We start from the raw sequence: 56173 nt of genomic DNA on the forward strand, positions 1-56173 counted from the left end.
GGCTGGTCCTGGTGCTGCGGCTGTACGAAGGTGTCCCCGAGGAACAGACCGCCGCGCTGCTCGGACTGCCCGTGGACCGGATCCGCGCCATCTGCAACCGTTCGGTGGCCACGATGCGCGGCACCCGCGAACCCACCTTCCGACAGCGTCCCGCCCCGCCGCTGGGGGCCGCGCCATGAGCGGCATCGGCCGCAAGGAGGACGAGGTCAGGCGGATGCTGGAGGGCCCGCATCCGCAGGTGCCGGCCGACCTCGCGGAGCGGGCGGCGGAGCGCGGCGGCCGGATGCTGCGCAGACAGCGGGCCGTGCGCGCGCTGGGACTGCTGGTGCTGATCGCCGCGATGGCGGCGTTCACGGTGTGGGCGGTGACGGTCCAGCCCTGGCAGGTACCGCCGGCCGAGACGACCCCACCGCTGGGCGGCTGGTAGGCGCAGGCCGTGCGGGCCTGCGCGGATCTATCCTGGAGGTGTGCGTCATGCGCGCCAGGGGGCACCGGCCGAGGAGGCTGCCATGACCAGGAAAGTCGCTGACTGTCGCAAGTATCCGAGCGAGTCGAACTGCTCGCTGACCATCTCCGGCGAGGAGGACGAGGTCGTGCGTGCCGCAGCCGAGCACGCGGCCTCCGTCCACGAGCACACCGACAGCCCCGAGCTGCGGGAGCAGCTGCGCGGCATGCTGGAGGACGAGAAGGCCACCGTCTGAGACGGCCGGCCGCACCGGGACGGAGCCGGTTTACCGGCCCCGTCCCAGGAATGCGCCCGGGTGCCCGGCATGAGCCGAACGAGAGGTCCTGGCCGAGCGCCTGCGTCAGAAGCCCTAGCCGAGCGCCTGCGTCAGATCGGCCAGCAGGTCGTCGCCGTTCTCGATGCCGACGGAGAGCCTGACCAGGTCGGCGGGGACCTCCAGCGGCGAACCGGCGGCCGAGGCGTGCGTCATCCGGCCGGGGTGCTCCAGCAGCGACTCGACGCCGCCGAGGGACTCTCCGAGCGTGAAGAGCTTCGCCCGGTTGCAGACCGCCACCGCGGCCTCCTCGCCGCCCGCGACCCGGAAGGACACCATCCCGCCGAACGCCTTCATCTGCTTGGCGGCGACCTCGTGCCCCGGGTGCTCGGGCAGTCCCGGGTACAGGACCTGGGTGACCCGGGGGTGCCGGGTCAGCAGGTCGGCGACCTTGGTGGCGTTCTCGGTGTGCCGGTCCATCCGGACCGCCAGGGTCTTGATGCCGCGCAGCACCAGCCAGGCGTCGAAGGGCCCGGCCACCGCTCCCATCGCGTTCTGGTGGTACGCCAACTCCTCGGAGAGGTCCGGGTCGTTGACGACCAGGGCGCCGCCGACGACGTCCGAGTGGCCGCCCATGTACTTGGTGGTGGAGTGCACCACCACATCGGCGCCCAGGGCGAGGGGCTGCTGGAGGTAGGGACTGGCGAAGGTGTTGTCGACGACCAGCCGCGCACCCGCCGTGCGGGCGACGTCGGCGATGGCCGCGATGTCGGTGATGCCGAGCAGCGGGTTGGAGGGTGTCTCCACCCAGATCGCCTTGGTGCGCGGGGTGATCGCGGCCCGTACCGCCGCCACGTCCGAGGTGTCGGCGACCGAGAACTCCACGCCCCAGCGCGAGGCGACCTTCGCGAACAGCCGGAACGTGCCGCCGTAGGCGTCGTTCGGGATGACCACGTGGTCGCCGGGCGTCAGCAGCGTACGGAGCAGGCAGTCCTCGGCGGCAAGACCGGACGCGAAGGCCAGTCCGCGGCGGCCGCCCTCAAGTGCCGCCAGGTTCTCCTCCAGGGCGGTACGCGTCGGGTTGGCGCTGCGGCTGTACTCGTAGCCGCCGCGCAGTCCGCCGACGCCGTCCTGCTTGTACGTGGACACCTGGTAAATGGGCGGAACAACAGCGCCGGTGAGGGGGTCGGCGGTGTTTCCCGCGTGGATCGCGAGAGTCTCGAAGCTGTGCTGGTCGCTCATGAGGTCCGAGCGTAGTTCGTCGCGAGGGTGCGCACGGAGCACCGGGCCGTCCGGGGACAATGGGGGCATGGAGATTCTCTGGTTCCTGCTCGCGCTGTGCATGCTCGCCGCGGTCGTCGGCCCCTTCGTGCTGCGCCGTCGCGGCGGTATCCGTCAGGTGGCGCCCGGTTCCCCCGACGCCGCCGACCCGGACACCTACGGCTTCCTGCGCCAGGAGGAGCTGGACGTCCGGATGCCGGGCCCCGACCAGGACCTCCTGGACGTACTCGATGTCGTCCAGGCCACCCAGGAGTGGCGGGCCGCCTCGCAGCTGCTGTCCGGGACGCCGAAGGAGGGCGAGGTGCGGTGGCAGCGGGTACAGGCGTTCGCCGGCGCCGCCTCGCTGGAGCTGGCGCAGCGGCCGGGTGTCGGCGGGGCGTGGCTGCGCAAGTGGCGGGCCGAGTCGCCGAAGGACGCGGGCGGTGCGGCCGTGCACGCCGAGTTCCTGGTCCAGCAGGCGTGGCGGTCCTCCACGGCGGGCACGGACGACTTCCGGATCATCCTGGAGGAGGCCCGAACGGTCGTCGGCGAGGCGGCGCTGCTGGCCCCGGGCGATCCCGTGCCGTATCTGGTGGAGCTGGCCGCCGCCCGTGGACTCGGATACTCGCACGAGGAGTTCGACCAGCTCTGGGCGAAGATCATCGACCGGGCGCCGGCGCACATGGGCGCCCACATCGCGGCGCTGCACTTCTGGTGCGAGAAGTGGCACGGCTCCCGGGAGGAGGCCGACCGCTTCGCCACCGCGGCGGCCGCCCGCGCCCCGCAGGGGTCCCTGCTGGCCGCGCTGCCGCTCTTCGCGGTGTACGAGCATCTGCCCGAGGTCAATCTGGTGCAGGGCTTCTACCGGAGCCTGGTGGTGACCAAGGCGGTCGAGGGCGCCCTGTTCGCGGTCCACGCGGCCCGCGCCGACGACCCGATGCTCGCGCACGTCCGCCATCTCCTGGTGCTGTTCCTGGTCCGGATGGAGCGGTGGTCGGAGGCGATGAACCAGTTCGTCCACATCGACGGCCACATCGGCGCCCTGCCGTGGACGGAGAGCCCCGACCCGGCCGCCGAGTACACCCTGCACCGGGCCCTGGCGGTGGCCGGCTACGAGGCGAACGGCGGCAGCCCGGCGACGCTGCTGCGGTAGCGGGCCGGGCTCGCGGAACCGCCGGCGCGCGCCGGTGTGCGACCGTGGATGCCGTACGTCCGACGCACGGACCGACCGAACGATGGGACCGGTACTCCTCGTGGCACGACTGATACCCCTGATCCTGATCGGCCTCGGCCTCTACTTCTGGTTCAAGGCCCGCAAGCGGGCCGCCGCCTACGTGGAGGCCACCGAGTCCGAGGACGGCACGCCCCGCCCCTGACGGGAGGGGAGGAATCCACGGGGGTCCCGGTGCGTTGTACGGACAGCACGCCGACCCCAGGAGGAGCCCCCGCATGTTCCTGCACCGCCGTACCCCGCAGCTCCCCACTCAGGAGGAGGCCCTGCGCGGCCGCCCCACCCCGGAATTCACCGTCCCGTCCCGCCACACGGTCCTGGGCAACGCCCTGCTGGGCCCGTACCCGGAGGGCCTGGAGGTCGCGGACTTCGCGATGGGCTGTTTCTGGGGCGCCGAACGCAAGTTCTGGCAGACGGACGGCGTCTGGACGACGCTCGTCGGCTACCAGGGCGGATACACGGAGAACCCCGCGTACGAAGAGGTCTGCTCGGGCCTGACCGGCCACACGGAGGCGGTCCGCGTCGTCTACGACCCCAGGACCGTCACGTACCCCGAGCTGCTGAAGGTCTTCTGGGAGTCCCACGACCCGACCCAGGGCTTCCGCCAGGGCAACGACGTGGGCACGCAGTACCGCTCGGCGATCTACACCCACTCCCCCGAGCAGGCAGCGGCCGTCAAGGCCTCCCGCGAGGCCTACCAGAAGGTCCTCACCGGCTCCGGCTACGGCGAGATCAGCACGGAGATCCTCCCGGCGGAGGGCCGCACGTTCTGGCCCGCGGAAGCGGCGCACCAGCAGTACCTGGACAAGAACCCGGCCGGCTACTGCGGAATCGGCGGCACGGGCGTCTCGTGCCCGATCGGCGTGGCCCGCGCGGACGGCTGAGCGGGGCGGGACAGCGCGCTCAGATCCCGCAGCCGCGCAGCTGATCCACGGATCCTTCCTTCCACCCCCGCACCACCCCAAGGGCGGTACGCTCGCGGCGACTTGGACAGCGAGGGGTGGGCAATGAAGCGGGACGAACGCGCGGACGCAGCGGCGATCCGTTCCCTCACCGGGCGTCCCTGGTGGGGCGCGAACGAACTGTTGGCGTTCGTACTGGAGCTGGCCGCGCTCGCCTGTCTGTGCTGGTGGGGTTCGACCGCCGGGGACGGCCTGGCCGTCCACCTGCTGCTGGGCATCGGGTTGCCGGCGGTCGCCATCGCCCTGTGGGGGACCTTCGCCGCACCTCGCGCCCGGATCCGGCTGCCGCTGGCGGGTGTGCTCGTGGTGAAGGCCGTGGTGCTGGGCGGGGGTGCCTTCGGGCTGTACCAGGTGGGGCATCCGGTGGCGGCCGTGGTGCTGGCCGTCGTGATGGTCCTGAACACCGCGCTGGCGGAGATCTTCCGGCACCGGCCGCCGGCCGAGACCTGACGGCCCCCGCCCCAGGTCCGGGGCGGGGCCGGTCACGTTCGGGTCAGATCAGCCCCTGGGCCAGCATCGCGTCCGCGACCAGTTCGAAGCCGGCGATGTTGGCGCCGGCGACGTAGTTGCCGGGGCTGCCGTAGCGCTCCGCCGTGGTGTAGCAGGAGTCGTGGATGTGGCGCATGATCTCCGCGAGGCGCACCTCCGTGTGGGCGAACGTCCACGAGTCGCGCGAGGCGTTCTGCTGCATCTCCAGGGCGCTGGTGGCCACGCCGCCCGCGTTGGCCGCCTTGCCGGGGGCGAAGGCCACACCCGCGTCCTGGAAGACCCGGACGGCCTCGGGGTGGTGGGCATGTTGGCGCCCTCGGCGACCGCCTTCACGCCGTTGCGCACCAGAGTCAGTGCGTCGGTCTCGTGGAGTTCGTTCTGCGTGGCGCAGGGCAGTGCCACATCGCAGTCGACGTTCCAGACACCGGTGCCGGGTACGAACACGGCCTGCCCGGCGCGGCGTTCCGCGTACTCGGAGACGCGGCCGCGGCCGGCCTCCTTGATCTCCTTGAGCAGGGCGAGGTCGATGCCCTTCTCGTCCACGACGTAGCCGTCGGAGTCGGAGCAGGTCACCACAGTGGCGCCGAGCTGCTGAGCCTTCTCGATCGCGTAGATCGCGACGTTGCCCGAGCCCGAGACGGCGATGCGCTGGCCGTCGAGGGATTCGCCGCGGCTGCGGAGCATCTCGGCGGTGAACAGGACGCACCCGTAGCCGGTCGCCTCCGTGCGCGCCTGCGCGCCGCCCCAGCCGAGGCCCTTGCCGGTGAGCACGCCGGACTCGAAGCGGTTGGTGATCCGCTTGTACTGGCCGAAGAGGTAGCCGATCTCGCGGCCGCCCACCCCGATGTCACCGGCCGGGACGTCGGTGTACTCGCCCAGGTGACGGTGGAGTTCGGTCATGAACGACTGGCAGAACCGCATGATCTCGGCGTCCGAGCGGCCCTTCGGGTCGAAGTCCGCGCCGCCCTTGCCGCCGCCGATGGGCATGCCGGTGAGGGCGTTCTTGAAGATCTGCTCGAAGCCGAGGAACTTCACGATGCCGAGGTTGACCGAGGGATGGAAGCGCAGGCCGCCCTTGTACGGGCCGAGCGAGCTGGAGAACTCGACCCGGAAACCGCGGTTGACGTGGATGTCGCCCGAGTCGTCCGACCACGGCACCCGGAAGATGAGCTGGCGCTCCGGCTCGCAAATGCGCTCGATGATCCGGGCATCCACGAACTCCGGCCGCTGGGCCAGCACCGGGCCGAGCGTTTCCAGCACCTCCCGTACCGCCTGGTGGAACTCCTTCTCGCCCTGGTTGCGGCGGAGGATCTCCGCGTACAGCGGCTCGATGACGCGGTTCTCGACGGCGTGCGGGGTGGCGGAGTCAGGAGTGGCCGGCATCTGATCAAGACCTTCCGTGGTCGGCTCGAACGCGAAGGCGCCCCCGTCCCGAGGGGCACCAGGTCCCTCCCCGTTGAGGGTGTCGCCCAGACATCACGCAGAACGCGCTCACGAAAGCGACGACGTACAGGACCGTTGTGGCGTACCGAGTCTCCCAGTGGGACGGAAGAACCCTCCAGGGGCATCCACATGGTGAATGCCGCCCGGCGTGAGAACGACGGCCCCGGGAGCCTTGCCGCGGGGAAGTTCCGGGTGGGAACGGCTGGTTGGTCCACTCGCGGACTCCCCGACGTGGCGAACCTCACAGCACCCCGGAGGTCGTTGTGAGGCCGGGGCGCCGCCTCAGGACGCGTGCGGGCGGGGCAACATCCACAGGCCCGCGGCCGGCCCCAGCGCGGCCACTCCCGGCATCGCCCTCAGGCACTGGCCCCGAAGCCGTGGTGCAGCCGGCTACACCACCGCGGCGCGCAGGGCGGCCGCGGTCGCCCTGGGGTCGTAGCCCGGCGCGACGCCGTCCACGAGCACCACGGCGCCCGCAATGTTCCGGGTCCGCAGCGGGGCCAGCTTCCGGTAGTCGGGCGAGGCGTACCAGGCACGGGCGGCCTCGATGTCGGGGAACTCCAGAACGACGATGGCACCGGGCCACTCGCCCTCCAGGACCTCGTGCTGGGCGACGTGGACCAGGAACCGGCCCCCGAACGGATCCATCGTCGACTGCATGCCGTCGATGTAGTCGATCACCTCGCTGTTGGGCGGTCCTTCGGGCTGCAGGTGAGCGATTGCGTACGCGGTCATGTTCTCGTCCTCCGGTCGTCCCGCTGCTGGTGGACACCATGCTGCCGGAGGCGGCGGGGAGCGTCGATTACCCGCGAGGTAAGCGCCGTGCGCGGACCGGGTACGCGGTGACAGGTAATCAGACATGATGCCGTCATGAAGACATCACGGGGGACCCACAGGGCCCACGGGCCTTACGGGCCAACGCCGTTGACCGGAAGTCCGTCGCCCGGGTACGGACCGGCGAGACCCCCGCAGATACCCGGCCGGGCGGGGCGGCCCGGACATCGCACGCCACCTCGGGCCGGGGAGATGCGCCGCTATCTCGCCGTGGGGCTCGACTGCTACCTCTGCCTGGTCACCGCCGGGTTACTCGTCCGGCCGCACGTGGACTCCCCGTCCCGTCCCGGGGCCGTCGTCCTGCTGCTCGGGCCGGTGCTCGTTCTCTCGTTCCTCAACCAGGTGGTACTCACCGCGCTCGTCGGCGGCAGCGCGGGCAAACTGATCATGGGCATACGGGTGGTGAGCCTGCCGGACGCCGGAAGGCCGGCACCCGGGCAGCTGGTGCGGCGCTGGCTGCACGGTCTGTGCTGGCTGCCGCTGCAGCCCTGGTACGGGCTGCGCGCCCACCTCGCCCGCCCCGACGGTGTGGCCGGTCCGGCCCCGCGGGGCTGCGAGGAGGGCGACCCGTACGCGGAGCCTTACGCCGACCCGGCCGGACTGCGCCAGGTCCGCCGAAGCGATCTCGCGGCCCACCGCCGGGCCGCCGCCCGACGGGCGCTCTGAGCCCGGGGTCCCGGCCCGAGGCCGCCGCCGTCCGCCGGCCCGTGACGTGGGACCCCGTACGGCGACGGCACCTGTGCGCGGACGGGTCAGGCCGCCGCGTTCTCCGTGATGGTGACCTTGCCCTTGCGGATGGTCGCCAGCCGCGGGCCCTGCGGGCGATCGCGCTGTCGTGGGTGACCATGATGAAGGTCAGGCCGTGCTCCTTCCACATGGTCTCCAGCACCTCCATGATCTCGTCGCGCATGGACTCGTCGAGGTTGCCGGTGGGTTCGTCGGCGAGCAGCACCTTGGGCTGCTTGACCAGGGCCCTGGCGATCGCCACCCGCTGCTGCTGACCGCCGGACATCTCGCCGGGCAGATGGCCGAGCCGCTCGCCGAGACCGACCGAGTCCAGCGCCTCGGCGGCCCGTCTGCGCCGCTGTGCCGCCTTGCCGCCGAGCGGGACGAGAGCCGTCTCGACGTTCTCCTGAGCGGTGAGCGTCGGGATGAGGTTGAAGCTCTGGAAGACGAAGCCGATGTTCTCCGCACGCACCTTGGTGAGCTTGGCCTCGCTGAGCTTCGCCAGGTCCACCCCGTCGAGTTCGACGCTGCCGGCCGTGGGGCGGTCCAGGCCGCCGAGCATCTGCAGCAGCGTGGACTTGCCGCCGCCGGTGGGTCCCTGGATGACCAGGCGGCCGCCGTCCTCGATGGTCAGATCGACGCCGGCGAGCGCGTGGACGGTGGACTTGCCGCGCGTGTAGCGCTTGGTGACGCCTTGAAGCGTGTACATGGGTCAGCTCCTGCTGGACGGTGATCGCGGGTCCCGGCGAACACCTTGCGGATCGCGGGTCGCTGCGGGACGGGGCAGGGGCACCCGGTCGCCGGGGCCCCATGACGGCTGGACTACTCGACGCGGCGCAGCGCGTCCGCGGGGCGCAGCCGGGAGGCGCGCCAGCCGCCGAAGGCGCCCGCGATCAGTCCGCCCGCCACGGCCAGGCCGACGGCGATCAGGATGATCGAGAGGGAGACGGGTGCGGTCAGCGCGATGTCGAGGGCCTTGGAGGCGGTCTGCCGGCCGGGGCCGCCCATCATTCCGCCGCGCATTCCGCCGCCGGCGCCGCCCGAGGAGCCGAGCTGCGCCGTGAGTGTGGGGCTGACCGCGGTGACGGCGTACGCGCCGCCGAGGCCGACCGCGATGCCGAGGACGCCGCCCATCAGGCCGTTGACGAGGGCCTCGCCGACGACCTGGCGGGTGACCCGGCCGCTCTTCCAGCCGAGCGCCTTGAGCGTGCCGAACTCCCGCACCCGGCGGCTGACGGCGGAGGAGGTGAGCAGGCCCGCTACCAGGAAGGCGGCGATCAGCACGGCGATGGAGAGCCACTTGCCGACGCTGGAGGCCAGGTCGGACGCCGTGGACAGGGAGCCGGAGACCGTGTCGGCCAGGTCGGCGGAGGTGGTGACCGTGGTGCCCGTGATGTTCTTCTGGATCGTGGCCTTGACGCCGTCGATCTGCTGCGAGTCCGCGGCCTTGACGTAGACCGTGGTGACCTTGTCCTTCGCGTCGGCGAGGGTCTGCGCCTGCTTGAGCGGGATGTAGAGGTTGGCGGCCGCGTCGCCACTGTCGGCCGTCGAGACGCCGACGATGGTGAACTCGGTGCCGTGGACAGTCACCGTCTTGCCGACCGAGAGCTTCTTCTCCTTGGCGTACGCGGCGTCGACGACGGCCACCTTGCCGTTGGTCTCGGTGCTCTTGAACGTCCGCCCCGCGGTGATCTTCGAGGAGGTCAGCGGGCCCAGGTCCTGCTTGGTGACGTCGGTGCCGTACACCGTGTAGGAGTTGACGTCGAAGGAGGCGCCGCCGCCCCTGACCTCGCCCTGCGGCTGGCCGCTGCCTCCGGGGCCGCCGCGGCCGCCCTGGGCCGTGCCGCCCTCCTGCTTGAACTCACCGCGCTTGAACTGCCCGTCCACCTTCATGACGGTCATGCTCAGTCCGCCGACGGCGTCGGCGACGCCGCTCTGCTTGTCCACCTTGTCGACCGTGGTGGAGGCCAGCGTCTGGAAGCCCTGGACCATGACCCGGTCCGTGCTCTGCGTCGAGTCGTCGCCGCTGTCCTTGGCGTCGAAGTCGAACCTGGGCCGCTGCGTGCCGGAACCCGGAGCCGCGGCGGCCTTGGTGACGGTCATGTCGGTACCGAGGCCGTACAGCGATTCCAGGACCTTGTCCTGGGCCTTGCTCATGCCCGAGGAGACCGAGCTGACGATGATGACCAGCGCAATGCCGAGGGCGAGCCCCGAGGCGACGACGAGCGCCGCCTTTCTGCGGCGGCGCAGCTCGCGCCGGAGGTAGGTGAAGAACATGGCGCGAGGTTATGGACCGCTTGTGATGGTGGGTTAAGGCCACCATGAGAGACCCATGAGAACGCCGAAGGCGGCGGCGCCGGGATCCGTGCGGATCCGGTGCCGCCGCCTGGCGTACGGGACTTGGGGCCGGTGGCGGGTCCACCCCTGGTGAGGGGACCCGGTACGCCGGATCAGGTCAGGCCACGGAACCCGCGGTCCACTCGGCCCAGCTCATGTTCCAGCCGTTGAGTCCGTTGTCGGGCTTGATGGTCTTGTCCGGGGAGTTCTTGATGACGACCACGTCACCGACGATGGAGTTGTCGTAGAACCAGGCGGCGGGCTGGTTGGGATCGCCCGCACCCTTCGTGTCGGAGAGACCGACGCAGCCGTGGCTGGTGTTGGCGCTGCCGAAGATCGACTTGGCGCCCCAGTAGTTGCCGTGGATGAAGGTGCCCGACGTGGACAGCCGCATGGCGTGCGGCACGTCCTTGATGTCGTACTCGCCCTTGCCGTCGTCATCGGTGAAGCCGACCGTGGAGCCGTCCATCCGGGTCTCCTTGAACTTCTCGGAGATCACCATCTGGCCGTTGTAGGTCGGGTTGTCCGACGAACCGGCGGAGATCGGGATGGTCTTGATCGTCTTCCCGTTCTGGGTGACGGTCATCGTGTGCGTCTTGGCGTCCACGGTGGAGACCTGGTTGCGGCCGACCTTGAAGGTGACCGTCTTCTGCTGCACGCCGTAGACGCCGTCCGCGCCTTCGACGCCGTCCAGCGCCAGCTTCAGCGTGACGGTGGAGCCGCCCTGCCAGTAGTCCTCGGGGCGCAGGTCCAGGCGCTGCGAGTTGAACCAGTGGCCGGCGACCTGCTGGCCGCTGCTGGACGTGACCTTGATGCCGTCCAGGACGGCCTTCTTGTCCGTGATCGCCTTGTTGAAGTTGATCGAGACGGGCATGCCGACGCCGACGGTGGAGCCGTCCTCGGGGGTGAAGTTCCCGATGAAGCTGTTGGCGGGCGACACGGTGGTGAAGGAGGAGTTCTCGTGCGCCTCGCGGCCCTTCGAGTCCTGCGCCGTCGCGTTGATCTTGTACGTGGTCGAGCGCGCCAGCTGGGCGTCCGGCTTCCAGGTGGTGCCGTCGGCGGAGAGGGTGCCCTTGACGGCCTCTCCGGCCGCCGTGGTCATCGTGACGACCGTCAGCTTGCCCTTGGCGACGGTGACCTTGGCGTCGTTGTTGATGCTCGCGTTGGTAGCGCCGTTCTTCGGCGAGATCGCTATCTGCGCCTCGGAGGCCTCCTCGGCCGCCGCCTTGTCGACCTCGGCCGCCTGTGACTTCTTCGAGCTGTCGGGGCTAGGGCCGCCCTGGGCGTCGCCGTCGCTGCAGGCCGAAAGCACCAGCACGCCGCCGAGCAGTGCGGACGCGGCCATGAGGCCCCTGCGCCGCTTGCTGTCCGTCATCACACGCTTCTCCATCGTTGCCGAAATCCCCAAAAACCCCGAGCTAGGCCGTTGACCGGCGATACCCGTCAATACTCCAAGAACACCCCGAATGGGTCCCTCGTTCCACATCTGCGGGAGATGTGGGGAACACCACTCATCGACGCGGTGGTTCCTGTGGTGGTTCCTGTGGTCCACCACGTGGGTGCCGCCGGCGTCCGACCCGGTTTACAGCAGGTTCACGACCCGGTCCACCGGCTGTGTCGCGCACACCGGCCCCGGCCCGCCGGGAGCGGGCCGGGGCCGGTGTCTCCACCTGCTAGGCCCGCCGCTCCGTACTGCCGTCGTCGTCGTTCTCCTCCCCATTGTGCGGGACGCCGGCGCCGCCTTCGTCGCCGTCGTCCTCCTCGTACTCCTCGTCGTCGCCGTCATCGAGGTCCCATCCGTCCGGGTCCTCCGGGTCGTAGTCGACGATCTCGCTGCTCCAGGAGGCCTGGGTCAGCTCGACCCCGGGAACCTCACTGACCAGGTCGAACGGGTCGATCAGCGAGGCGAGGGCCTCCGCGCCGTCTTCCCGGACGGCGGTCTCGGCATGCGTACGTTCTTCGGCGGACTCGCCACCGGGCTCCCCGTACTCCGCCGCGAGGCTCTCCAGGGCGGTCCCGCTCAGGGCGTCGGCGTCCGTGATCTCCAACACCATTTCGACCCGAAGGCGTACATAACGTGATGACTCAGAAGTGCTCATATGCCGGAGCGTAAACTCCCGCCCGCCGCGGCTTTCCTACGACCCGCTGCTTTCACTAGCATCGGCGCGCAGGCCTAACTCACGGCTGTCACAAGGGGAATCGATTCTGTGGCCATCACCCGCCGCCCGCTCCTGACCGCCACCGCTGCGGGAACGCTGCTGTGCGCCCTCTGGTTCGTCCCCTCCGCCCATGCGACCGGCGATACGGGCACCGGCCCCGGCCGGACGTCCGCCACCGGCGGGACCGGCGCGGACGGCACGACGCTCGCCGACACCGGGACGGGGATCGACACGACCCCGTATCTGATCGGCGGCACGGCGTTCCTGGGCATCGGGGCGGCCTTCGTCACCCACTCCGGCCGCCGCGGCGGCCGCCACCCGGCGCAGTGACGCAGCCGGGGGCGGCCACCAGGAATGCTCCGGTGGCCGCCCCCGGCTGCGAGAACGAAAGCCTCCAGGGTCTTTCGTTTGGATCAGGCCGACAACGCCGCGAGGTGCGGCGCCAGGGCACGCGAGCCCGGCATGATCCAGACGGGAGGCCCTAAGCCAGCGTCCCCGTCACCGGCTCCACGGCCGCGACCAGCTTCCCCGCCCGCACGAAGGCGTCCGCGGCGGCCAGGTCGGGCGACAGGAAGCGGTCCGGGCCCGGACCCTCCACGCCCGCCGCCCGCAGCGCCTCGACGGCGGCCAGCGACGCGGGCGCCGGGGTCAGCCCCTGTGCGGCGCGCAGCTCGATCGCGCGGGTCGCCGCGTACAGCTCGACGGCGACGATCCGCGCGAGGTTCTCGACAGCGGTACGGAGCTTGCGCGCGGCCGACCAGCCCATCGAGACGTGGTCCTCCTGCATCGCGGAGGACGGGATCGAGTCCGCCGACGCCGGGACGGCGAGCCGCTTCATCTCGCTGACCAGCGCGGCCTGGGTGTACTGGGCGATCATCAGGCCGGAGTCGACACCCGCGTCGTCCGCGAGGAACGGCGGCAGCCCGTGCGAACGGTTCTTGTCCAGCAGCCGGTCGGTCCGGCGCTCGGTGATCGAACCGAGGTCGGCGGCGACGATCGCCAGGAAGTCCAGGACGTACGCGACCGGGGCGCCGTGGAAGTTGCCGTTGGACTCGACCCGGCCGTCGGCCAGCACCACCGGGTTGTCCACGGCGGCGGCCAGTTCGCGGTCGGCGACGAGACGGGCGTGGGCGAGGGTGTCGCGGCCGGCTCCGGCGACCTGCGGGGCGCAGCGCACGGAGTAGGCGTCCTGGACCCGGGGCGCGTCGTCCTGGTGGTGGCCCGTGAGGCCCGAACCGGCGAGCACCCGCAGCATGTTGTCGGCGCTGGCGCCCTGGCCGGGGTGCGGGCGGATGGCGTGCAGCTCGGGGGCGAGGACCCTGTCCGTGCCGAGCAGCGCCTCCAGGGAGAGGGCCGCGGTGATGTCGGCCGAGGTGTAGAGGTTCTGCAGGTCGGCGATGGCCATCACGAGCATGCCGAGCATGCCGTCGGTGCCGTTGAGGAGGGCGAGGCCCTCCTTCTCGCGCAGCTCGACCGGCGTGATGCCGTGGGCGGCGAGGAGCTCGCCCGCGGGGCGCACGGTGCCGTCGGGGCCCTCCGCGTCGCCCTCGCCCATCAGGGTCAGGGCGCAGTGCGAGAGCGGCGCCAGGTCGCCGGAGCAGCCGAGCGAACCGTACTCGTGAACGACGGGTGTGATCCCGGCGTTGAGGACGTCGGCCATGGTCTGCGCGATCTCGGGCCGTACGCCGGTGTGCCCGGAGGCGACCGTCTTCAGCCGCAGGAACATCAGCGCCCGGACGACCTCGCGCTCGACCCGCGGGCCCATCCCGGCGGCGTGCGAGCGGACGATGTTGCGCTGGAGCCTGGCGCGGAGGTCCGGGCTGATGTGGCGGCTGGCCAGCGCGCCGAATCCGGTGGAGACGCCGTAGACCGGCTCGGGCTTGGCGGCGAGCGCGTCGATGACCTCACGGGCGGCGGCGAGGGCGCTCACGGCCGCCGCGGAGAGTTCGACACGGGCGTTGCCGCGGGCCACGGCGATGACGTCCTGAGCAGTGGTACCGGACGTCCCCACCACGACTGTATGCATATCCATATTCAGAATCGTACGGACTGAATCCCTTCATGTCACTAGTGGTCGCCCGGTTGACCCCTTACCGATCCGGTCACGCGCCTCAGGGACTGTTGCCGCGCAGCCGGCGACGGTCGTGGGCGGATTTCGGCGGGGAGTCGGCCAGCCGGATCACCTCGCCGTCGCGCCCGGCCACCACGGGCCGCACCGAGCGGGCCGCCTTCGCCCGGTACTGGGCCGCGTCCGCGAGCCGGAACAGCCGCCGCGCCGAGACCACCGGCCCGATCGGGTCGCCGGTCGAGGCGATCCCGCAGGCGACCCCGTTGCCGAACTCCAGCTCGGCCGACCGCTCACAGAGCTCGGTGGCCACCGCGATCACCTCGTCCGCCCCGGGCCCCAGAGCCAGCAGGCAGAACTCGTCCCCGCCGAGCCTGGCCGAAAGGGCGCCGGGCAGTATGGCGCCGCATCGGGACAGCACCGAGCCGAAACGTTCCAGCAGACGGTCGCCGACCGCGTGGCCGTGGGTGTCGTTGACCCGCTTCAGACCGTTCAGGTCACAGACGACCAGGCTCACCACCGATCCGTCCGCCCGGTGGCGCTCCACCGCCTCGTCCAGCCGCATGTCGACGGCGCGCCGGTTGGCGAGGCCGGTCAGCGGGTCGGTGAAGGCCAGTTTGCGCACCTCCTCCAGACGCTCGGTCTGGGAGATCCCGGCGGCCACGACGGCGGCCAGCACGGTGGCGAAGTCCGCGTCCCGCCGCCCGAACACCGGCTCCCCCACCGGACGCGCCACATAGAGCTCGCCCCAGGCCCGTCCGTGCAGCACGATCGGCGCGACCACGCAGCAGCCGCGCCCCCGCCGGCGCAGGGCCGCCACCCGCTGGTGGCAGTAACCGGGCCCGTAACCGTGCGTACCCGCCACCTCGGCCCGCGCGCCTCACCCGCGGGCTCCGGCTCCACCGGGCCCGCGGCGGTCTCCACCCAGGCGTCCGGCTCACCACCCCGGCCCAGCGCTCATGGAGGAATTCGGTGATCTCCGGGAACTGGTGCACCGGATACACCTCCTCGTCGGGGAACTCCTCCTCCCCCTCGGCCCGCAGGCCCGCGTTCACCAGGACCCGCAGCCGCCCGCGCCCGCGCTCCCAGACCGACAGCGCGGCGAAGCTGCCGCCCAGCGCCTCGCAGGCCCCCAGCGCGGCCGCTCGCCAGCACCCCCGCGGGGTGGGCGCCGCCGCCATCGCCTGCGCAAGCGAAACCACGGCCCGCAGCCGCGCATCATCACCACCCATCGCTCCAGCTTATGTAGATATGCGATGTTTTGATCAGTTCGCAGTCCGGTTCATGCCCATTGCCGCACCGAACGGTCACCCTGCGTCACTCGCCGGGCCAGTTCGGCTTCCGCTTCTCGTTGAACGCGGCCACGCCCTCCGCCCGGTCGCCGGAGAAGGCCACCGACCGCCACGCGGAGTCCTCCACCTCCAGGCCCGCCCGCAGATCGAGCCCGTGCCCGAGCCGCAGCGCCCGCTTGGCCGCCCGCAGCCCCACCGGCGAGTTGGCCGCGATCCGGCCGGCGAGCGCCAGCGCCTCGGTCCGGTCCTCACCCTCCGCCACCAGTTCGTCGACCAGGCCCAGCTCCCGGGCCTCGGCCGCCTCCACCCGGCGCGCCGTGAAGATCAGCTCGGCGGCGCGCGCCGCCCCGATCCGGCGCGGCAGCAGCTGGGTGCCGCCGCCGCCCGGGATGACGCCGACCGAGACCTCGGGCAGGCCCACCAGTGCGGTCCGGTCGGCGACGATCAGGTCGCAGGACAGGGCCAGCTCGAATCCGCCGCCGAGCGCGAAGCCGTGCACCGCCGCGACCGTCGGCATCGGCAGTTCGAGCACACCGGTGTAGGCGGCGCGTGCGGTGGGCCGCTGGCGCACCAGCTCGGCATCGGTGAAGGAGTTCCGCTCCTTGAGGTCCGCGCCCACGCAGAAGGCCCGCTCGTGACTGGAGGTGAGGACGGTGACCCGTACCTCCGGATCGGCGGCGAGAGCGGCGCAGGCGGCGCCGATCGAGCGGGCCATGTCCGTGGACACCGCGTTCATGGCCCGCGGCCGGTCGAGCACCAGCTCGGCGACGTGCTCCAGGCCCTCGTGACTCCGTACGACGACGAATTCCCCGAACCGCTGCTCGGACGTGACGGTCATGACTGCACCCCTCCGGTTAACGAGCGTTACCGGAGGGAGCCTAGACCGCACCCCCGGAGTCCGGTCAGGGGCAGGTCAGGAAGTGCCGCGACGCGCCAGCAGCCACGGTTCGACGATGCCGAGGCCGCGCACCGGGCGCTGCCACATCGGCTGCAGCCCGTAGCGGTACTTGGGCACGGGAGCCGGCTCGGCGCCGTCCGCGCCCTCCTTCTCGGCCCGCTCGGCGGCGGCAGCGGCCTCCTCCGCGGCCTGGGCCTCGGAGGCGGGGGCGTCGCCGGTACGGGTCAGCTCCTTGGCGAACGCCCCGTCCACCAGGACGGCGTCCTTCGGAGCTATCGAGGTGAGCCGGCTGGCGAGGTTCACGGTGGTGCCGAAGACATCGCCCATCCGGGTGGTGACCGTGCCGAACGCGATGCCGACGCGCAGCGCCGGCATCGTCTCGTCCAGGGTCATCGCCTCGATGAGGCGCAGCGCGATCTCGGATGCGGTGCCCGCGTCGTCGGCGGCGAAGAGGACCTCGTCGCCGAGGGTCTTGATGAGCCGGCCGCCGTGCGCGGCGACGAGGTCGGCGCAGGTGGTCTCGAAGGACTCGACGAGCTCGCCGAGCTCCTCCTCCTCCAGGCGCCGGGTCAGCCGGGTGAACCCGACGAGGTCGGCGAAGCCGACGGCCAGGCGCCGGTCGACCATTTCCTCGTCGTCCGCGGCCTGCACGACCCGGCCGGTGGCGGCGGCGAGCTGGCGCCGCCACACGTACACCAGGAATTCCTCCAGCTCCGGCAGGAGCAGTTCGACCAGCGGGTAGGTGACCTCGGTGCGGGTCATACCGGGTTCGGGCGGCTCGGTGAGGCCTTCCAGGAAGGAGTCGATCTGCCACTCCGCCAGCCGGGCGGTGGTCTGTCCGGTGGACCGGGCGACCTGGATCGCCATCGGCTCGCTGAGCAGCCCCGCCTCGACGAGACCGGCGAGCCGGCGCAGTGCGAGGACATCAGCCTCGGTGAGCGCCTTTGCCTGTCCGATGTCGGCGAAGCCCATGGCCCGCCAGAAGCGGGAGGCCAGGTCCATGGAGACGCCCGCGGTCCTGGCGGCCTGGAACGGGGTGTAGCGCCGGTCGGCACCCAGGATCAGCTGTTCCAGCCGGATCGCGAGGGGATCGTCGCTCGGTTCCGCCGTGTGGTCGACTTCGTGATGCGGTGTCGCGTGGACCGAGGAGCCCGACGGGGGCTGTGTGCCATCGCCGGAGGTCGTGTCGTCGACGGTCACCAGCCGCCTCCTGCCCGTTCCCTGCGCACTGCCCTGCCGATCTGTCGGTGGATCGCCTCAACGATACGGCAGGTGTGCCCTACCTCACGTCCCCAGGTCACCCGGATACCGGGTGCCGCGAAATTCAACCCGCCCGGCACAACGGACCCACCGGGCGCACATGGGCCCGGGGCCCGCCGAGGCCCTACGGCGGCCGGGAACCGGGCGCCGTACGGACGCGCCCGGACCGCGCACACCGCCCCGCGCCCGGCGCGCCGCCCGCCCCGCTCAGGTGAGCCCGCCCCCGGCCCCCCGCAGATGCACGATGTCGCCCGCCGAGACCGGTTCCTGGAGGCCGTCGCCGGTGGACAGGACCAGCCGCCCGTCGCCGTCGATCGCCACCGCCTCCCCGGTGAGCGTGCGCTCGCCCGGCAGCTGGGCCCGCACCGTCCGCCCGAGGGTCGCGCAGGCGGCCGCGTAGGCCTCCTGCAGCCCGCTGGCCGCCGCGTCGCCGTCCGCCGCGCGCCAGCGCCCGTACCACTGCTCCAGCGAGCGCAGCACGCCCCTCAGCAGCGTCTCGCGGTCCGTGGAGACCGCGCCGGCCAGGGCCAGCGAGGCGGCCGTGGGGGCGGGCAGCTCGTCCGCGCGCAGCGAGACGTTGAGGCCGATGCCGATGACGACCCCGTCCCCGGCCCGTTCGGCCAGGATTCCGCCGGTCTTGCGTTCCTCGCCCGACGGGGTCTCCCCCGGACCGGGCTCGTCGGAGTCGGAGTCGTCGGGGATCCGGACCAGCAGGTCGTTGGGCCACTTCAGCGCCACGTCGACGCCCGCCGACTTCGCCAGGCCGGCCGCCGCGGCGACGCCCGCGAGCAGCGGCAGCCAGCCCCACCGCTGCACCGGTACGGCGCCCGGGGCCAGGTAGACGGAGAAGAACAGGCCCGAGCGGGCGGGGGCGGTCCAGGTCCGGTCGAGGCGTCCCCGCCCGGCGGTCTGCTCCTCGGCCACCAGGACCGTGCCCTCGGTGAGCCCGGCCGCGCGCGCGGCGAGATCGGAGTTGGTGGACCCGGTGCTGTCCACGACGTCGAGCGCCGTCCACAGCCCGCCGGGACGCAGCAGTCCGCGGCGCAGCGCGGGGACGTTCAGGGGCGGCCGGTCCAGGTCCGACCAACGGCTGTGTGACGCATCCGAAGGTGTCATGCAAGCCACCCTAGGTGTGTCAAACGACGCACTGCCGAACCGTATCCGCGCCGATACGCTACGGGTCAGTAGCTGTTCATCCGCTGATCAGCAGCACAGTCGTCCCCGTGACCAGGCAGGGAGCCGCCACCCGATGTCCGAGCCGGCAGAGATCGACATCCACACCACCGCGGGCAAGCTCGCGGACCTGCAGCGCCGTACCGAGGAGGCGACCCACGCAGGGTCCGCGCGCGCGGTGGAAAAGCAGCACGCGAAGGGCAAGTTGACCGCGCGCGAGCGGGTCGATCTGCTGCTCGACGAGGGTTCCTTCGTGGAACTCGACGAATTCGCCCGGCACCGCTCGACGAACTTCGGGATCGAGAAGAACCGCCCCTACGGCGACGGCGTCGTCACCGGATACGGCACCGTCGACGGCCGCCCCGTCTGCGTGTACTCGCAGGACTTCACCATCTTCGGCGGCTCGCTCGGCGAGGTCTACGGTGAGAAAATCGTCAAGGTGATGGACTTCGCGCTGAAGACCGGCTGTCCGGTCATCGGCATCAACGACGGCGGCGGCGCCCGCATCCAGGAAGGCGTGGCCGCCCTCGGCCTCTTCGCGGAGATCTTCCGCCGCAACGTCCACGCCTCCGGCGTCATCCCGCAGATCTCACTGATCGTCGGCCCCTGCGCCGGCGGCGCCGTCTACTCCCCCGCGATCACCGACTTCACGGTCATGGTCGACCAGACCTCACACATGTTCATCACCGGACCCGACGTCATCAAGACCGTCACCGGCGAGGACGTCGGCTTCGAGGACCTCGGCGGCGCCCGCACCCACAACACCACCTCCGGCGTCGCCCACCACATGGCCGGCGACGAGAAGGACGCCATCGACTACGTCAAGTCGCTGCTGTCCTACCTCCCCTCGAACAACCTCTCCGAGGCCCCCGCCTTCCCCGAGGAAGCCGACCTGGCGAGCACCGACGAGGACCGCGAGCTCGACACGCTCATCCCCGACTCGGCGAACCAGCCCTACGACATGCACACCGCGATCGAGCACGTGCTGGACGACGGCGAGTTCCTGGAGACCCAGGCCCTGTTCGCACCGAACATCCTCACCGGCTTCGGCCGCGTCGAGGGCTACCCCGTCGGCATCGTCGCCAACCAGCCCATGCAGTTCGCCGGCTGCCTGGACATCAACGCCTCCGAGAAGGCCGCACGCTTCGTCCGCACCTGCGACGCCTTCAACGTGCCGGTGCTGACCTTCGTCGACGTCCCCGGCTTCCTGCCCGGCGTCGACCAGGAGTACGGCGGCATCATCCGCCGCGGCGCGAAGCTGATCTACGCGTACGCGGAGGCGACCGTCCCGCTGATCACGGTGATCACCCGCAAGGCGTTCGGCGGCGCCTACGACGTCATGGGCTCCAAGCACCTGGGCGCCGACATCAACCTCGCCTGGCCCACCGCGCAGATCGCCGTGATGGGCGCCCAGGGCGCGGTCAACATCCTGCACCGCCGCACCATCGCCGCGGCCGAGGACCAGGACGCCACTCGCGCCGAGCTGATCGCCGACTACGAGGACGCCCTCCTCAACCCCTACGTCGCAGCAGAACGCGGCTACGTCGACGCCGTGATCATGCCCTCCGAGACCCGCGCCCACATCGTCAAGGGACTGCGGCAGCTGCGGACCAAGCGGGAGTCGCTCCCGCCGAAGAAGCACGGCAACATCCCTCTCTAGAAAGGGTCCTGACCATGATCAAGGTCGTACGGGGCAACCCGACCCCGGAGGAGCTGGCCGCCGCACTGGCGGTCGTCCAGGCGCGCGCCGCAGCGGCGTCCGCCGTGTCGTCGGGCGCGCCCGAGCTGCCCGCACAGTGGTCCGACCCGGGCCGGCTGGCCCGGCGCGGCCGTCATCTGCCGGGGCCGCGCGCCTGGGCGCGTACGTACTGGCCGGGGTAGTCGCGGAATGTCCCCGGAGGCCCGGATCCCTTGCGGGGTCCGGGCCTCCGGCACGTACCGGAAGGATCTGGTCCATCCGCGCAGGGGGGTTGAGTACGCGTACTCAGGCGCCGTCGCGGCCCGCGCAGCAGGATCGGACGCATGCTGTGGTCCGATCCCGAGAACAAGCCTCCGAAAGAGCTTCGCGACGCCCAGGACATGATGCGGCGCGCGGGGCTGGTGCTTGCACTGGCGATGGTGGTCGCCATGTTCGTACTCGGGACGCGGTGAGCGCGCCGAAGGCCCTCCGCGGCCCAGGAACGGGGGCAGGCCGCGGGTGCGGCTCGTTTGTACGATGGCCCGCATGACTGATCCCGCGCCCCGCCGCCTCGTGCTCGCCTCCGCCTCACCCGCCCGCCTCGGTCTGTTGCGGCAGGCCGGGTTCGCGCCCGAGGTGATCGTCAGCGGGGTGGACGAGGACGCGCTGAGCGCCCCCACACCGGCCGAGCTGGCACTGGTTCTCGCCGAGGCCAAGGCCGCGGTCGTGGCCGGGCGTCCGGAGGTCGCGGGAGCCCTGGTCATCGGGTGCGACTCGGTGCTCGAACTCGACGGCGAGGCGCTGGGCAAACCGGCCGACGCCGAGGAGGCCACGTCGCGCTGGAAGTCCATGCGGGGACGGGCCGGGGTGCTGCAGACCGGACACAGCCTGACCGACACCGCGACCGGACGGACCGTCTCCGCGACCGCGTCCACGACGGTCCGCTTCGGTGAGCCGACGGACGCCGAGATCGCCGCCTACGTCGCCTCGGGCGAACCGCTCCACGTGGCGGGCGCCTTCACCCTCGACGGGCGCTCGGCGCCGTTCGTGGACTCCATCGACGGCGACCCGGGCAACGTGATCGGGCTCTCGCTGCCGCTGCTGCGGCGGCTGCTGGGCGAGCTGGGGATCTCCGTCACCGAGCTGTGGGTCTGAGGGCCTCCACGCCGCCGCCGGTGCTCGCCCAGGGCCTGTTCGCTCAGGCCGCGGCCGGGGCCGACGGCTGTCCGGACTCCGCCCCGGCGGCCGGCTCCTCGGGTCCGGTCCCGTACGCCACCAGGGTCAGCACGATCAGGGCGAGCACCACCATCATGAACACGAAGGCGGACCAGCCGACCAGACCCACCGTCAGCGCGCCCAGCACGCCGTGGATGACGGCGCAGCAGATGAGCACGATCCGGGCGACCCGGCCCGGCGCCCGGTCACGGATGCCGGCCAGCAGGAGCAGCACTCCGCACACCAGCAGGAACAGCCCGGAGACCCCGCCCATCACCCAGGTGCCGTTGGCCATGGCGCCGGGATCCATCCCGGCCATGGACATGTCCTGGCCCTTCACGACGGTCGCCAGGACGCCGTTGATGATCACGATGCCCACGGCTTCCGCGAAGAGCACGATCGCGGCTATGAAAGCCACCGTCCGGCGCACCATGTCACCCACCCCCTGTTACCTGCAGTACGTGCGATAGCGCGGACCCTACTAACCGGTAATCCTCCGGACAAGGGGTTCGGCCACCTTCACCCCGGCCGGCATCCGGCAAACGGCCCTGTTGTACGCGCCCGCGTGCGTCGCGCAAAGAATCCGGCGTGCGTTAGTAGGAACCCCACAAAGAATCACCGGGCGTCGCTGCCCGTACCGACAGAGACCTGGACCACACCTCGTGGCTACTGTGCGGTTATGCATCCCGGCGTACCGTGGTGCCACAAGGGATTTCGCGACTCGAGCAAGCCTCGAATCACACTCCGTGTGGGCAAGCTCACCATTGGGGACGGGTCGTAGGACCGTGTCGGTTGTCCCTAAACTCAGCTTGTTTCAAGGAGGGAGCCATCGTGCGCAAGGTGCTCATCGCCAACCGTGGCGAAATTGCTGTCCGTGTTGCTCGGGCCTGCCGGGACGCGGGAATCGGGAGCGTGGCCGTCTACGCAGACCCGGACCGTGACGCTCTGCATGTGCGTGCGGCCGACGAGGCATTCGCTCTGGGCGGTGACACCCCGGCCGCCAGCTATCTGGACATGGCCAAGGTGCTCCAGGCTGCCAAGGACTCCGGAGCGGACGCCATCCACCCGGGATACGGATTCCTGTCGGAGAACGCCGAGTTCGCCCAGGCCGTGCTCGACGCCGGTCTGACGTGGATCGGCCCGCCGCCGCAGGCCATCCGGGACCTCGGCGACAAGGTCGCCGCCCGCCACATCGCCCAGCGCGCCGGCGCACCCCTGGTCGCCGGCACCCCGGACCCGGTCGAGGGTTCCGCCGAGGTCGTCGCCTTCGCCGAGCAGCACGGGCTGCCGATCGCGATCAAGGCCGCCTTCGGTGGCGGCGGGCGCGGTCTGAAGGTGGCCCGCACGCTGGAGGAGATCCCGGAGCTGTACGACTCCGCGGTCCGTGAGGCCGTCGCCGCGTTCGGCCGCGGGGAGTGCTTCGTGGAGCGCTACCTCGACAAGCCGCGGCACGTGGAGACCCAGTGCCTGGCCGACTCCCACGGCAACGTGGTCGTCGTCTCCACCCGTGACTGCTCGCTGCAGCGCCGCCACCAGAAGCTGGTGGAGGAGGCCCCCGCGCCGTTCCTCTCCGACGCGCAGAACGCCGAGCTGTACGCGGCGTCCAAGGCGATCCTGAAGGAGGCCGGCTACGTCGGCGCCGGCACGGTCGAGTTCCTCGTCGGCACGGACGGCACGATCTCCTTCCTGGAGGTCAACACCCGCCTGCAGGTCGAGCACCCGGTCACCGAGGAGGTCACCGGCATCGACCTCGTGCGCGAGATGTTCCGCATCGCCGACGGCGAGGAGCTCGGCTACGACGACCCGCAGATGCGCGGTCACTCCTTCGAGTTCCGGATCAACGGCGAGGACCCGGGCCGCGGCTTCCTGCCCGCCCCCGGCACCGTCACCCTGTTCGCCCCGCCCTCGGGCCCGGGCGTCCGCCTGGACGCGGGCGTCGAGTCCGGCTCCGTCATCGGCCCGGCCTGGGACTCCCTGCTCGCCAAGCTGATCGTGACCGGCGCGACCCGTGAGCAGGCCCTGCAGCGCGCGGCCCGTGCGCTGGCCGAGTTCACCGTCGAGGGCATGGCCACCGCCATCCCCTTCCACCGCGCCGTCGTCGCCGACCCGGCGTTCACCGCCGACCCGTTCCGCATCCACACCCGCTGGATCGAGACGGAGTTCGTCAACGAGATCCCGGCCTTCGCCGCACCCGCCGACGCGGACGCGGACGAGGAGTCCGGCCGCGAGACCGTCGTCGTCGAGGTCGGCGGCAAGCGCCTGGAGGTCTCACTGCCCTCCTCGCTCGGCATGAGCCTGGCCCGCACCGGCCTCGCCGCCGGCGCCAAGCCCAAGCGCCGCGCCGCCAAGAAGTCCGGCTCCGCGGCCTCCGGCGACACCCTCGCCTCCCCGATGCAGGGCACCATCGTGAAGATCGCGGTGGAAGAGGGCCAGGAGGTCAAGGAAGGCGACCTCATCGTCGTCCTGGAAGCCATGAAGATGGAACAGCCCCTCAACGCCCACCGCGCCGGGACCATCAAGGGCCTGGCCGCCGAGGTCGGCAGCTCCATCTCCTCCGGCGCCGCCATCTGCGAGATCAAGGACTGATCCTCGCCGCACCTGTTCCACCGGCGCCCCTGTCATGTCGTACGACGTGACAGGGGCGCCGGCCATTGGCCGCAGGCCCGCAACGGAGGGCCCTCCGGATGCGCGATGGCATCCTGGACCCCAGGAGCGGCATCAGGAAGGACTGCGCAATGGCGATGAGCACGGCACGGACACCGGCCCGGCCCATGCGTGCCGACGCGCGCCGCAACTACGACCGGCTGCTGGCCGAGGCCCGTACCGCCTTCGCGGAACACGGCACGACCGCGTCCCTGGAGGACATCGCGCGGTGCGCGGGCGTGGGGATCGGCACGCTGTACCGCCACTTCCCCACCCGGCACGCGCTGATGAGCGCCGTCTTCCAGGAGGCGGTGGCCGACCTGATCGCCCGCTCCCGCGAGCTGGCCGCGGCGGAGCGGCCGTGCGACGGTCTGGTGGAGTGGCTGGGCGCGATCATCACTCATGCGGGTGAGTACCGCGGGCTGGCCCAGGCGCTCATGTCGACGTGCCGGGACGAGACTTCGGCACTGTCCCGGTGCAATGTGCCGCTGCGCGAGGCGGGTTCGGTGCTGCTGGCCCGTGCGCGGGCGGGCGGGGCGGTGCGACCGGATGTGTCCATCGACGATCTGATGCAGCTGACGAACGCCATCGCGCTGGCCGCGGAGCAGTCGCCGGACGATCCGGGGCTGGCGGGGCGGTTGCTGACGCTCACGGTGCAGGGGCTGCGGGCGGCACAATCAAGCCCATCCGGCGATTGAGGAGCGGGTTCCGGGGGCAGCGCCCCCGAAACCGCTACCGCCGCCGCAGGTCCGCCACCCTCGCCCGGTCCCCCTGGCTCTGCTCCGCCAGCACCGCCGCCCCCCGCAACGGCTGCGGCCCGCTCCCGTGCGTGCGGCGCTGCCCCGGCAGGGGCATGTCGCGACGGGCCGCCCGGCCGGGCGGCCCTGGATCGGCCGAGGACGGGGCGCCTCCGGCGCCGGCCACCGCGATCTGCACCCCCTGGTCGGCCAGGGCCTGCAGCTCCGCCGCCGCACGGTCGTCGTGCGCGGCCGGTTCGTCCGTCACCAGACGGGTGATGAGGTCCGTCGGCACCGTCTGGAACATGGTGTCGGCGCCGAGCTTGGTGTGGTCCGCCAGGACCACCACCTCCCCGGCGGCCTGCACCAGCGCCCGGTCCACACTCGCGGAGAGCATGTTGGACGTGGAGAGTCCGCGTTCGGCGGTGAGCCCGCTCCCGGACAGGAATGCCCGCGAGACCCGCAGCCCCTGGAGCGACTGCTCGGCCCCACTGCCCACCAGGGCGTAGTTGGAACCGCGCAGGGTGCCCCCGGTCATCACCACTTCCACCCGGTTGGCATGGGCCAACGCCTGGGCGACCAGCAGTGAGTTGGTGACCACGGTCAGACCGGGGACCCTCGCGAGCCGGCGGGCCAGCTCCTGCGTGGTCGTACCGGCGCCGACCACGATGGCCTCGCCCTCTTCGACGAGGCCGGCGGCCAGGTCGGCGATGGCCGTTTTCTCCGCGGTGGCGAGATGGGATTTCTGCGGAAAGCCGGACTCCCGCGTAAAACCGCCCGGCAAAACCGCACCGCCGTGCCGGCGGTCGAGGAGTCCTTCTGCCTCCAGTGCCCGCACGTCCCGCCGTACGGTCACTTCGGAGGTCTGGACGACGCGGGCGAGCTCACGGAGCGATACTGCCCCGTTGGCGCGCACCATTTCGAGGATCAACTGACGACGTTCTGCAGCGAACACGAAACTGACAGTAACGTGACCACCCGAGAGTTTTCAGCAGTTTGCGCCGAATTGCAGAAGATGTACACACAAGGGGCCGCCAAGTGGTATAGGCGGCCCCGTTGTTGTTCTCTCCTGATCGCGGACGGTCGTCGGACCGCCTGAGTTGCCGGGGTTACCGGGGAATGCCGGGTTCCCGGCGGCCTGCTAGGCCTCGCCCGCCTGCTTACGGGTGTGCAACTGACGGGCCACTTCCGCGATCGATCCCGACAGGGACGGATACACAGTGAAGGCGTTTGCGATCTGTTCCACCGTCAGATTGTTGTCGACCGCGATCGAGATGGGGTGGATCAGCTCGCTCGCCCGCGGCGCGACGACACAGCCGCCGACCACGATGCCGGTACCGGGCCGGCAGAGTATTTTGACGAAGCCGTCCCTGATGCCCTGCATCTTGGCGCGCGGGTTGCGCAGCAGCGGCAGCTTGACCACGCGGGCGTCGATCTTGCCCCCGTCGACGTCGGCCTGGCTGTAGCCGACCGTGGCGATCTCCGGGTCGGTGAAGACGTTCGAGGAGACCGTCTTCAGGTTCAGCGGGGTCACCGCGTCGCCGAGGAAGTGGTACATCGCGATCCGGCCCTGCATCGCGGCGACCGAGGCGAGCGCGAAGATCCCGGTGACGTCACCGGCCGCGTAGACACCCGGTGCGCTGGTGCGGGACACCTTGTCGGTCCAGATGTGGCCCGAGTCCTTGAGCCGGACCCCGGCCTCCTCCAGGCCCATGCCCGCGCTGTTCGGGATCGCGCCGACCGCCATCAGGCAGTGCGAGCCGGAGATGACCCGGCCGTCGGCGAGGGTGACCTCGACGCGGTCGCCGACCCGCTTGGCGGACTGGGCACGGGAGCGGGCCATGACGTTCATGCCGCGGCGCCGGAAGACGTCCTCCAGGACGGCGGCCGCGTCCGGGTCCTCGCCCGGCAGCACCCGGTCCCGGGAGGAGACGAGGGTGACGCGGGAGCCGAGGGCCTGGTAGGCGCCGGCGAACTCCGCGCCCGTGACACCCGAGCCGACCACGATGAGCTCCTCGGGGAGCTCGTCGAGGTCGTAGACCTGCGTCCAGTTCAGGATCCGCTCGCCGTCGGGGAGCGCGTCCGGATCTCGCGGGGGTGACCACCGGTCGCGATCAGCACGGCGTCGGCGGAGAGCGTCTCCTCCGTGCCGTCGGCCGCGGTCACCACGACCTGGCGGGAGCCGTCGGCGGCCTGCAGTCCCTCCAGCCGGCCACGTCCGCGCATCACCCGCGCACCCGCACGGGTGACGGATGCGGTGATGTCGTGGGACTGGGCGAGCGCCAGGCGCTTCACCCGTCGGTTGACCTTGCCCAGGTCGACGCCGACCACGCGCGCCGCCTGCTCTATGTGCGGCGTGTCGTCCGCGACGATGATGCCGAGCTCCTCGTACGAGGAGTCGAAGGTGGTCATCACCTCTGCCGTCGCGATCAGGGTCTTCGAGGGCACGCAGTCGGTGAGTACGCTCGCGCCGCCGAGTCCGTCGCAGTCGACGACGGTCACCTCCGCGCCGAGCTGGGCGCCGACCAATGCCGCCTCGTACCCGCCGGGTCCGCCGCCGATGATCACGATCCGGGTCACGAAAAGTCCGCCTCGCGTTTCGTCCCGCGGCCATCGCTGCCCCGGCCGGGGGTCCGGGGGGTCGCCCCGGGTGAATGCAGTACGTACTTCATTGTCCCGCACGCGCCAAGGTGCTTCGCCCCGGGGCCCTCCATACGTGCGCCGGGCCTGCTGGGCGGGGACGGGCCCGCCGGGGCGGACCCACCGGGAGGGCGTCTTCCTCACAGGAATCGACGCTCCCGGGGCCACCTCCCGTACCCTCGACCCCATGTCGCTCTACGCCGCGTACGCCGGCAACCTCGACGCGCGGCTGATGACGCGCCGCGCACCGCACTCGCCGCTGCGCGGAACCGGCTGGCTGAACGGCTGGCGGCTGACGTTCGGCGGTGAGCAGATGGGCTGGGAGGGCGCGCTGGCCACGGTGGTCGAGGCGCCGCGCTCCCAGGTCTTCGTCGCCCTGTACGACCTGGCTCCGATGGACGAGGACTCCATGGACCGCTGGGAGGGTGTCGGCCTCGACATCTACCGGCGGATGCGGGTCCGGGTACACACCCTGGACGGCGAGGAACCGGCCTGGATGTACGTGCTGAACGGGTACGAGGGCGGGCTGCCGTCCGCCCGCTACCTGGGCGAGATCGCCGACGCGGCCGACTCCGCGGGCGCCCCGCACGACTATGTGATGGAGCTCCGCAAGCGCCCCTGCTGAGGCCGCGCGGCGGCTGCGAGCTGCGTTTTCTCCGGGAAGTCTGTACGAACACACGAACGGGCGCCGTGAGACTCTGTACGGGAACATCTACGCGCGTAGGGAATCAGCGGTTACGCTCATCCGCGTGAACGCATCAGTTATTCCGGACCACATCCAGGGCGACCCGCACGCCGCCGCTGCCGACGCCGCCGCCCGCCTGCGCGAGCTGACCGGTGCCGAGACCCACGACGTCGCCCTCGTGATGGGCTCCGGCTGGGCACCCGCGGGCGATGCGCTCGGCATTCCGGAGGCCGAGTTCCCGGTGACCGACCTGCCCGGTTTCCCGGCCCCCGCCGTCCAGGGGCACGGCGGCACGATCCGCTCGTACCTGATCGGCGAGAAGCGCGCCCTGGTCTTCCTGGGCCGCACGCACTACTACGAGGGCCGCGGCGTCGCCGCCGTGGCACACGGGGTGCGTACCGCTGTGTCTGCGGGCTGCAAGACCGTCATCCTGACGAACGGCTGCGGCGGGCTGCGCGAGGGCATGCGCCCCGGGCAGCCGGTCCTGATCAGCGACCACATCAACCTCACGGCGGCGTCGCCGATCATCGGCGCCAACTTCGTCGACCTGACCGACCTGTACTCGCCGCGGCTGCGGGCGCTGTGCAAGGAGATCGACGAGACCCTCGAAGAGGGCGTGTACGTGCAGTTCCCCGGCCCGCACTACGAGACGCCGGCCGAGATCAACATGGTCCGCGTGATGGGCGGCGACCTGGTCGGCATGTCCACCGTGCTGGAGGCCATCGCGGCCCGCGAGGCGGGCGCCGAGGTGCTGGGCCTCTCACTGGTGACGAACCTCGCCGCGGGCCTGAGCGGCGAACCGCTGAACCACGAAGAGGTGCTCCAGGCAGGCCGCGACTCGGCAACCCGAATGGGCTCGCTGCTGGCCCGGGTGCTGGACCGAATCTGACGGTGAGGGCGGCCGGTCACGGGGGCGGGCCGCTCACCCGGCCCGCCACGCCCGGCGCAGGCCGCCCTCACCCAGCCACACCCACCCGGCCGCCCGGCGCTCTCACCCAGCCCAGCCGGGCGCATCCAGCCCGTCGGTCTCATCAGCCCCGCCACACCCACCGGGCCCGGCCACACCCAGCCCCAGCCACACCCACCCGCCCCGGCCACACCCGGCCCCCGCCACACCCACGCAGCCCGGCCACAACCAGCCCCGCCGCCCCACCCAGCCCCGCCGGCGTTTGAGGCGCGGGGTCTGGGGCGGAGCCCCAGGTTCGGGAAGGGGCGGGTAGGGGAACAGGCCCGCCGCAGGCGCACCCCGACCCGCGCCCGGACCCCGCGACCCACCCCCGCGACAGCACCCGCACACCACAACAGCCCCGGAAGGCGGACCCCGTGCAGCAGGACCTCATCACGCAGGCCAGGACCTGGCTCACCGAGGACCCCGACCCCGACACCCGCGACGAGCTCGCCAAGCTCATCGACTCCGAGGACATCGACGAGCTCACCACCCGCTTCGCCGGCACCCTCCAGTTCGGCACCGCGGGCCTGCGCGGTGAGCTGGGCGCCGGACCGATGCGGATGAACCGCGCCGTGGTCATCCGCGCCGCCGCCGGGCTCGCCGCGTACCTGAAGGACCAGGGACAGGCCGGCGGCCTCGTCGTCATCGGCTACGACGCGCGCTACAAGTCCACCGACTTCGCCCGCGACACCGCGGCGGTGATGACCGGCGCCGGCCTGCGGGCAGCGGTGCTCCCCCGCCCGCTCCCCACCCCCGTACTGGCGTACGCCATAAGGCATCTGGGTGCCGTCGCCGGCGTCGAAGTGACCGCGAGCCACAACCCGCCGCGCGACAACGGCTACAAGGTGTACCTCGGCGACGGCTCGCAGATCGTGCCCCCGGCGGACGGCGAGATCGCCGCCGCGATCGCCGCGGTCGGCCCGCTGGACACCGTGCCCCGCCCCGAAGACGGCTGGGAGATCCTCGGCGACGAGGTGCTGGACGCGTACCTGGCGCGTACGGACGCGGTACTGGCCACGGGTTCGCCGCGTACCGCCCGCGTCGTGTACACGGCGATGCACGGCGTCGGCACGTCCGTGCTCACCGCCGCCTTCGACCGGGCTGGCTTCCCCGCCCCGGTCCTCGTCGCCGAGCAGGCCGAACCCGACCCCGCGTTCCCCACCGTCGCCTTCCCCAACCCGGAAGAGCCCGGCGCGATGGATCTCGCCTTCGCGACCGCACGCCGCTCGGACCCCGACATCATCATCGCCAACGACCCGGACGCCGACCGCTGCGCCGTCGCCGTCCCGGACCCGGCGGCCGACGGCGGCTGGCGGATGCTGCGGGGCGACGAGGTCGGCGCGCTGCTCGCCGCCCACCTCGTCCGTCGCGGCGTCACCGGCGTCCTCGCCGAGTCGATCGTGTCGTCCTCCCTCCTCGGCAGGATCGCCGAGAAGGCGGGACTGGGCTACGAGGAGACGCTCACCGGCTTCAAGTGGATCGCCCGGGTGGAGGGCCTGCGGTACGGCTACGAGGAGGCGCTCGGCTACTGCGTCGACCCCGACGGCGTACGCGACAAAGACGGCATCACGGCCGCGCTGCTGGTCGCCGAACTCGCCTCCGTACTCAAGGAGCAGGGCCGCACGCTCCTGGACCTGCTGGACGACCTCGCCGTCGAGCACGGGCTGCACGCCACCGACCAGCTGTCGGTCCGGGTCGAGGACCTCTCCGTCATCGCGGACGCCATGCGACGCCTGCGCGAGCAGCCGCCGACCGCGCTCGCCGGACTCGCCGTCACCTCGGCCGAGGACCTGTCGCACGGCACCGAACAGCTGCCGCCCACCGACGGGCTCCGCTACCACCTGGAAGGCGCCCGGGTGATCGTCCGCCCGAGCGGCACCGAGCCGAAGCTCAAGTGCTACCTGGAGGTCGTGGTGCCCGTCGCCACGGCGGCCGGACTGCCCGCCGCCCGCGCGAAGGGCACGGAACTGCTCGAAGGCATCAAGCGGGACCTGGCGGCCGCGGCCGGGATCTGACACGGGAGCAGATACGCGCAACAGGAAGGCTGACCGTGGCCCGCACCGAGTACTACGACGACCCCAGCGCGCCCAAGCCGAACAGCATGGTGGTCGCCGCATCCGCCGTCGTCACCGACGACCACGGGCGGATCCTCCTCCAGCGCCGCCGCGACAACGACCTGTGGGCCCTGCCCGGCGGAGGCATGGACCTCACCGACTCCCTGCCCGGCACGGCCATCCGCGAAGTCAAGGAAGAAACCGGCCTCGACGTCGAGATCACCGGCATGGTCGGCACCTACACCGACCCGAAACACATCATCGCCTACACCGACGGCGAGGTCCGCCGCCAGTTCAACGTCTGCTTCACCGCCCACATCACCGGCGGCCAACTGAAGATCTCCGACGAGTCCACCGAACTCCGGTTCGTGCCACTGGAAGAGATCGAGCAGTTGCCGATGCACCACACCCAACGACTCAGGCTCCAGCACTTCCTGGAACAACGCGAGAAGCCGTACTTGGGCTGAACCGCCTGACGGCAGTAGCGACGTCGAGTGGCGGTGGAGTGCCCGAGGTCGCGGAAGCGGACGCGGCGGAGGCGGATTCCAAGCCCTGACCGCCGATACCGGGTTGGGGCAGTCGTCCGCGCGGGAACTCTGACGCGATGCTCTCCGATGCCGATACCAATACCGATGCCGCCGCGCTGTACGACGTACTGGGTCCCTGGGTCCCCGGACAGACACCCGGAGATCCACCCCGGCCACCCCTCAGCTCGCCCTGGCCCGGAGCTCGGGCCTCGGAGCTCGGGGTCCGAGCGCCGGGACGGCAACGTTCACCCGTTCGTGGATACGGGCTCGGGCGCCGGCCCGGCGCTTGAGCTTCGGGATTCGAGGGCCGGGATGCGAGGTCCGGGATTCGAGCGGTGTTGTACAACCGGTAGGGAAAAGAAGGGGTTTGGGGAATCCTCCCCTCCCTCCCCGACCCGTCCCGACGAGCAAGTATGACAATTTGTGACCGACTTGCGGCGCAGCGTCATGCCTGCTTACCGTGCCCTCAACGTAACGACCCCGACGCGGTGTTGAACGCACCGGCCGGGGTCTCACCCCAAGATCGAAAAGAGCGATCTCGTGGCTACCCAGAACCTTAGCTCCGCCCTGTGCGCGCCCGAGGGCTCACCCCCGTACGCCAGGGCCAATCCCGGTTACGGCAAGCGGACCGCGCCCCACCAGGCCCCGCCCCGACCGGACGACTTCTCGCTGCTGCCCGAGCGGGAGCGCTTCATCGCCGGGTACGTCGACAAGCTCCCCGACGGTGCGGCCATGGACATCAAGTCACTCGCCAAGAACCTGCCCCTGTACGGGCAGATGGCCGTCGCAAGCGCACTGAGGGCCTTGGGGGTCGCCGGGTATCTGCGGCACGTGCGCTGCCCCGCCGCCAGTGGCGACCAGGTCCGTTGGGTCACCCGCACCTACTGGTCCCGCAGCGCCCGCGACAACGAGTGGTGGAACGCATTCCTCAGCGCCGCGGAGCACCCGCCCGCACCGTCGGACGTGGTCGCCGACGCACCGCCGCCACCGCCCTGGGTGCCGACCGAGACCCCCGCTGCTGCCCTCCCCGCCTCGCCCCTCCCCGCCCAGGCCACATCCGTACCACCGCAACGGGCCCCCGAGCAGCACTCCCCCGCCTACCTGACCCTCGCCCGACTCGGCCGCGACGACCCCCGCCTCGCCCTCTCCGCCGCCGACTGCACCACCCTGGAGGAGCACGCCGCAGCCTGGCTCGACCGGGGCGTGAACACCGAGTACCTCACCCAGGCCCTCACCGCCGGGCTCCCCGAACGCGTCGACTCGCCCGTCGGGTTCCTCCGCCGCCGCCTCCGCGACAAGATGCCGCCCCAACTGCCCACCGCCCGGACACCCGAGACGTCACCCCGACGCCTCCTGGTCGAATGCACCGAATGCGGCACCCCCGGCCGCCCCGAAGCGCTCCCCGACGGCCTCTGCCAGGACTGCCGCACCCCCACACGCACGCCCGAAGCCACAGCCGCCATCCCCGAACGCAACATCCACGCGCTCGTCGGCAATCTCCGCGACCTCCTCAAAACACCCTGACAGCCACGGCGGTGCAGCCTTCGCAGGGGCGTCGCCCAGGTCACCGGATCGGCCGCCCGGGGTGTTCCGTAGGATCCCACCGTGACGAGGGGAACAGGGACGACGGAGACAGGTGTGCCGGGGGCAGGGGTGCCCACGTCCGGGTGGGGGCCGCCGACCGAGACTGAGCGGCTGCTCCACGAGACGGCAGCGGCCGGCAACCGGGACGCGGTGCTGGACGCCCTGGCCAGGAGCAGGCTCTACGTGCTCGTCCCCCGGCTGCACGCGGACACTCCCGGCTACGCTCCCCCGCTCGTCGCGCAGCCGGATCCCGTGACGCCGGGCCGACGGTGTGTCACCGTGCTGACCTCCGGCACCTTGCCGCCCTGGCACCCGGAGTGGGTGTTCGAGGCGACCGGCCTCGACGAGCTCGCGCGCCGCTGGCCGGGCGGGGTGCGGTGGCTGGGAGTCAATCCGGGCACGCCGTACGCCGTCACTCTCGAAGCCGGCCCGGGACGTCGCCGGGCGTGGCAGAAGGCCCACGCACGGTCCGGGGGGCCGCAGACGGGTCTGCTGCTGACCCATCGGGCCGGCCCGATGCACGGCCCGCTCGCGCGCGGACTGGCCCTCGGCACCCATCTCGCCGTGCACAACGGCCTCGTCTGGAACGACCTGGGTGCCACCTACGACGGGTACTCGACGGATCGCGCCCGGCTTCGCAACCCCTGGCGAGTGCTGGACCGCGCGGCCTACCGGGAGACTCTCGAAGCACTGATGACCACCCAGCTCGTCGGCCGTACCTACGAGTCGGTGCTCGGGATCCGTCGCACTCTCGCCGGGCGCCTGGGCCGGACCCCCACGGTCCCGGAGTGGTCCGCCGCGCTCACCGATGCGCTGACGCGCCGCCAGTCCTCACCGTCCGAGGCAGCCGAGGACCATGAGGCGCTGCGGCTGGCCGTCACGTACGAGGACAGGCTCCGCGCGGACGGCGCACTGGGCGCCGACGAACGGATCGACACGCTGGCCGCCTTCGACTACGGGCGGGCCGTCAACGTCGTACGGCTCGCGCTGGGCGCCCGCCTCTGCGATCCGCGCGAAGCCGAATCGGCCGTGCTGCAGATCGGCGCCCTGGCCGGGCAGGAATACGGCTCCTGGGCGCAGTTCTCGCTCGGCTACACGCTGGCCCGCGTGATGCACTTCGACGCGGAGGATTCGTCCGGGGTGACGTACCAGCAGTCACTCGCACAGCACAGGATCCTGACGCAGGACCCCAACAGCCCTTACCGGAACATCCCATGGTCATGAATCCGCTGCCCTCCTACCCCGGCCACCCTGCCCCCGGCGTCCCCTGGGTGCCGCCGTCGGTGACGGAGCATCTGCTGTACGAGGCGGGGGCACGCGGTGACGCGGAGGCCCAACTGCGGGTGCTGGCGGGCGAGGAGCTGTACATCGTCGCGCCGAAGTCCGAGGTGGACGCCGCGCCCGACATGATCACGTGGCGTTCGCACCGGGACGAGGCCGGTCGGAGCTGCCGGCCGGTGCTCACCCGTGGGATGCTGCCGCCGTGGCATCCGGTGTGGGTGTTCCACGCTGTCTCCCTCAGGTGGGTGGCGGAGCACAACTGGCGCGATCCCTCTCAGCTGCTGTCCGTCAACGCGGGCACTCCCGCCCAGATGCTCTTCCCGGCCACACCCCCGCACCGCGCGATGTGGCGGCGCTACCACGCGGAGAACGACCGCCCGAGGAACGACCGGCTGATCGCGTTGCGCCACGGGGCGCTGCACGGTCCGCTGGCCTACGGGCTGGCGTGCGGGGCGCATCTGGCGGTCGGCAACGGCGTGCCCTGGAACGAGGTGGGCACCGCCTACCACGAGTACGCTCGCGAGCGGGAGCAGCTCCGCGACTCATGGGGCATCACCGAACCGACGAACTGGCGCAAGCAGTTGGACGCCCTCCTGGACGCGCGGAACAGTCCGGCCGAGCCTGACTTCGTACTCCGGGTGCGTGAGCAGCTCAGGGCCGGGCTGGGCGAGCAGCCGTCTGCGGACCTGTGGCGTGAGACGGCCGCCGGGCACGCCCAGGACATCGGGGTGGGCCATGACACGGTCAGGGACATCGAGGAACTCGTACGGCGCATCGTCAGGTACGAGGCCCGGTTCCGAGCGGACGGGCTGCTGCCACCGGACGGCCAGGTCACCACGACCGTCGCATACGACTACGGGCGCGCGGTGAATCTGGCCAGGTGGGGGCTGTCCGCCCGATTCTGCGTTCCGCACGAGGCGGAGCAGGCCGTCGTCCACGCCGGTGCGCTGAGCAGATCGGCCTACCGCTCCTGGGAGGACTTCTCGGCGGGGTACGCGTTGGGCCGTGTGCTGCGGTTCGACGGCGAGGACTACGGCGACTACTACCGGAGCAATGTCACGGCGCACCGTCTGCTGACGGAGAGCGAAGGCAGCCCGTGGCGGAACATTCCCTGGCGCTGAGCCTGCCGGCCCCTTCTCCAGGAGGGGCAGCGGCCGGGGCGGCCCGGCCGGAAGGCCGGCTCAGCCGATCGCGGCCAGTACCACCAGCAGCACCACACCCACCACCGCCGGCGCGATCACCTCGTACGCCCAGCGCACCGAGGTGACCGCGTCGCCCGCGACGGGCGTCGTGCCGGCCCGCTCGGCGAGCTCCCGCAGGTCCACCACGGTCTGGTCGGCGGCCGCTGTCCGCGCCGTGGCGTCGCGCACGTCGGCGGTCGCGGACGTCCTGCCGTACGGGTCCTCGACCGACTGGCGGGACTGCCGGCGGGCGACCTTCTTGCGCTGCCGCAGCGACACCGGCACCGCCCAGAGCTGGTACTTCGTGCCCTCCTGGGTGAACACCTCGCTGGAGTAACCGGCCCGCACGTCGGCGACGTCGGTCCACGGCAGCGTGATCGTGCGGAACGGGTTACGGATCCGGATGCGCCGGTCGTTCGCGAACACCACCGGGCGCAGGGTGAAGGCGATCACCAGCGGGATCGTGGTCAGCAGCCCGGCCAGCGCCAGCCACGGCACCCGGCCCTCGCCGCGGAGCGCGGCGTCCCCGCCGATCCAGCAGATGAGCAGGAGCAGCAGGGCGCCCCCGACCAGCCCGGCGGGCGACCGGTAGGTCCGGTCGGCGTAGGTGGGCTCGGTGGGGGGCGTGGGGCTCGTCATGGGCCCGATTCTGCCTGACGCGCGCAAGGGGCGCGGGGGCGGCTTCCCGACGCTCCCGCGCCCCGCGCCCCGGAGCCGCGCGATGCGCGAAGGGCGTGGGCCCCTGTACAGGCCGCTACGCGCGTAGATATGCTCCTCTGGTGACCATGCCCACCACTGCACCTGCATTCGCCGACGCGACGGCGTCCGACAGTGCGCTGCGCCGCTTCCTGCACGGGCTGCCCGGCGTCGACGCCGTCGGCCTCGAAGCGCGCGCCGCCTCGCTCGGAACCCGTTCGATCAAGACGACGGCCAAGGCGTACGCCATCGACCTCGCCATCTCGATGATCGACCTGACGACGCTGGAAGGCTCGGACACCCCGGGCAAGGTCCGCGCGCTCGCCGCCAAGGCCGTCAACCCCGATCCCACCGACCGCACGACCCCGCGCACCGCCGCGGTCTGCGTCTACCCCGACATGGCGGCGACCGCGGTCGCCGCCCTGGCCGGCTCCGGTGTGAAGGTGGCGTCCGTCGCGACCGCCTTCCCCGCCGGGCGCGCCGCGCTCGACGTGAAGCTCGCGGACGTCCGGGACGCCGTGGCCGCCGGGGCCGACGAGATCGACATGGTGATCGACCGCGGCGCCTTCCTCTCCGGCCGTTACCTGAAGGTGTACGAGGAGATCCTCGCCGTGAAGGCCGAGTGCGGCACGGCACGGCTGAAGGTGATCTTCGAGACCGGCGAGCTGTCCACGTACGACAACATCCGGCGGGCCTCCTGGCTCGGGATGCTGGCGGGCGCGGACTTCATCAAGACGTCGACCGGCAAGGTCGGGGTCAACGCCACGCCCTCGAACACCCTGCTGATGCTGGAGGCGGTGCGCGACTTCCGTGCGCAGACCGGCGTCCAGATCGGCGTGAAGCCGGCCGGCGGCATCCGCACCTCCAAGGACGCCATCAAGTTCCTGGTCCTGGTGAACGAGACGGCGGGCGAGGACTGGCTGGACAACCACTGGTTCCGCTTCGGCGCCTCCAGCCTGCTGAACGACCTGCTGATGCAGCGCCAGAAGCTCAGCACCGGCCGTTACTCCGGCCCCGATTACGTGACGGTGGACTGATCCCCATGGCATCTGCATTCGAGTACGCACCCGCCCCCGAGTCGCGTGCGGTCGTCGACATCGCGCCCTCGTACGGCCTGTTCATCGACGGTGAGTTCACCGACGCGGCCGACGGCAAGGTCTTCAAGACCGTCTCGCCGAGCAGCGAGGAAGTGCTGTCCGAGGTCGCCCGCGCGGGCGCCGAGGACGTGGACCGGGCCGTGAAGGCGGCCCGCAGGGCGTTCGAGAAGTGGTCGGCGCTGCCCGGCTCCGAGCGCGCCAAGTACCTCTTCCGGATCGCCCGGATCATCCAGGAGCGCTCCCGCGAGCTCGCCGTCCTGGAGACCCTGGACAACGGCAAGCCGATCAGGGAGACCCGCGACGCGGACCTCCCGCTGGTCGCCGCGCACTTCTTCTACTACGCGGGCTGGGCCGACAAGCTGGACCACGCGGGCTACGGCGCGAACCCGCGCCCGCTGGGCGTGGCCGGCCAGATCATCCCGTGGAACTTCCCGCTGCTGATGCTCGCGTGGAAGATCGCCCCGGCGCTCGCCACCGGCAACACGGTGGTGCTGAAGCCCGCGGAGACGACCCCGCTCTCCGCGCTCTTCTTCGCGGACATCTGCCGCCAGGCCGGGCTGCCCAAGGGCGTCGTCAACATCCTCACCGGCTACGGGGACGCGGGCCAGGCGCTCGTCGAGCACGGGGACGTCAACAAGGTCGCCTTCACCGGCTCGACCGCCGTCGGCAAGGCCATCGCCCGGTCCATCGCGGGCACGGACAAGAAGGCCACCCTCGAACTGGGCGGCAAGGGCGCCAACATCGTCTTCGACGACGCGCCGATCGACCAGGCCGTCGAGGGCATCGTCACCGGCATCTTCTTCAACCAGGGCCAGGTCTGCTGCGCGGGCTCGCGGCTGCTCGTGCAGGAGTCGGTCCAGGACGAGCTGCTGGACTCCCTCAAGCGCCGGCTGACCACCCTGCGGCTCGGCGACCCGCTGGACAAGAACACCGACATCGGCGCGATCAACTCCGAGGAGCAGCTCTCCCGGATCACCGCGCTCGTCGAGACCGGCGAGGCCGAGGGCGCCGAGCGCTGGTCGGCGCCCTGCGAACTGCCGTCCTCCGGATACTGGTTCGCCCCGACGCTGTTCACCGGCGTCACCCAGGCGCACACCATCGCCCGCGACGAGATCTTCGGGCCGGTGCTGTCGGTCCTGTCGTTCCGCACGCCCGACGAGGCGGTCGCCAAGGCCAACAACAGCCAGTACGGCCTCTCGGCCGGCATCTGGACGGAGAAGGGCTCCCGCATCCTCGCGGTGGCGAACAAGCTCCGGGCGGGCGTCGTCTGGGCCAACACGTTCAACAAGTTCGACCCGACCTCGCCGTTCGGCGGCTACAAGGAGTCGGGCTTCGGCCGCGAAGGCGGCCGTCACGGTCTGGAGGCCTACCTCGATGTCTGACGGGCGACTGAGCGTCTTCAAGACCTACAAGCTGTACGTCGGGGGCAAGTTCCCCCGCTCCGAGAGCGGCCGGGTGTACGAGGTGACCGACTCCAAGGGCAGGTGGCTGGGCAACGCGCCCCAGTCCTCCCGCAAGGACGCGCGCGACGCCGTCGTGGCCGCCCGCAAGGCGTTCGGCGGCTGGTCGGGCGCGACCGCGTACAACCGCGGCCAGGTCCTCTACCGCGTCGCGGAGATGCTGGAGGGCCGCCGGGAGCAGTTCGTACGGGAGGTGGCGGAAGCCGAGGGCCTCTCGAAGTCCAAGGCCGCGGCCGTCGTGGACGCGGCGGTCGACCGCTGGGTCTGGTACGCGGGCTGGACCGACAAGATCGGCCAGGTCGTGGGCGGGGTGAACCCGGTGGCGGGCCCCTTCCTCAACCTCTCCACCCCCGAGCCGACCGGCGTGGTCACGGTCCTGGCCCCGCAGGACTCCTCGTTCCTGGGCCTGGTCTCGGTGATCGCCCCGGTGATCGCCACGGGCAACACGGCGGTCGTCGTCGCCTCGGCGGACGCACCGCTGCCCGCCCTGTCGCTGGGCGAGGTGCTGGCCACCTCGGACCTGCCGGGAGGCGTGGTCAACATCCTGTCCGGCAGGACGTCGGAGATCGCCCCGTCGCTCGCCTCCCACCAGGACGTGAACGGCATCGACCTCACCGGCGCCGACGCGGTGCTGGCGAAGGAGCTGGAGATCGCGGCGGCCGACAACCTGAAGCGGGTGCTGCGCCCACAGGCTGTGGACAGTGCGGCCGGCGCCGACTGGTCGGCCGATCCCGGTACCCACCGGCTCACCGCGTTCCTGGAGACCAAGACGGTCTGGCACCCGACGGGCGCACTGGGCGTGTCGGGCTCCTCGTACTGACGGAGCCGCTCGACCGAGCGGGCCCCTGAGGGCCCACGCGTGACCGTGGACCGCGTCGCCGGAAATCTCCGGCGGCGCGGTCCACGTCCGTGTCAGCTGTGCACCAGCCCGGTGACCTGTCCGACCAGGGGCAGGTCCTTCAGCGCGCCGCCACTGGTCAACGGGTCGGTGACCAGAGCCGTGGAGACCGGCTTGAAGTCGGCGACCTGGGTCCCCACCGCGTTGTCCAGCGGGTCCGTGCCCGTACCTGCCAGCGGGTCGAGCCGCAGGTGCGTGACGGGGGCGATCCCGCTGTCGAGCGACGTACCGAGCGCACCGGTCAGCGCGCCACCGGTGGCGTCGACGGCCTCACTGACACCGCTCTCGGTGCCCGCGGCGGACGTGGCCGGCAGCGGCGCGGCCTGGGCGGCCGCACCGCCCGCGCCGAGTGCGGCGCCCACCGCGGTGACGGTCAGTCCCGCCCGCAGCAGAGCGCGGCGCCGGGACTTGGAAAGTGCGTGACGTGCCATGGATTTCCCACCTGATCGGGCCGATCGAACCATCAACCGAGTAATCGTCTGAGTGCTCAGCGTAGTTGAGGTGTGATGCTCGATACCAACACGACCACCGGGGGATCCCCTGTGCGGGTCAATGCCTCACACTCGTGTCCTGTGAGTTCCCATGCGATTTCGACCCGCGTCGTCCTGCTGACGGGCCCCTCCGGCTCCGGCAAGTCCTCCCTGGCCGCCCGCACCGGTCTTCCGGTGCTGCGTCTTGACGACTTCTACAAGGAGGCCGACGACCCCACGCTGCCGCTCGTCCCCGGCAGTACGGACATCGACTGGGACTCCGTCCTGTCCTGGGACGCCGACGCCGCGGTCACCGCGATCACGGAGCTCTGCCGCACCGGCAGCACCGACGTGCCGCTGTACGACCTCGCCACCAGCTCCAGGACCGGGCACGAGACCCTCCGCATAGAGCGCACCCCGCTCTTCGTCGCCGAAGGCATCTTCGCCGCGGACGTGGTCGAGCGGTGCCGGTCGCTGGGCGTACTCGCGGACGCGCTGTGCCTGCGCGGCCGCCCGTCGACGACGTTCCGCCGCCGGCTGCTGCGGGACCTGCGGGAGGGCCGCAAGTCGGTGCCGTTCCTGCTGCGGCGGGGGTGGCGGCTGATGCGGACCGAGCGGCGGATCGTGGCGCGGCAGGCCGAACTGGGGGCGCACCCCTGCGGCAAGGAGGAGGCGCTGGGGCGGCTCGCGGCGGCCGCGGCGGGCCACTGCCGGGCGCGAGCGGTGCGCGGGGCGGCGTAGCCGGAAGAGGCGGGCGGCGGGGGCGGATTCCTCCGCACGGCTTCCGGTGATCTGAGGCAGACCTCTGTACGGGCCGGGCAGGCCCGTATACCTTCGCCGTGAGGCCACGGATTGAAACGATTCATCACGGCCGGTCCGGTCCGTCACCACGGCCGGGACGGGCGGCTGCGCCATGCCCGCCCACAGCCGCGCGGCCTCGCGAACGCGCCCTGACAACGTTTCCCTCTGGAGAGAAGGATCGTCATGCAGCACGAATCGGAAGAGGGCCCGCGTCGGCGCGCCTTCCTCGCAGGCGGTCTGGCCGCGGCAGCCGCGGCAGCGGGTGCGCTGCCCGGCACCGCGGCCGCGGCAGGCCGGCCCGGCGGTGCGGCCGCTGAGTCCCCCGCCACCGCGACAGCCGCCCCCGCCCGCCCCGCCACGGCCCCGCGGACGTACCGCAAGGCGCCGGCCGGCCGCTGGGACGCCTACAACCTGTCGCCCGCGAGCCGCACGGTGCGGCCGGTCGCCGTGTACGCCACCACCGGTACGGTCGAGGGTGCCGCGACCCTGGCGTCCCGGCACGGCTCCGGTACCGCGCGTCTGACCGGGGCGGGCTCCTCCGTGACACTGGACTTCGGCAAGGAGGTCGGCGGCTTCGTCGCGCTCGATGTCGCGGCCGGCAGCGACGACGGCCGGCTCGTGGGGCTCACGTACAGCGAACTGTCCACCTACGTCAGCCCGTCGGCGAGCGACGGCTCCAACGGCGGCAGCAACGACGAGCCCGCCGTCCGGTACGCGGCGCCGCCCGGAGGCCGGGTGGACACCTCGAAGGACACCCCGGCCGCCGGTGCCCCCGAGGGCGCGGCTCCGGCGTCCCAGCAGCGGGGCGGCTTCCGCTACCTGACCGTCGTCAACGAGAGCGGCGGGACGGTCGCGCTGACCGGTGTGACGGTGCGGGTGACCTTCGCGCCGAACGCCCCCGACCTGCGCGCGTACCCCAACTACTTCTACTGCGACGACGAGCTGCTGAACCGGATCTGGTACGCCGGGGCCTACACGGTGCAGACGAACATCATCGCGAGCGGCGAGGGACGCGTCTGGGGCCCGCCGGACGCCGGGTGGGCCAACGACGCCCGGGTCGGCGAGGCGGGGGACACCGTCCTGGTCGACGGCGCCAAGCGGGACCGCACCATCTGGCCCGGGGACCTGGGCATCTCCGTGCTGACCGACCAGGTGTCGCTGGGTGACCTCGTCACCGTGCGCAACGCCCTCCAGACGCTGTACAACCACCAGGACCCGGCGAGCGGTGCGCTCCCGTACGCGGGACCGGCCGTCAACTTCATCGGCAACTCCGACGCCTACCACCTGTGGACGCTCATCGGCACCGCCTCCTACGCCCAGCTCAGCGGCGACCTCGACTGGACGCGGACGGTCTACGACGCCTACCTCAAGGCCCTGGCCCATGTGGTGGCGAAGATCGACACCGACGGCCTGCTGAACGTGACGGCCGCCGCCGACTGGGCCCGCACCGACGCCGACGGCAAGAACCTCGAAGCCAACGCGATCATGTACCGGGCGCTGGTCGTGGCGGGCCCGCTCGCCCGGTCGATGGGCGACGGGGCGACCGCCGCCGCCTGCGCGGAACAGGCGGCGAAGCTCAGGCAGGCGGTGGAGACCCAGGGCTACTGGGACGCGTCGGCCGGGCTGTACCGGGACAAGCCGAGCGGCGCCGGCGCGGCGCTGTATCCGCAGGACGGCAACGCGCTCGCGGTGTGGTTCGGGCTGGTGACCGACCCGGAGCGGGCCCGGACCGTGAGCGCGGCGCTGGCGAAGCGGTGGACCGCGGTCGGGGCGCTCACGCCCGAGAAGGGCGCCGGCTCCGTCCACCCGTTCCCCGGCGGCATGGAGGTGCACGCCCACTTCGCGGCGGGCCGTGACGAGACCGCGCTGGACCTGATCCGCCGCGAATGGGGCTACATGCTGAACGCCCCCCATGGAACCGCGAGCACCTTCTGGGAGGGGTACCGGAGCGACGGCTCCTCCGACTACAGCGGCTCGTACATGAGCGCCGCCCACGGCTGGTCGACCGGCCCGACGTCCGCGCTCACCTACTTCCTGCTCGGCATCGCACCGTCGGCGGACGGCGGCGCGGGCTACTCCGTGGCTCCCCGTCCCGGCGGACTGCGGCGTGCCGAAGGGCAGTTGACCACGCCCGCGGGGGTGATCCGGGCGTCGTGGAAGGCCCGGTCGCACGGCGGCTTCGACCTGTCGCTCAGCGCGCCGGCGGGGGTGGTGGGCGAGGTCGCGGTGCCCGTCCCCGCGGAAGGCGCGTGCGTCGTGCGGGTCGACGGGGAGCGCGCCTGGGACGGGAGGTCCCTGGCCCACGGGGCCCGTGCGGAGCCGGGGCGGATCGTCCTGTCCGGGCTGTCCGGCCGGTCGCACGAGGTGACGGTACGCAGCCGCTGACCCGCCCCCTTTCCCGTCAGCGCACCACGAACAGGAGCCAGGACCAGATGACCGTACGTTCGAGAAAACGCCTCACCGGCCTCGCCGCGGCCGCGAGCGGCGCCCTCCTGCTGGGCGTCCTGCCGACGCCGGCCTGGAACGCGTCCGCCGCACCGCGGCCCGCCACCGGTTCCGCCGCCCGCCCGCCGGCCGGGCACGCCGGCCCCTGGGACGACGCCGGCTACCAGCCGCGGCCCGGCCGCTGGCAGCCTTACGTCCTCGCACCCACCGGGCACGACGTCGACCCGGTGTCCGTACTCTCCACGGACCCGCGCGGCGGGGAGATCAAGGGTGACGCGAAGGCCGTGCTGGGCCGGACCGGGCACCCGGTCCGGCTGGTCAGCGACGGCGACCGCACCAAGTCACCGCTCATCACCCTGGACTTCGGCAAGAACGTCGGCGGGAAGATCCGCGTCCACGTCGCAGGAGCATCCGCGACACCGCCCGAACTGCACGTGTGCTTCAGCGAGTCACGCCGGTACGCCGCGGTGCAGCCGCAGGACAACGACGGTGAGGCCGCGCACGCGCCGGGGTGCGACACCGCGAACATCTGGAACGGCTACCCCGGCACCGCGTACACCTACGACTCCGACAGCCACACCCTCGAACTCGACCCGGCGAAACTGCCGGCCACGCTGACCGACCCCCAGCTGCGCGGTGGGTTCCGCTACGCGACGCTGTTTCTCGACGGGCCGGGCTGGGTGGACATCGGCGCCGTCTCCCTGGACTTCGACGCCGTGCCGAAGCAGGCCGACCCGGCGGCGTACAAGGGGTGGTTCCTCTCCAGCGACAACGAGCTGAACAAGATCTGGTACGCCGGCGCCTACACCGTCCAGCTCAACACCTGGATGTCGGACACCGCGAAGAGCTGGCCCTACGAGCCGGGTGAGGCGGACCACGCCGACGACCAGGTGCCGCACGCCGATCCGGGCGAGGAGGTCATCTTCGACGGCGGCAAGCGCGACCGGATCGTCTGGCAGGGCGACCTCGCCGTCCAGGCGCCGGTCACCTACCTCAGCACGAACGACGTCCCGGCGGTCGACAACTCGCTGTCCTCGCTCGCCGCGCAGCAGCTGGACGACGGCTACGTGCCGGCCGCGAGCCTGGTCGGACCGCACAACCAGGACGAGCTGCGCACCTACGGCGAGTACGTCACCTGGTTCGTCCACAACCACTACACGCACTGGCTCTACACCGGCGACCGCGCCTACCTGGACAAGTGGTGGCCCCAGCTGACCCGTGCCACGGCATGGCTGGAGCAGGTGCGCGGCGCGGACCCGAAGGGCCTGATCGCCTTCCAGGACTCGGGGTCCTGCGGGCACTACGGCTACAGCGACTGCGGGCACGAGACGTACGTCAACGCCCTCTACACCCGCAACCTCGGCGAGATGGCGGAGCTCGCCGGGGCCAGGGGCGCCGCCGCGGACGCCGCCGGGTACACCGCGCGCGGTGCGCAGGTGAAGAAGGCCGTCAACGACCAGCTCTGGGACGAGAAGGCGGGCGCGTACCGGCTGTCCCGCGAGATCGCGGACGCCTATCCGCAGGACGCCAACGCCACGGCGGTGCTGGCCGGCATCGCGGACGGGGACCGGGCCGGGCGGGCGATGGACTACCTCCGGCACAACAGCTGGGGCCCGTACGGCGCGATGACCGTGTCACCGGGCACGCCCAACGCGTCGATCAAGCCGTCCTACGAGCCGCTGCCCAGCGGCTTCGAGGCGGACGCCCGCCTGACGGCGGCCGGTCCGAGCGGCGGGGAGCAGCAGAGCGCCCTGGAGCTGATGCGTACGTTCTGGGGCTACCAGCTCGCCCAGGACCCGGGCGGGACGTTCTGGGAGAAGGCCGACCCGGAGGGGCAGCCGGGCATCAAGCAGTTCACCAGCCTCGCCCACGGCTGGGCGTCGGGGCCGACGGTCACCCTGACCAACCAGGTGCTGGGCGTGCGGCCGACCGGTCCCGGTTTCTCGGCGTACTCGGTCGTGCCGCACCCGGGCGGCCTGAGCTGGGCGCAGGGCAGCGTCCCGACGCCGCACGGTGACATCGCCGTCTCCTGGCGTGCGCGGGCCGGCGGCTTCGTTCTGGACGCCACGGCCCCCAAGGGCACCTCGGGGCGGCTCGCCGTCCCGACCGGCGGGAAGAAGGTCCGGGTCGAGCTCGACGGGAAAACCGTCTGGGACGGCTCGCGGGCCGTCGGCGGCGCGAAGGCCACCACGGACGGCGGGCAGGTGTACGTCGACGGCGTCGCGTCCGGCCACCACGTGCTGCGGGCGCACACCCGCTGAGCGCGGTCCGGTCACATGCGCGGGGGCCGCTCGTCATGAGCGGCCCCCGCACACGCGCAGCGGGGCCGGACAGGACCCCCCGGCCCGTCCGACCCCGCTGCGTTCCCCCGAGTTCCCCCGAAAACCGCCGCCTCCCCCGAAGCAGCGGCCCCGTATCCCCCGTACACCGCCGCCTCCCCCGAAGCAGCGGCCCCGTTCCCCCGTATCCCCCCGTTGCCTCAGGCCACCAGCTCGCCGAAGGACTCCTCCTCGTCACGGCCGAAGCTGAGGACCTCGTCCTCGCGCAGCCGGCGGAGCGACCGCCAGATGCTGGACTTCACCGTGCCGACACTGATGTCGAGGATGGACGCGATCTCCGGGTCCGTGCGGCCCTCGTAGTAGCGCAGGACCAGCATCGTGCGCTGCAGCTCGGGCAGCCGCGCCAGCGCCTGCCAGAGCACGGCGCGCAGCTCCGTACCGCGCATCGCGTCCGTGTCGCCCGCCGTCTCCGGCAGCTCCTCGGTCGGGTATTCGTTCAGCTTGCGCCTGCGCCAGGCGCTGATGTGCAGATTGGTCATGGTGCGGCGCAGATAGCCGCCGACCGCCGCCTTGTCACTGATCCGGTCCCATGCCCGGTACGTCGAGAAGAGGGCGCTCTGCAGCAGGTCCTCGGCCTCGAACCGGTCGCCGGTCAGGTGATAGGCGGTGGCGTACAGGGAGGCGCGGCGCTCCCGGACGTAGGCCGTGAACACCGCTTCGGCGTCCTCGTCCCGCGCCGGGGTCTGCCGCTCCCCCGTGGCCTCCCCGTACGTGCTTCCCCCGTTGTTCCCGCCCGTTGCGGCGGGAGCGTCGACCACCGTCATGTACGACGGGTGCTGACGCCTGGCGGTGCGTTCGCACGCCCGCCCGTTCAGTGCGGCGCCGGACTTCTCGGCGTTCCGTCCGACGTCGTGGAGACGCGTGACAACTGCGCTTGCGGTGATGCTGTGAGTTGAGTTCATCTCGCGCCCCCCGTCGGTGGTGTCCGTCCGTTCCTTGTGTCAACGAGCTTGCCGGGGCAGTTTCATGGCGCTGTCCCCCGACTGTCACAGACCTGTCACAGGGCCCGGCGGGAGCGCGATCCGGGGGTGCGGGATGCATAAGGGGGGACCAACTGTCGAACTAGGGCTCCCTCATGGGTCAGAATGACCAGCGTGCCTTTCCTGTTGCTGATCGAGGACGACGACGCCATCCGCACGGCTCTCGAACTCTCGCTGTCACGCCAGGGCCACCGAGTGGCCACCGCGGCGACGGGAGAGGACGGCCTGAACCTGCTGAGAGAGCAGCGGCCCGACCTGGTCGTGCTGGATGTGATGCTGCCCGGTATCGACGGTTTCGAGGTGTGCCGGCGCATCCGGCGCACCGACCAGCTGCCGATCATTCTGCTGACCGCGCGCAGCGACGACATCGACGTGGTGGTCGGCCTGGAGTCGGGCGCCGACGACTACGTGGTGAAACCCGTGCAGGGCCGGGTGCTCGACGCCCGGATCCGCGCGGTGCTGCGCCGCGGCGAGCGCGAGTCCACGGACTCCGCGACGTTCGGGAACGTGGTGATCGACCGGTCCGCGATGACCGTCACCAAGAACGGGGAGGACCTCCAGCTCACGCCGACCGAGCTGCGACTCCTGCTCGAACTGAGCCGGCGGCCCGGTCAGGCCCTGTCCCGGCAGCAGCTGCTGCGCCTGGTCTGGGAGCACGACTACCTCGGCGACTCGCGGCTGGTGGACGCCTGCGTCCAGCGGCTGCGCGCGAAGGTGGAGGACGTGCCGTCCTCACCGACCCTGATCCGTACCGTGCGGGGCGTGGGATACCGGCTGGACTCGCCGCAGTGAGCACGGCTGTGCGGCGGAGCCTGCTCGCCGGGCTCCGCTGGACCAGCCTGCGGCTGCGGCTCGTCGTCGTGTTCGCGCTCGTCGCACTGACGGCCGCGGTGTCCGCGTCCGGGATCGCGTACTGGCTGAACCGCGAGTCGGTGCTGACCCGTACGCAGGACTCGGCGCTCGGGGACTTCCGTCAGGAGATGCAGAGCCGGGCGGCCTCGCTGCCCTACCGGCCCACCCGGGAGGACCTGCAGACCGCCGCCGTGCAGATGGCGAGCAGCAGTCCCGGTTACAGCGTGCTGCTGATCGACGAGCGCGACCCCGGCAAGCCGATCGTCGGCAATTCCGACCTGGACACCTTCACCCGTGACAACGTCCCGCTGTCGCTGCAGAAGCAGGTCAACAAGAAGCAGCCGGTCAAGGCGGGCAACAAGTACCGATATCACCTGTTCTGGCAGCGCATCTCGATCCGCGGCACGCCGTACCTCGTCGGCGGTACGAAGATCATCGGCGGGGGCCCGACGGGCTACATGCTGAAGTCCCTCGACCAGGAGCGGCAGGATCTGAGCTCGCTGGCCTGGTCGTTGGGGATCGCCACCGCGCTCGCCCTGGTCGGCTCGGCGCTGCTCGCCCAGGGCGCGGCGACGACCGTGCTGCGTCCGGTGCAGCGGCTCGGCGACGCCGCCCGCAAGCTCGGCGAGGGCAAGCTCGACACCCGGCTCGTGGTGTCCGGCACCGATGAACTGGCCGATCTCTCCCGGACGTTCAACAAGACGGCGAGCTCGCTGGAGAAGACGGTCGCTGACATGACCGCGCGGGAGGAGTCCAGCCGCCGTTTCGTCGCCGACATGTCGCACGAGCTGCGCACCCCGCTCACCGCGATCACCGCGGTCGCCGAGGTGCTGGAGGACGAGGCCGACAGCCTGGACCCGATGATCGCGCCGGCCGTGCACCTGGTGGTCAGCGAGACCCGGCGGCTCAACGACCTGGTGGAGAACCTGATGGAGGTCACCCGCTTCGACGCGGGCACGGCCCGGCTGGTCCTGGACACCGTCGATGTGGCCGACCAGGTGACGGCCTGCATCGACGTCCGCGCCTGGCTGGACGCGGTGGACCTGGACGCCGAGCGCGGCATGATGGTCCGCCTCGATCCACGCCGGCTCGACGTGATCCTGGCGAACCTGATCGGAAACGCGCTGAAGCACGGCGGTTCGCCGGTCCGGGTCACCGTGCGGACCGTGGGCGACGAGCTCGTCATCGAGGTCCGCGACCACGGCCCCGGCATCCCCGAGGACGTACTGCCGCACGTGTTCGACCGTTTCTACAAGGCGAGCGCCTCCCGGCCGCGGTCCGAGGGCAGCGGCCTCGGCCTGTCGATCGCCATGGAGAACGCACACATCCACGGCGGTGACATCACCGCCGCGAACTCGCCGGACGGCGACGGTGCGGTGTTCGTCCTGCGCCTGCCGCGCGATGCCGAGGAGCTGAGCCGCACCACCGAGGGTCACGACGCACAGATCCCGGACGAGGAGGACGACGCGACGTGATGCGCAGCGAACGCCGGGGCCGCCGCCCCGCCGCGGCAGTGGCCGGTGCCGTGCTCTGTGCCGTACTGGCCGCGGGCTGCGGGATCAGGACGACCTCGGTACCGGTGGACGCCGGGCCCGCACCGTCCCGGGTGCCGTGCGCGATGCCCGCGGAGGACATCACCACCCAGGCCCAGCAGGGCATCCCCGTACAGGTCTATCTCGTCTGCGCCTCGCAGCTGGTCACGGTGGACCGCACGGTCCAGGTCCAGGAGACGGCGTCCGACCGGATCAAGATCGCCATCGCGCTCCTGGACCAGCTGCGGCAGGAGCCGCCGGGCGCCGAGCGGCAGGCGGGCTTCTCCACGGCCGTCCCGTCGGGGCTGCGGGTCGGCGGGGCCGGGGCGGGCGATCCGAAGGGCACGCTGCGGCTCAGCGAACAGCCGGAGGACCTGCCGTCCCAGGCGCTCGCCCAGATCGTCTGCACGTACTCGGAGAGCGAGTCACTGGTCCAGGACGGCACGGTGACGCTCGGCGGCCCCGGGAACTACGCCCCGCGCGGCTACCTGTGCACGTCGGAGACGAAGGCCAGCCCGAAGGCCGTGCCGACCCTGGACGCGGCCAAGCTGCCCTGAGGGCGCGCCGTCGCACCCTGCCGGACGGTGAGCCAGGTCTCCCCGGCCGGAGCGGAACCGATCCTGCCGCTGCCCGCGTCTTGGGGAACGTGCGTCAAGGTTCGGACGGCCAGGCCGTCATCCGCTTCCGCGCGGCCGGAGTGTCCCTCCTCCTCGCGCATCTGCTGCTCGTCGGGTGGCTGACTCTGCGCCCGCTGGACGTGCCGTGGACGACCGCCGCCAACCTGTCGCCGTTCGCCGGCATCAAGGCGGACCTGATTCTCGGCCCGGTCACCGCCGCCCGCCGGATCGGTGGCGGCCTGCTGCTGCTGGCGCCGCTGGGCGTGCTGCTGCCGATGGCCGGGGGCCGGCTCCTCGTCTCCCCCTGGTCCTCGCTGGCCCGTACGGTCGCGGCCGGGGCGCTGATCTCCCTGGCGATCGAGCTGGGCCAGACCGGCGTGCCGGGCCAGGTCGTCGACGTCGACTCCCTGATCCTGAACACCGTCGGTGTGGCGCTCGCCCACGTGCTGTTCGTACCGGCTCTCCGGGCGCGGCTGCGCCGCCGCAAGCAGCAGCGGATCCGGGTGCTGCCGCGGGCCGGCCACGAGGTCCCTCAGGGGCCGACCCCGACGATTTCCAGGGTCGGCATCGCCCCGTAGAGCGACGCTTCGTCCCTGCCGTGCGAGCCATCATGGATACACCGGGAGCGCAACGGACTGCTCCCCCAGCAACGGTTCGCGAAGGAGCCCCTCATGGCCGCACTTGTCCGCCCCCGTGACGGACGCATGATCGGCGGAGTGTGCGCGGCGCTGGCACAGCGCTTCGGCACCTCCGCGGGAACCATGCGCGTCATCTTCGTCGTCTCTTGCCTGCTGCCGGGCCCGCAGTTCCTGCTCTACCTGGCGCTGTGGCTGCTGCTCCCCCAGGAGCGGCCGTCGTCCGCCTCCACCGCCTGGTAGTCCCGCACACACGCCTGTGGGCGGCCACCCCGAACCGGGTGTCCGCCCACAGGCGTGTGTGCGGTGCGGGGTCAGCGACCCAGCGGGAGACCGTTGGCCGACAGACCGCTGGTCGTCAGGCCGCCGGCGGGCAGACCACCGAGGAGGCCCTTGACCGGGGTGGTGGCCTCGTCGACGACCTTCGTCTGGCTGGAGCCGAGGAGGTCGGTGGCCGTGTCCTGGACCGGCAGGGTCGAGGTGGCGTTCGCCAGCGCGCCGGCGACGGGCAGGACGCCGGTCGCGGCGTCGAGCGGCAGCGCGGAGGCCGACGCGGTACCGGCGGCGGCAGCGGCGAAAGCGGCACCGAGAGCGGCGACGCCGAGAGTCCTGGCAGCAGACTGCTTCATGTGAAATTCATCCTTGGGGAAGGGGATGTGAGCGGCTCTGCAACGTAGTCAGCCCGCGGCCCGTCCCGCAAACATCAAGGACACGCAAAAACGGCCGGGATTTGCCTTCCCGGCCGTTTTCCGCTGAGTGGCCGATCAGCCCGCCACCGAGGTGGACACGCTGGTCGCAGCGGTCTGCTCGAAGAGCCATTCGGACTTCAGCTCGGCGTATCCGGGCTTGATGACGTCACTGATCATCGCCAGACGTTCATCGAAAGGAATGAATGCTGATTTCATCGCATTGACTGTGAACCACTGCATGTCATCGAGCGTGTATCCGAATGTCTCGGTCAGCTTCTCGAATTCCTGGCTCATGCTGGTACCGCTCATCAGCCGGTTGTCCGTGTTCACGGTGGCCCGGAAGTGCAGCTTGCGCAGCAGCCCGATGGGGTGGTCCGCGTACGAGGTGGCGGCACCGGTCTGCAGGTTGGAGGTCGGGCACAGCTCCAGCGGGATGCGCTTGTCCCGTACGTAGGAGGCGAGGCGGCCGAGCTTCACGCTGCCGTCCTCGGCGACCTCGATGTCGTCGATGATGCGGACGCCGTGGCCGAGCCGGTCGGCACCGCACCACTGGATGGCCTGCCAGATCGACGGCAGCCCGAAGGCCTCGCCCGCGTGGATGGTGAAGTGGTTGTTCTCGCGCTTGAGGTACTCGAAGGCATCGAGGTGCCGGGTGGGCGGGAAGCCCGCCTCGGCGCCGGCGATGTCGAAGCCGACGACGCCCTGACCCCGGTAGCGGTTGGCGAGTTCGGCGATCTCCAGCGAGCGGGCGGCGTGCCGCATCGCGGTGAGCAGGGCGCCCACCCGGATCCGGTTGCCGTCCCGGCGGGCCCGGAGCTCACCCTCTCGGAAGCCCTCGTTGACCGCCTCGACGACCTGTTCGAGGGTCAGCCCGGCTTCCAGGTGCTGCTCGGGGGCGTACCGGATCTCGGCGTACACGACACCGTCCGCGGCCAGGTCCTCGGCGCACTCGGCGGCGACCCGGACCAGCGCGTCACGGGTCTGCATCACGGCACAGGTGTGGGCGAACGTCTCCAGGTACCGCTCCAGCGATCCGGAGTCGGCGGCCTCGCGGAACCAGATGCCGAGCTTGTCGGGCTCGCTCTCCGGAAGTCCGTCGTAGCCGCTCGCGGCGGCGAGTTCGACGATCGTCCCGGGGCGCAGTCCGCCGTCGAGGTGGTCGTGGAGAAGGACCTTGGGGGCACGCCGGATCTGGTCCTGGCCGGGCACATTGAGGGTCGGGCTCATCATTCACGCACTCTAGCGCCTACGCGCGTAGAGCGCCGCCCGCCGATGCGTAACAGTGACCGCGAATACGGGTGGCGTACACGTTCCCTTCTGACACTGTTACGTCATGGCACAGCGCGCACTCCCCCTGCCTGCTGCGAGGCTGGGACGGGCCGTCAGGACGGCCGGAGCACCGACCGCGGTCAGCGGCGTGGTGCTGCTGCTCCCGGACGGCGAGCCCCATTCGCACCGCCGCCCCTCCCTCCTCCCGTACGCCCGCCAGCTCCCACTGGCCCGGACCCTGGCCCGCGCGGGCCGGGACGACGGCCTGGTCGCGCATGTCGTCCACTACCGCTGCCGCGGCTGGAACACGACGGACGCGCTGCTCGCCGCGGACGCGGAATGGGCGGTCGAGGAGGTGGTACGCCGCTACGGCGACGTCCCCGTCTGCCTGGCCGGCCACGGCATGGGCGGCCGCGCGGCCATCCGCGCGGGCGGCCACCCGGCGGTCGGCGCGGTCCTGGCCCTGGCCCCCTGGCTGCCCGGGGACCCGGAAGCCGAGCCGGAGCCGGTGAAGCACCTGTCGGGCCGCCAGGTCCTGCTGGTGCACGGCACCAACGACACCCGCTCGGACCCGGAGCTCTCCTTCCGCCTCGCCGAACGCGCCAAGAAGTCCAACCGCGACACCTGCCGCTTCGAGGTCCACTCGGACGGCCACGCCTTGCGCCAGCACCATGACGAGGTGGCCGCCCTGGCCGCGGACTTCATCGGCGGCTCCCTCTTCGGCCGCTCCTACGCCCGCCCCCTCGCCGATGCCCTGGCTGCCCCGCCGCCGCTGGGGCTGCGGATGCCGCTGGCCGTGGGCTTCGGGGAGTCGCTAAGGCGGTGAGGCGGTGAGGGCGGGCCCGAACGGCCATGCCCGGCGCCCGTTTCGCGGCACCACCGCGCCCGCCAGGGCCCATTCACCGATTTGGGCCCTGGTCTGGGCCTTTGGGCACTGTCGGTGGGCCCCTGTGTCGTCGTTACGTTCGTACCCCGGCGGGCTGCCGCCCCCGGTTCCTCGGGGGCGAGCCACGACGAGGTGATACGTGAACAGCAGTGAACGGATCCACCAAGGCGCACGCACGAGCACGGGGCAGACGGCGATCGAGTACCTCGCCCTGCTGGGAGTTGTCGTAGCGGTGACCGGCGGGATCGTAGCCGCCGCCGTCGGGGCCGACATCACCGACTCCGCACACGTACAGATCTGCCGCATCGCGGCGACAACGGGCGGTGGCGGCGAATGCGCCGATGACAACGCTGTCCCCGAGCACGGTGGGAAGCCCGGCAAGCCGGACCCCGACGAACCCGTCGAACCCGCCAGCGCCCCCGACGACCGCCCGGGCGACACCGGCGGCGTACCGGGCGGCAAGCCCGGCGACGACAAGCCCGCCGGCAAGCCGGACGGCAACAAGGGCAACGCGCTTCCCAGCCTGTGTTTCGAGCCGCGGGAGCGGTCGTCGAACTCCTCGGTCTCCGTGCCGGGCAACGGCCCCGTCAGCACGGCGGCCGCCTGGGGGTACTCCTACCTGGTCAACTTCGTGATCGACAAGGTCAACAACGAGAAGAACAAGGAGAAGCGGGTCAAGCAGGCGCTCGACGACCTCTCCTACTGCCTCCCCGACTACAACATCGTCATCGCGCAGCCGCACGAGGGGAACCTGCAACAGATGGACGGTGCGGCGATGATCCAGACCGTCGAGATCAGCGGGACCACCTATCGCGTCTACGCGTTCAGGACGGGCAGGTTCACCTGGGCGAAGGACGCCGACCTCGGGTGGAAGAACCGCGCGTTCAAGGGCGTCTTCGACGTCAGCCAGGACCGCCGCACCGTCACGTTCGAGGACCCGCCCCGCCCCAAGCGGAAGAAGGACTGGAAGCCCGGCGACGAGGGCTGCCAGATCGAGGGGCAGGAACCGCCCGACCGGAGCCGCTACTACGACACGTACTCCCCGCTGGACGACGAGGGTTCGGCGCAGGCGGTCCGGATGCTCGTGAACGACATGCGGCGCTGCTACCCCGACTACAACGTGGTCGCGATGCACTCGGAGCAGTCCTCGCACTGGGTCGACAAGCCGGACTCGTTCATCGATCAGAGCAGGTACCGGCTGAACTCCGACCAGTACCACGACAACGAGACCGGCGACGACATCGCCTCGGGCCGGGCCGTGTTCGACGTCTACGTCTTCGACAAGGGCAAGTTCAGCAACGACGGTGACGGCGGCTACACCAACTGGGCCTACTACGGCGACGTCACCCGCGACGGCCCGGAAGCGACCTTCGAGCAGCCGGAACCCGCCGACCTGGACGCCGACTCGACCTGCACCGGAACGGAGTCGGTCGACTTCGACGACGGGGCGCCGAAGTACACGGACGGCGGCCCCTACCCCGGCACCGACTACTCCGGCAAGGTGCCGGGCGATGACGCCGAGCTGAACCAGTCACTGGTCGAGGAGTACAGCCGCAGCTTCCCCGGCACGAACATCATCGCGGTGAAGAACTTCAACGACCTCGCGTTCTCCGGAGTGTCCGGCCTCGAACACCTCGCGGTGGTCGACGGTGTCGACGTGTTCGCCGTCAAGGACGGCACGATCGTCAACAACGGCGACGGCGGCTGGCAGAACTGGGGCTTCGCCGGCCACTACGAGCGCGAAGAGGGCTCGAAGGAGGTCGTCTTCAGCGGCTCGTGAGGACGCCGCACGCGGGCCGCTGCGGGCGGGTCGCTCGGGCGGGGCCGCTGCGGGCGGGTCGCTCGGGCGGGGCCGTGCGGGCGGGCCGCTCGGGCGGGTCCGTGCGGGCGGGTCCGTGCGGGCGGGCCGTCACGACTGTTCGGGGCGGCCGAGGTGCGCGGTCTCGCCGCCGAACGGGTCCAGGCGTTCGCTCGACATCGGCCATTGCTATCAGCCCGCAGCGCGGCACGGCGACGGGTTTTCGCCGGGCGACGACGTTGCCCGCGCCACCCGCACGGACGCCACGCCCGGCGCACCCCTCCGGCTCATCCCGCCGCCGACCGCCTCTCGTACTGCTCCTGCCGACGGGCGAGGCGACGCAGCTCCACCCGGGCGCCCGGGCCCCGTCCGGGCGGAGTCGACCAGAACGGGTGCCACTGCAGGCGTACGGACAGAGCCAGCAGCCGGCGGCGCAGAGCGGTGGTGCGACGGGGGCGCGGAGCGGCGAGCTCCCGATAGGTGGCGAACCAGAGCCGCTGGGCCTGGACCAGATCGTCGGGGAAGGGGATGGACTCCATACCCCTGATTAGATCACTTGTTCGAATTTCTGCGCCATCCAGAGATCTCCCCGGACCGCACTGCCGGCATCGGGCATCGGCGCAGATATGGAATCGCCTGTTCCCCGAGCCCCGGGGTACCCGGTGCGTCATGACACTGGCCCGCGGT

The 56173-nt window shown here is 71.5% G+C and carries 53 protein-coding genes and 4 pseudogenes (2 of these 57 running past the window's edge); 36 read left to right on the top strand and 21 right to left on the bottom strand.

Annotated elements, in window-relative coordinates:
* The 3 genes from LNW71_RS10410 to LNW71_RS10420 all read left to right on the top strand — a co-directional run.
* Nucleotides 1-179, top strand: the final stretch of a protein-coding gene (locus LNW71_RS10410) for a sigma factor-like helix-turn-helix DNA-binding protein (protein ID WP_250967992.1). It extends 316 nt beyond the left edge of the window; 179 of the gene's 495 nt are visible here — the last part of the coding sequence; the start codon falls outside the window, past its left edge; it ends in the stop codon at nt 177-179.
* Nucleotides 176-427, top strand: coding sequence for a hypothetical protein (locus LNW71_RS10415; RefSeq protein WP_250967993.1), 252 nt, complete (start codon nt 176-178; stop codon nt 425-427). Before LNW71_RS10410 ends, LNW71_RS10415 begins: the two co-directional genes overlap by 4 nt.
* A gap of 82 nt (nt 428-509) precedes the next feature.
* A complete protein-coding gene (locus LNW71_RS10420; protein WP_250967994.1) occupies nt 510-701 on the top strand; it encodes a DUF1059 domain-containing protein in 192 nt (63 codons plus the stop codon).
* A gap of 114 nt (nt 702-815) precedes the next feature.
* Here LNW71_RS10420 and LNW71_RS10425 read toward each other — a convergent pair whose 3' ends face one another.
* A complete protein-coding gene (locus tag LNW71_RS10425) occupies nt 816-1961 on the bottom strand; it encodes a cystathionine gamma-synthase (RefSeq protein WP_250967995.1) in 1146 nt (381 codons plus the stop codon).
* Nucleotides 1962-2028: 67 nt separating this feature from the next.
* Between LNW71_RS10425 and LNW71_RS10430 the strand changes: the two genes are divergently transcribed.
* From LNW71_RS10430 to LNW71_RS10440, 4 genes are all read left to right on the top strand, one after another.
* Nucleotides 2029-3132 (top strand): hypothetical protein, encoded by a 1104-nt coding sequence (locus tag LNW71_RS10430; protein ID WP_250967996.1) that lies wholly within the window; start codon nt 2029-2031, stop codon nt 3130-3132.
* A 100-nt stretch (nt 3133-3232) separates the two neighbouring features.
* Nucleotides 3233-3355 carry a hypothetical protein gene (locus LNW71_RS36110; protein ID WP_285803289.1) on the top strand — a complete coding sequence of 41 codons (123 nt, stop codon included), beginning with the start codon at nt 3233-3235 and terminating at the stop codon, nt 3353-3355.
* 73 nt (nt 3356-3428) lie between these two features.
* Nucleotides 3429-4094, top strand: coding sequence for a peptide-methionine (S)-S-oxide reductase MsrA (gene msrA, locus LNW71_RS10435; RefSeq protein WP_250967997.1), 666 nt, complete (start codon nt 3429-3431; stop codon nt 4092-4094).
* Nucleotides 4095-4217: 123 nt separating this feature from the next.
* Complete coding sequence (locus tag LNW71_RS10440; protein WP_250967998.1) at nt 4218-4622, top strand: YrdB family protein; 405 nt, start codon at nt 4218-4220, stop codon at nt 4620-4622.
* A gap of 43 nt (nt 4623-4665) precedes the next feature.
* Here the strand turns inward: LNW71_RS10440 and gdhA are convergent.
* Nucleotides 4666-6044 (bottom strand): annotated as a pseudogene (gene gdhA / locus LNW71_RS10445) (NADP-specific glutamate dehydrogenase).
* A gap of 450 nt (nt 6045-6494) precedes the next feature.
* Nucleotides 6495-6839: a DUF1330 domain-containing protein gene (locus LNW71_RS10450; protein WP_250967999.1), complete on the bottom strand. Its 345-nt coding sequence runs from the start codon at nt 6837-6839 to the stop codon at nt 6495-6497.
* A 291-nt stretch (nt 6840-7130) separates the two neighbouring features.
* Here LNW71_RS10450 and LNW71_RS10455 point away from each other — a divergent pair, with 291 nt between their 5' ends.
* Nucleotides 7131-7604, top strand: a complete 474-nt coding sequence (locus LNW71_RS10455) for an RDD family protein (RefSeq protein ID WP_250968000.1) — start codon at nt 7131-7133, stop codon at nt 7602-7604.
* An 86-nt stretch (nt 7605-7690) separates the two neighbouring features.
* On the opposite strand, the pseudogene LNW71_RS10460 reads toward LNW71_RS10455, so the two are convergent.
* From LNW71_RS10460 to LNW71_RS10475, 4 genes and pseudogenes are all read right to left on the bottom strand, one after another.
* Nucleotides 7691-8373: pseudogene (locus tag LNW71_RS10460) on the bottom strand (ABC transporter ATP-binding protein).
* Nucleotides 8374-8486: 113 nt separating this feature from the next.
* On the bottom strand, nt 8487-9941 hold the full coding sequence (locus LNW71_RS10465; RefSeq protein WP_250968001.1) for an ABC transporter permease: 1455 nt from the start codon (nt 9939-9941) through the stop codon (nt 8487-8489).
* Nucleotides 9942-10119: 178 nt separating this feature from the next.
* The gene (locus tag LNW71_RS10470; RefSeq protein ID WP_250968002.1) at nt 10120-11391 is read right to left on the bottom strand and encodes an Ig-like domain-containing protein; all 1272 of its coding nucleotides are present in this window, start codon (nt 11389-11391) and stop codon (nt 10120-10122) included.
* Nucleotides 11392-11674: 283 nt separating this feature from the next.
* A complete protein-coding gene (locus LNW71_RS10475) occupies nt 11675-12100 on the bottom strand; it encodes a hypothetical protein (protein WP_250968003.1) in 426 nt (141 codons plus the stop codon).
* A 108-nt stretch (nt 12101-12208) separates the two neighbouring features.
* Between LNW71_RS10475 and LNW71_RS10480 the strand changes: the two genes are divergently transcribed.
* Nucleotides 12209-12490 carry a hypothetical protein gene (locus tag LNW71_RS10480; RefSeq protein ID WP_250968004.1) on the top strand — a complete coding sequence of 94 codons (282 nt, stop codon included), beginning with the start codon at nt 12209-12211 and terminating at the stop codon, nt 12488-12490.
* 151 nt (nt 12491-12641) lie between these two features.
* On the opposite strand, the gene hutH is transcribed toward LNW71_RS10480, so the two are convergent.
* The 5 genes and pseudogenes from hutH to LNW71_RS10505 all read right to left on the bottom strand — a co-directional run bounded on the left by hutH (nt 12642) and on the right by LNW71_RS10505 (nt 18791).
* A complete protein-coding gene (gene hutH / locus LNW71_RS10485) occupies nt 12642-14192 on the bottom strand; it encodes a histidine ammonia-lyase (RefSeq protein ID WP_250968005.1) in 1551 nt (516 codons plus the stop codon).
* 79 nt (nt 14193-14271) lie between these two features.
* Nucleotides 14272-15457 (bottom strand): annotated as a pseudogene (locus LNW71_RS10490) (diguanylate cyclase domain-containing protein).
* Nucleotides 15458-15542: 85 nt separating this feature from the next.
* Complete coding sequence (locus tag LNW71_RS10495; RefSeq protein ID WP_250968006.1) at nt 15543-16355, bottom strand: enoyl-CoA hydratase/isomerase family protein; 813 nt, start codon at nt 16353-16355, stop codon at nt 15543-15545.
* Between the two features lie 75 nt (nt 16356-16430).
* On the bottom strand, nt 16431-17615 hold the full coding sequence (locus LNW71_RS10500) for an adenylate/guanylate cyclase domain-containing protein (protein WP_250968007.1): 1185 nt from the start codon (nt 17613-17615) through the stop codon (nt 16431-16433).
* 267 nt (nt 17616-17882) lie between these two features.
* On the bottom strand, nt 17883-18791 hold the full coding sequence (locus tag LNW71_RS10505) for a biotin--[acetyl-CoA-carboxylase] ligase (RefSeq protein WP_250968008.1): 909 nt from the start codon (nt 18789-18791) through the stop codon (nt 17883-17885).
* A 133-nt stretch (nt 18792-18924) separates the two neighbouring features.
* Here LNW71_RS10505 and LNW71_RS10510 point away from each other — a divergent pair, with 133 nt between their 5' ends.
* The 4 genes from LNW71_RS10510 to LNW71_RS10520 all read left to right on the top strand — a co-directional run bounded on the left by LNW71_RS10510 (nt 18925) and on the right by LNW71_RS10520 (nt 21681).
* A complete protein-coding gene (locus LNW71_RS10510; RefSeq protein WP_250968009.1) occupies nt 18925-20508 on the top strand; it encodes an acyl-CoA carboxylase subunit beta in 1584 nt (527 codons plus the stop codon).
* Nucleotides 20509-20522: 14 nt separating this feature from the next.
* Nucleotides 20523-20729, top strand: coding sequence for an acyl-CoA carboxylase epsilon subunit (locus LNW71_RS10515; RefSeq protein ID WP_250968010.1), 207 nt, complete (start codon nt 20523-20525; stop codon nt 20727-20729).
* A 141-nt stretch (nt 20730-20870) separates the two neighbouring features.
* Entirely contained in the window at nt 20871-20999 is a 129-nt protein-coding gene (gene mmpB / locus LNW71_RS36115) for a morphogenic membrane protein MmpB (protein WP_093900106.1), read from the top strand.
* Nucleotides 21000-21063: 64 nt separating this feature from the next.
* Nucleotides 21064-21681, top strand: coding sequence for a nucleoside triphosphate pyrophosphatase (locus LNW71_RS10520; protein ID WP_250968011.1), 618 nt, complete (start codon nt 21064-21066; stop codon nt 21679-21681).
* A 43-nt stretch (nt 21682-21724) separates the two neighbouring features.
* On the opposite strand, the gene LNW71_RS10525 is transcribed toward LNW71_RS10520, so the two are convergent.
* Nucleotides 21725-22174, bottom strand: a complete 450-nt coding sequence (locus LNW71_RS10525; RefSeq protein ID WP_250968012.1) for a hypothetical protein — start codon at nt 22172-22174, stop codon at nt 21725-21727.
* A 398-nt stretch (nt 22175-22572) separates the two neighbouring features.
* Here LNW71_RS10525 and LNW71_RS10530 point away from each other — a divergent pair, with 398 nt between their 5' ends.
* Entirely contained in the window at nt 22573-24327 is a 1755-nt protein-coding gene (locus LNW71_RS10530; protein WP_250968013.1) for a biotin carboxylase N-terminal domain-containing protein, read from the top strand.
* A gap of 149 nt (nt 24328-24476) precedes the next feature.
* A complete protein-coding gene (locus tag LNW71_RS10535) occupies nt 24477-25082 on the top strand; it encodes a TetR family transcriptional regulator (protein WP_250971960.1) in 606 nt (201 codons plus the stop codon).
* 34 nt (nt 25083-25116) lie between these two features.
* Here LNW71_RS10535 and LNW71_RS10540 read toward each other — a convergent pair whose 3' ends face one another.
* On the bottom strand, nt 25117-26076 hold the full coding sequence (locus tag LNW71_RS10540; RefSeq protein ID WP_308294473.1) for a DeoR/GlpR family DNA-binding transcription regulator: 960 nt from the start codon (nt 26074-26076) through the stop codon (nt 25117-25119).
* A 186-nt stretch (nt 26077-26262) separates the two neighbouring features.
* A pseudogene (locus LNW71_RS10545) lies at nt 26263-27701 on the bottom strand (NAD(P)H-quinone dehydrogenase).
* 247 nt (nt 27702-27948) lie between these two features.
* Here LNW71_RS10545 and LNW71_RS10550 point away from each other — a divergent pair.
* The 7 genes from LNW71_RS10550 (at nt 27949) to LNW71_RS10580 (ending at nt 35962) form a co-directional block, all read left to right on the top strand.
* Nucleotides 27949-28386, top strand: coding sequence for a gamma-glutamylcyclotransferase (locus tag LNW71_RS10550; RefSeq protein ID WP_024490113.1), 438 nt, complete (start codon nt 27949-27951; stop codon nt 28384-28386).
* A gap of 124 nt (nt 28387-28510) precedes the next feature.
* Nucleotides 28511-29335, top strand: coding sequence for a purine-nucleoside phosphorylase (locus LNW71_RS10555; protein ID WP_250968014.1), 825 nt, complete (start codon nt 28511-28513; stop codon nt 29333-29335).
* Nucleotides 29336-29769: 434 nt separating this feature from the next.
* On the top strand, nt 29770-31410 hold the full coding sequence (locus LNW71_RS10560; RefSeq protein ID WP_250968015.1) for a phospho-sugar mutase: 1641 nt from the start codon (nt 29770-29772) through the stop codon (nt 31408-31410).
* A gap of 35 nt (nt 31411-31445) precedes the next feature.
* Nucleotides 31446-31916, top strand: a complete 471-nt coding sequence (locus LNW71_RS10565; RefSeq protein ID WP_250968016.1) for an NUDIX domain-containing protein — start codon at nt 31446-31448, stop codon at nt 31914-31916.
* Between the two features lie 600 nt (nt 31917-32516).
* Entirely contained in the window at nt 32517-33500 is a 984-nt protein-coding gene (locus tag LNW71_RS10570) for a MarR family transcriptional regulator (protein ID WP_250968017.1), read from the top strand.
* An 81-nt stretch (nt 33501-33581) separates the two neighbouring features.
* A complete protein-coding gene (locus LNW71_RS10575) occupies nt 33582-34784 on the top strand; it encodes a DUF1266 domain-containing protein (RefSeq protein WP_308294474.1) in 1203 nt (400 codons plus the stop codon).
* On the top strand, nt 34775-35962 hold the full coding sequence (locus tag LNW71_RS10580; RefSeq protein WP_250968018.1) for a DUF1266 domain-containing protein: 1188 nt from the start codon (nt 34775-34777) through the stop codon (nt 35960-35962). Before LNW71_RS10575 ends, LNW71_RS10580 begins: the two co-directional genes overlap by 10 nt.
* A 60-nt stretch (nt 35963-36022) precedes the next feature.
* On the opposite strand, the gene LNW71_RS10585 is transcribed toward LNW71_RS10580, so the two are convergent.
* Complete coding sequence (locus tag LNW71_RS10585; RefSeq protein ID WP_250968019.1) at nt 36023-36661, bottom strand: PH domain-containing protein; 639 nt, start codon at nt 36659-36661, stop codon at nt 36023-36025.
* A 146-nt stretch (nt 36662-36807) separates the two neighbouring features.
* On the opposite strand from LNW71_RS10585, the gene deoC reads away from it, so the two are divergent.
* The 3 genes from deoC to LNW71_RS10600 are packed head-to-tail and all read left to right on the top strand — an operon-like array spanning nt 36808 to nt 40095.
* Nucleotides 36808-37755 (top strand): deoxyribose-phosphate aldolase, encoded by a 948-nt coding sequence (gene deoC / locus LNW71_RS10590; protein ID WP_250968020.1) that lies wholly within the window; start codon nt 36808-36810, stop codon nt 37753-37755.
* A 5-nt stretch (nt 37756-37760) separates the two neighbouring features.
* Nucleotides 37761-39197: an aldehyde dehydrogenase family protein gene (locus tag LNW71_RS10595; protein WP_250968021.1), complete on the top strand. Its 1437-nt coding sequence runs from the start codon at nt 37761-37763 to the stop codon at nt 39195-39197.
* Nucleotides 39190-40095, top strand: coding sequence for an aldehyde dehydrogenase family protein (locus LNW71_RS10600; protein ID WP_250968022.1), 906 nt, complete (start codon nt 39190-39192; stop codon nt 40093-40095). Before LNW71_RS10595 ends, LNW71_RS10600 begins: the two co-directional genes overlap by 8 nt.
* 92 nt (nt 40096-40187) lie before the next feature.
* On the opposite strand, the gene LNW71_RS10605 is transcribed toward LNW71_RS10600, so the two are convergent.
* Nucleotides 40188-40604, bottom strand: coding sequence for a hypothetical protein (locus LNW71_RS10605; protein ID WP_250968023.1), 417 nt, complete (start codon nt 40602-40604; stop codon nt 40188-40190).
* Nucleotides 40605-40781: 177 nt separating this feature from the next.
* On the opposite strand from LNW71_RS10605, the gene LNW71_RS10610 reads away from it, so the two are divergent.
* The 3 genes from LNW71_RS10610 to LNW71_RS10620 all read left to right on the top strand — a co-directional run bounded on the left by LNW71_RS10610 (nt 40782) and on the right by LNW71_RS10620 (nt 46150).
* Complete coding sequence (locus LNW71_RS10610) at nt 40782-41384, top strand: hypothetical protein (protein ID WP_250971963.1); 603 nt, start codon at nt 40782-40784, stop codon at nt 41382-41384.
* 243 nt (nt 41385-41627) lie between these two features.
* Nucleotides 41628-43829 (top strand): alpha-L-rhamnosidase C-terminal domain-containing protein, encoded by a 2202-nt coding sequence (locus tag LNW71_RS10615; protein WP_250968024.1) that lies wholly within the window; start codon nt 41628-41630, stop codon nt 43827-43829.
* A gap of 47 nt (nt 43830-43876) precedes the next feature.
* Nucleotides 43877-46150, top strand: a complete 2274-nt coding sequence (locus tag LNW71_RS10620) for an alpha-L-rhamnosidase C-terminal domain-containing protein (protein WP_250968025.1) — start codon at nt 43877-43879, stop codon at nt 46148-46150.
* A 218-nt stretch (nt 46151-46368) separates the two neighbouring features.
* Here the strand turns inward: LNW71_RS10620 and LNW71_RS10625 are convergent, their stop codons facing one another.
* A complete protein-coding gene (locus tag LNW71_RS10625; RefSeq protein WP_250968026.1) occupies nt 46369-47130 on the bottom strand; it encodes a SigE family RNA polymerase sigma factor in 762 nt (253 codons plus the stop codon).
* 192 nt (nt 47131-47322) lie between these two features.
* On the opposite strand from LNW71_RS10625, the gene afsQ1 reads away from it, so the two are divergent.
* The 5 genes from afsQ1 to LNW71_RS10650 all read left to right on the top strand — a co-directional run bounded on the left by afsQ1 (nt 47323) and on the right by LNW71_RS10650 (nt 51087).
* Nucleotides 47323-48000, top strand: coding sequence for a two-component system response regulator AfsQ1 (afsQ1, locus tag LNW71_RS10630; RefSeq protein ID WP_026171255.1), 678 nt, complete (start codon nt 47323-47325; stop codon nt 47998-48000).
* Entirely contained in the window at nt 47997-49535 is a 1539-nt protein-coding gene (locus LNW71_RS10635; protein ID WP_250968027.1) for a HAMP domain-containing sensor histidine kinase, read from the top strand. Before afsQ1 ends, LNW71_RS10635 begins: the two co-directional genes overlap by 4 nt.
* Nucleotides 49532-50149, top strand: a complete 618-nt coding sequence (locus LNW71_RS10640) for a hypothetical protein (RefSeq protein ID WP_250968028.1) — start codon at nt 49532-49534, stop codon at nt 50147-50149. Before LNW71_RS10635 ends, LNW71_RS10640 begins: the two co-directional genes overlap by 4 nt.
* An 89-nt stretch (nt 50150-50238) precedes the next feature.
* The gene (locus LNW71_RS10645) at nt 50239-50787 is read left to right on the top strand and encodes a VanZ family protein (protein ID WP_250968029.1); all 549 of its coding nucleotides are present in this window, start codon (nt 50239-50241) and stop codon (nt 50785-50787) included.
* A gap of 93 nt (nt 50788-50880) precedes the next feature.
* Complete coding sequence (locus LNW71_RS10650) at nt 50881-51087, top strand: PspC domain-containing protein (RefSeq protein WP_250968030.1); 207 nt, start codon at nt 50881-50883, stop codon at nt 51085-51087.
* A gap of 71 nt (nt 51088-51158) precedes the next feature.
* Here the strand turns inward: LNW71_RS10650 and LNW71_RS10655 are convergent, their stop codons facing one another.
* Together LNW71_RS10655 and LNW71_RS10660 are read right to left on the bottom strand one after the other, a co-directional pair.
* Nucleotides 51159-51473, bottom strand: coding sequence for a hypothetical protein (locus tag LNW71_RS10655; protein WP_250968031.1), 315 nt, complete (start codon nt 51471-51473; stop codon nt 51159-51161).
* Between the two features lie 135 nt (nt 51474-51608).
* The gene (locus LNW71_RS10660) at nt 51609-52763 is read right to left on the bottom strand and encodes an adenosine deaminase (protein ID WP_250968032.1); all 1155 of its coding nucleotides are present in this window, start codon (nt 52761-52763) and stop codon (nt 51609-51611) included.
* A 103-nt stretch (nt 52764-52866) separates the two neighbouring features.
* On the opposite strand from LNW71_RS10660, the gene LNW71_RS10665 reads away from it, so the two are divergent.
* Nucleotides 52867-53628, top strand: a complete 762-nt coding sequence (locus LNW71_RS10665) for an alpha/beta hydrolase (RefSeq protein WP_250968033.1) — start codon at nt 52867-52869, stop codon at nt 53626-53628.
* 199 nt (nt 53629-53827) lie between these two features.
* Nucleotides 53828-55468, top strand: a complete 1641-nt coding sequence (locus LNW71_RS10670) for a hypothetical protein (protein WP_250968034.1) — start codon at nt 53828-53830, stop codon at nt 55466-55468.
* A gap of 305 nt (nt 55469-55773) precedes the next feature.
* Here the strand turns inward: LNW71_RS10670 and LNW71_RS10675 are convergent, their stop codons facing one another.
* Nucleotides 55774-56025 (bottom strand): hypothetical protein, encoded by a 252-nt coding sequence (locus tag LNW71_RS10675; protein WP_250968035.1) that lies wholly within the window; start codon nt 56023-56025, stop codon nt 55774-55776.
* 130 nt (nt 56026-56155) lie between these two features.
* On the opposite strand from LNW71_RS10675, the gene LNW71_RS10680 reads away from it, so the two are divergent.
* Nucleotides 56156-56173, top strand: partial view of a hypothetical protein gene (locus LNW71_RS10680; RefSeq protein WP_250968036.1) — the beginning only. It continues 384 nt past the right edge of the window; the window shows 18 of its 402 coding nt (coding positions 1-18); it begins with the start codon at nt 56156-56158; its stop codon lies off the right edge, out of view.

This window comes from Streptomyces sp. RKAG290 (assembly GCF_023701695.1).
GTDB lineage: Bacteria > Actinomycetota > Actinomycetes > Streptomycetales > Streptomycetaceae > Streptomyces.

Bases quoted from the DNA above. Each gene is read 5' to 3' on its own strand.
- LNW71_RS10415 (WP_250967993.1), top strand. From the start codon at position 176: ATGAGCGGCATCGGCCGCAAGGAGGACGAGGTCAGGCGGATGCTGGAG.
- LNW71_RS10420 (WP_250967994.1), top strand. From the start codon at position 510: ATGACCAGGAAAGTCGCTGACTGTCGCAAGTATCCGAGCGAGTCGAAC.
- LNW71_RS10425 (WP_250967995.1), bottom strand. From the start codon at position 1,961: ATGAGCGACCAGCACAGCTTCGAGACTCTCGCGATCCACGCGGGAAAC.
- LNW71_RS10430 (WP_250967996.1), top strand. From the start codon at position 2,029: ATGGAGATTCTCTGGTTCCTGCTCGCGCTGTGCATGCTCGCCGCGGTC.
- msrA (WP_250967997.1), top strand. From the start codon at position 3,429: ATGTTCCTGCACCGCCGTACCCCGCAGCTCCCCACTCAGGAGGAGGCC.
- LNW71_RS10440 (WP_250967998.1), top strand. From the start codon at position 4,218: ATGAAGCGGGACGAACGCGCGGACGCAGCGGCGATCCGTTCCCTCACC.
- LNW71_RS10450 (WP_250967999.1), bottom strand. From the start codon at position 6,839: ATGACCGCGTACGCAATCGCTCACCTGCAGCCCGAAGGACCGCCCAAC.
- LNW71_RS10455 (WP_250968000.1), top strand. From the start codon at position 7,131: ATGCGCCGCTATCTCGCCGTGGGGCTCGACTGCTACCTCTGCCTGGTC.
- LNW71_RS10465 (WP_250968001.1), bottom strand. From the start codon at position 9,941: ATGTTCTTCACCTACCTCCGGCGCGAGCTGCGCCGCCGCAGAAAGGCG.
- LNW71_RS10470 (WP_250968002.1), bottom strand. From the start codon at position 11,391: ATGGAGAAGCGTGTGATGACGGACAGCAAGCGGCGCAGGGGCCTCATG.
- LNW71_RS10475 (WP_250968003.1), bottom strand. From the start codon at position 12,100: ATGAGCACTTCTGAGTCATCACGTTATGTACGCCTTCGGGTCGAAATG.
- hutH (WP_250968005.1), bottom strand. From the start codon at position 14,192: ATGGATATGCATACAGTCGTGGTGGGGACGTCCGGTACCACTGCTCAG.
- LNW71_RS10495 (WP_250968006.1), bottom strand. From the start codon at position 16,355: ATGACCGTCACGTCCGAGCAGCGGTTCGGGGAATTCGTCGTCGTACGG.
- LNW71_RS10505 (WP_250968008.1), bottom strand. From the start codon at position 18,791: ATGACACCTTCGGATGCGTCACACAGCCGTTGGTCGGACCTGGACCGG.
- LNW71_RS10510 (WP_250968009.1), top strand. From the start codon at position 18,925: ATGTCCGAGCCGGCAGAGATCGACATCCACACCACCGCGGGCAAGCTC.
- LNW71_RS10515 (WP_250968010.1), top strand. From the start codon at position 20,523: ATGATCAAGGTCGTACGGGGCAACCCGACCCCGGAGGAGCTGGCCGCC.
- mmpB (WP_093900106.1), top strand. From the start codon at position 20,871: ATGCTGTGGTCCGATCCCGAGAACAAGCCTCCGAAAGAGCTTCGCGAC.
- LNW71_RS10520 (WP_250968011.1), top strand. From the start codon at position 21,064: ATGGCCCGCATGACTGATCCCGCGCCCCGCCGCCTCGTGCTCGCCTCC.
- LNW71_RS10525 (WP_250968012.1), bottom strand. From the start codon at position 22,174: ATGGTGCGCCGGACGGTGGCTTTCATAGCCGCGATCGTGCTCTTCGCG.
- LNW71_RS10535 (WP_250971960.1), top strand. From the start codon at position 24,477: ATGGCGATGAGCACGGCACGGACACCGGCCCGGCCCATGCGTGCCGAC.
- LNW71_RS10550 (WP_024490113.1), top strand. From the start codon at position 27,949: ATGTCGCTCTACGCCGCGTACGCCGGCAACCTCGACGCGCGGCTGATG.
- LNW71_RS10580 (WP_250968018.1), top strand. From the start codon at position 34,775: ATGGTCATGAATCCGCTGCCCTCCTACCCCGGCCACCCTGCCCCCGGC.
- LNW71_RS10585 (WP_250968019.1), bottom strand. From the start codon at position 36,661: ATGACGAGCCCCACGCCCCCCACCGAGCCCACCTACGCCGACCGGACC.
- deoC (WP_250968020.1), top strand. From the start codon at position 36,808: ATGCCCACCACTGCACCTGCATTCGCCGACGCGACGGCGTCCGACAGT.
- LNW71_RS10595 (WP_250968021.1), top strand. From the start codon at position 37,761: ATGGCATCTGCATTCGAGTACGCACCCGCCCCCGAGTCGCGTGCGGTC.
- LNW71_RS10600 (WP_250968022.1), top strand. From the start codon at position 39,190: ATGTCTGACGGGCGACTGAGCGTCTTCAAGACCTACAAGCTGTACGTC.
- LNW71_RS10605 (WP_250968023.1), bottom strand. From the start codon at position 40,604: ATGGCACGTCACGCACTTTCCAAGTCCCGGCGCCGCGCTCTGCTGCGG.
- LNW71_RS10615 (WP_250968024.1), top strand. From the start codon at position 41,628: ATGCAGCACGAATCGGAAGAGGGCCCGCGTCGGCGCGCCTTCCTCGCA.
- LNW71_RS10620 (WP_250968025.1), top strand. From the start codon at position 43,877: ATGACCGTACGTTCGAGAAAACGCCTCACCGGCCTCGCCGCGGCCGCG.
- LNW71_RS10625 (WP_250968026.1), bottom strand. From the start codon at position 47,130: ATGAACTCAACTCACAGCATCACCGCAAGCGCAGTTGTCACGCGTCTC.
- LNW71_RS10650 (WP_250968030.1), top strand. From the start codon at position 50,881: ATGGCCGCACTTGTCCGCCCCCGTGACGGACGCATGATCGGCGGAGTG.
- LNW71_RS10655 (WP_250968031.1), bottom strand. From the start codon at position 51,473: ATGAAGCAGTCTGCTGCCAGGACTCTCGGCGTCGCCGCTCTCGGTGCC.
- LNW71_RS10660 (WP_250968032.1), bottom strand. From the start codon at position 52,763: ATGATGAGCCCGACCCTCAATGTGCCCGGCCAGGACCAGATCCGGCGT.
- LNW71_RS10665 (WP_250968033.1), top strand. From the start codon at position 52,867: ATGGCACAGCGCGCACTCCCCCTGCCTGCTGCGAGGCTGGGACGGGCC.
- LNW71_RS10675 (WP_250968035.1), bottom strand. From the start codon at position 56,025: ATGGAGTCCATCCCCTTCCCCGACGATCTGGTCCAGGCCCAGCGGCTC.